General features: G+C 49.8%; 49 protein-coding genes. 43 read left to right on the top strand and 6 right to left on the bottom strand.

All coding sequences use genetic code 11. The annotated features are described in order from the left end of the window. Positions 1–157: 157 nt before the first annotated feature. From WMW72_RS34160 to WMW72_RS34150, 3 genes are read right to left on the bottom strand one after another with little or no spacing between them, the layout of a single operon-like run. Positions 158–1,306, bottom strand: coding sequence for a site-specific integrase (locus tag WMW72_RS34160; RefSeq protein ID WP_341420066.1), 1,149 nt, complete (start codon positions 1,304–1,306; stop codon positions 158–160). Positions 1,307–1,362: 56 nt separating this feature from the next. Continuing rightward, positions 1,363–2,409 carry an ImmA/IrrE family metallo-endopeptidase gene (locus tag WMW72_RS34155; RefSeq protein WP_341420065.1) on the bottom strand — a complete coding sequence of 349 codons (1,047 nt, stop codon included), beginning with the start codon at positions 2,407–2,409 and terminating at the stop codon, positions 1,363–1,365. Next, positions 2,402–2,749 (bottom strand): helix-turn-helix domain-containing protein, encoded by a 348-nt coding sequence (locus WMW72_RS34150; RefSeq protein WP_341420064.1) that lies wholly within the window; start codon positions 2,747–2,749, stop codon positions 2,402–2,404. Before WMW72_RS34150 ends, WMW72_RS34155 begins: the two co-directional genes overlap by 8 nt. Position 2,750: 1 nt before the next feature. Between WMW72_RS34150 and WMW72_RS34145 the strand changes: the two genes are divergently transcribed. The 35 genes from WMW72_RS34145 (at position 2,751) to WMW72_RS33975 (ending at position 30,850) form a co-directional block, all read left to right on the top strand. Further along, a complete protein-coding gene (locus WMW72_RS34145) occupies positions 2,751–3,089 on the top strand; it encodes a helix-turn-helix domain-containing protein (protein ID WP_341420063.1) in 339 nt (112 codons plus the stop codon). Positions 3,090–3,212: 123 nt separating this feature from the next. Continuing rightward, a complete protein-coding gene (locus WMW72_RS34140; protein ID WP_341420062.1) occupies positions 3,213–3,542 on the top strand; it encodes a DUF771 domain-containing protein in 330 nt (109 codons plus the stop codon). Positions 3,543–3,564: 22 nt separating this feature from the next. Continuing rightward, positions 3,565–4,371 carry a BRO-N domain-containing protein gene (locus WMW72_RS34135; protein ID WP_341420061.1) on the top strand — a complete coding sequence of 269 codons (807 nt, stop codon included), beginning with the start codon at positions 3,565–3,567 and terminating at the stop codon, positions 4,369–4,371. Positions 4,372–4,451: 80 nt separating this feature from the next. Next, positions 4,452–4,817: a hypothetical protein gene (locus WMW72_RS34130; RefSeq protein WP_341420060.1), complete on the top strand. Its 366-nt coding sequence runs from the start codon at positions 4,452–4,454 to the stop codon at positions 4,815–4,817. 4 nt (positions 4,818–4,821) lie between these two features. Next, a complete protein-coding gene (locus tag WMW72_RS34125; RefSeq protein WP_341420059.1) occupies positions 4,822–5,628 on the top strand; it encodes a hypothetical protein in 807 nt (268 codons plus the stop codon). Between the two features lie 5 nt (positions 5,629–5,633). After that, entirely contained in the window at positions 5,634–5,993 is a 360-nt protein-coding gene (locus WMW72_RS34120) for a helix-turn-helix domain-containing protein (RefSeq protein ID WP_341420058.1), read from the top strand. Positions 5,994–6,101: 108 nt separating this feature from the next. After that, positions 6,102–6,242, top strand: coding sequence for a hypothetical protein (locus tag WMW72_RS34115; RefSeq protein WP_341420057.1), 141 nt, complete (start codon positions 6,102–6,104; stop codon positions 6,240–6,242). A 150-nt stretch (positions 6,243–6,392) separates the two neighbouring features. After that, positions 6,393–6,803 carry a DUF6809 family protein gene (locus WMW72_RS34110; RefSeq protein ID WP_341420056.1) on the top strand — a complete coding sequence of 137 codons (411 nt, stop codon included), beginning with the start codon at positions 6,393–6,395 and terminating at the stop codon, positions 6,801–6,803. A gap of 7 nt (positions 6,804–6,810) precedes the next feature. Continuing rightward, positions 6,811–7,827, top strand: a complete 1,017-nt coding sequence (locus tag WMW72_RS34105; protein WP_341420055.1) for a replication protein — start codon at positions 6,811–6,813, stop codon at positions 7,825–7,827. Continuing rightward, positions 7,817–8,035 carry a replicative helicase loader/inhibitor gene (locus WMW72_RS34100; RefSeq protein WP_341420054.1) on the top strand — a complete coding sequence of 73 codons (219 nt, stop codon included), beginning with the start codon at positions 7,817–7,819 and terminating at the stop codon, positions 8,033–8,035. The genes WMW72_RS34105 and WMW72_RS34100 overlap by 11 nt, the downstream gene beginning before the upstream one ends. A gap of 12 nt (positions 8,036–8,047) precedes the next feature. Beyond that, a complete protein-coding gene (locus WMW72_RS34095; RefSeq protein ID WP_341420052.1) occupies positions 8,048–10,228 on the top strand; it encodes a DnaB-like helicase C-terminal domain-containing protein in 2,181 nt (726 codons plus the stop codon). Beyond that, complete coding sequence (locus WMW72_RS34090; RefSeq protein WP_341420051.1) at positions 10,225–10,812, top strand: hypothetical protein; 588 nt, start codon at positions 10,225–10,227, stop codon at positions 10,810–10,812. The genes WMW72_RS34095 and WMW72_RS34090 overlap by 4 nt, the downstream gene beginning before the upstream one ends. Before the next feature lie 349 nt (positions 10,813–11,161). Further along, positions 11,162–11,548: a hypothetical protein gene (locus WMW72_RS34085; RefSeq protein ID WP_341420050.1), complete on the top strand. Its 387-nt coding sequence runs from the start codon at positions 11,162–11,164 to the stop codon at positions 11,546–11,548. Positions 11,549–11,564: 16 nt separating this feature from the next. Further along, positions 11,565–12,038, top strand: coding sequence for a hypothetical protein (locus WMW72_RS34080; RefSeq protein ID WP_341420049.1), 474 nt, complete (start codon positions 11,565–11,567; stop codon positions 12,036–12,038). 70 nt (positions 12,039–12,108) lie between these two features. Beyond that, positions 12,109–12,492: an ECF-type sigma factor gene (locus WMW72_RS34075; protein ID WP_341420048.1), complete on the top strand. Its 384-nt coding sequence runs from the start codon at positions 12,109–12,111 to the stop codon at positions 12,490–12,492. Positions 12,493–12,511: 19 nt separating this feature from the next. Next, a complete protein-coding gene (locus tag WMW72_RS34070) occupies positions 12,512–13,033 on the top strand; it encodes a sigma factor-like helix-turn-helix DNA-binding protein (protein ID WP_341420047.1) in 522 nt (173 codons plus the stop codon). A gap of 815 nt (positions 13,034–13,848) precedes the next feature. Next, entirely contained in the window at positions 13,849–14,238 is a 390-nt protein-coding gene (locus WMW72_RS34065) for an HNH endonuclease (RefSeq protein ID WP_341420046.1), read from the top strand. A 416-nt stretch (positions 14,239–14,654) separates the two neighbouring features. Beyond that, complete coding sequence (locus WMW72_RS34060) at positions 14,655–15,257, top strand: terminase (protein ID WP_341420045.1); 603 nt, start codon at positions 14,655–14,657, stop codon at positions 15,255–15,257. Then, a complete protein-coding gene (locus tag WMW72_RS34055; RefSeq protein WP_341420044.1) occupies positions 15,247–16,839 on the top strand; it encodes a terminase large subunit in 1,593 nt (530 codons plus the stop codon). Before WMW72_RS34060 ends, WMW72_RS34055 begins: the two co-directional genes overlap by 11 nt. A gap of 40 nt (positions 16,840–16,879) precedes the next feature. Further along, a complete protein-coding gene (locus WMW72_RS34050; RefSeq protein ID WP_341420043.1) occupies positions 16,880–18,211 on the top strand; it encodes a phage portal protein in 1,332 nt (443 codons plus the stop codon). After that, positions 18,147–18,782 carry an HK97 family phage prohead protease gene (locus WMW72_RS34045; RefSeq protein WP_341420042.1) on the top strand — a complete coding sequence of 212 codons (636 nt, stop codon included), beginning with the start codon at positions 18,147–18,149 and terminating at the stop codon, positions 18,780–18,782. The genes WMW72_RS34050 and WMW72_RS34045 overlap by 65 nt, the downstream gene beginning before the upstream one ends. Before the next feature lie 46 nt (positions 18,783–18,828). Next, positions 18,829–20,007 carry a phage major capsid protein gene (locus tag WMW72_RS34040; RefSeq protein WP_341420041.1) on the top strand — a complete coding sequence of 393 codons (1,179 nt, stop codon included), beginning with the start codon at positions 18,829–18,831 and terminating at the stop codon, positions 20,005–20,007. 185 nt (positions 20,008–20,192) lie between these two features. Further along, complete coding sequence (locus tag WMW72_RS34035; protein ID WP_341420040.1) at positions 20,193–20,504, top strand: head-tail connector protein; 312 nt, start codon at positions 20,193–20,195, stop codon at positions 20,502–20,504. Next, complete coding sequence (locus WMW72_RS34030; protein ID WP_341420039.1) at positions 20,501–20,830, top strand: phage head closure protein; 330 nt, start codon at positions 20,501–20,503, stop codon at positions 20,828–20,830. Before WMW72_RS34035 ends, WMW72_RS34030 begins: the two co-directional genes overlap by 4 nt. After that, a complete protein-coding gene (locus WMW72_RS34025; RefSeq protein WP_341420038.1) occupies positions 20,830–21,264 on the top strand; it encodes an HK97-gp10 family putative phage morphogenesis protein in 435 nt (144 codons plus the stop codon). The genes WMW72_RS34030 and WMW72_RS34025 overlap by 1 nt, the downstream gene beginning before the upstream one ends. A 4-nt stretch (positions 21,265–21,268) precedes the next feature. Beyond that, positions 21,269–21,646 carry a tail completion protein gp17 gene (gene gp17 / locus WMW72_RS34020; RefSeq protein ID WP_341420037.1) on the top strand — a complete coding sequence of 126 codons (378 nt, stop codon included), beginning with the start codon at positions 21,269–21,271 and terminating at the stop codon, positions 21,644–21,646. Positions 21,647–21,651: 5 nt separating this feature from the next. Further along, positions 21,652–22,449: a hypothetical protein gene (locus WMW72_RS34015; RefSeq protein WP_341420036.1), complete on the top strand. Its 798-nt coding sequence runs from the start codon at positions 21,652–21,654 to the stop codon at positions 22,447–22,449. Position 22,450: 1 nt separating this feature from the next. Beyond that, a complete protein-coding gene (locus WMW72_RS34010) occupies positions 22,451–22,786 on the top strand; it encodes a hypothetical protein (RefSeq protein WP_341420035.1) in 336 nt (111 codons plus the stop codon). A 59-nt stretch (positions 22,787–22,845) separates the two neighbouring features. Then, positions 22,846–23,073, top strand: coding sequence for a hypothetical protein (locus WMW72_RS34005; RefSeq protein WP_341420034.1), 228 nt, complete (start codon positions 22,846–22,848; stop codon positions 23,071–23,073). Continuing rightward, positions 23,070–26,804 (top strand): phage tail tape measure protein, encoded by a 3,735-nt coding sequence (locus WMW72_RS34000; RefSeq protein WP_341420033.1) that lies wholly within the window; start codon positions 23,070–23,072, stop codon positions 26,802–26,804. Before WMW72_RS34005 ends, WMW72_RS34000 begins: the two co-directional genes overlap by 4 nt. Further along, complete coding sequence (locus WMW72_RS33995; protein ID WP_341420032.1) at positions 26,801–27,391, top strand: phage tail domain-containing protein; 591 nt, start codon at positions 26,801–26,803, stop codon at positions 27,389–27,391. Before WMW72_RS34000 ends, WMW72_RS33995 begins: the two co-directional genes overlap by 4 nt. A 5-nt stretch (positions 27,392–27,396) precedes the next feature. Next, positions 27,397–27,774 (top strand): phage tail fiber protein, encoded by a 378-nt coding sequence (locus WMW72_RS33990; protein ID WP_341420031.1) that lies wholly within the window; start codon positions 27,397–27,399, stop codon positions 27,772–27,774. Beyond that, entirely contained in the window at positions 27,774–28,292 is a 519-nt protein-coding gene (locus WMW72_RS33985) for a phage distal tail protein (RefSeq protein WP_341420030.1), read from the top strand. Before WMW72_RS33990 ends, WMW72_RS33985 begins: the two co-directional genes overlap by 1 nt. 15 nt (positions 28,293–28,307) lie before the next feature. Beyond that, positions 28,308–28,928, top strand: coding sequence for a macro domain-containing protein (locus WMW72_RS33980; RefSeq protein ID WP_341420029.1), 621 nt, complete (start codon positions 28,308–28,310; stop codon positions 28,926–28,928). Continuing rightward, positions 28,910–30,850 (top strand): phage tail spike protein, encoded by a 1,941-nt coding sequence (locus tag WMW72_RS33975; protein WP_341420028.1) that lies wholly within the window; start codon positions 28,910–28,912, stop codon positions 30,848–30,850. The genes WMW72_RS33980 and WMW72_RS33975 overlap by 19 nt, the downstream gene beginning before the upstream one ends. Here WMW72_RS33975 and WMW72_RS33970 read toward each other — a convergent pair. Next, complete coding sequence (locus WMW72_RS33970; RefSeq protein ID WP_341420027.1) at positions 30,844–31,410, bottom strand: stalk domain-containing protein; 567 nt, start codon at positions 31,408–31,410, stop codon at positions 30,844–30,846. The two genes, WMW72_RS33975 and WMW72_RS33970, sit on opposite strands and share 7 nt — an antisense overlap. Before the next feature lie 745 nt (positions 31,411–32,155). Here WMW72_RS33970 and WMW72_RS33965 point away from each other — a divergent pair. The 7 genes from WMW72_RS33965 (at position 32,156) to WMW72_RS33935 (ending at position 39,609) form a co-directional block, all read left to right on the top strand. Continuing rightward, entirely contained in the window at positions 32,156–34,840 is a 2,685-nt protein-coding gene (locus tag WMW72_RS33965; protein WP_341420026.1) for a hypothetical protein, read from the top strand. A gap of 10 nt (positions 34,841–34,850) precedes the next feature. After that, positions 34,851–35,132, top strand: a complete 282-nt coding sequence (locus tag WMW72_RS33960) for a hypothetical protein (RefSeq protein ID WP_341420025.1) — start codon at positions 34,851–34,853, stop codon at positions 35,130–35,132. Further along, positions 35,132–35,263 (top strand): CD1375 family protein, encoded by a 132-nt coding sequence (locus WMW72_RS33955; protein WP_341420024.1) that lies wholly within the window; start codon positions 35,132–35,134, stop codon positions 35,261–35,263. Before WMW72_RS33960 ends, WMW72_RS33955 begins: the two co-directional genes overlap by 1 nt. After that, positions 35,256–38,279: a fibronectin type III domain-containing protein gene (locus WMW72_RS33950; RefSeq protein WP_341420023.1), complete on the top strand. Its 3,024-nt coding sequence runs from the start codon at positions 35,256–35,258 to the stop codon at positions 38,277–38,279. Before WMW72_RS33955 ends, WMW72_RS33950 begins: the two co-directional genes overlap by 8 nt. A gap of 65 nt (positions 38,280–38,344) precedes the next feature. Further along, the gene (locus WMW72_RS33945) at positions 38,345–38,641 is read left to right on the top strand and encodes a hypothetical protein (protein WP_341420022.1); all 297 of its coding nucleotides are present in this window, start codon (positions 38,345–38,347) and stop codon (positions 38,639–38,641) included. Then, positions 38,642–38,950, top strand: a complete 309-nt coding sequence (locus tag WMW72_RS33940) for a hypothetical protein (RefSeq protein ID WP_341420021.1) — start codon at positions 38,642–38,644, stop codon at positions 38,948–38,950. Continuing rightward, a complete protein-coding gene (locus tag WMW72_RS33935) occupies positions 38,947–39,609 on the top strand; it encodes a glycoside hydrolase family 73 protein (RefSeq protein ID WP_341420020.1) in 663 nt (220 codons plus the stop codon). The genes WMW72_RS33940 and WMW72_RS33935 overlap by 4 nt, the downstream gene beginning before the upstream one ends. A gap of 242 nt (positions 39,610–39,851) precedes the next feature. Here WMW72_RS33935 and WMW72_RS33930 read toward each other — a convergent pair whose 3' ends face one another. Both WMW72_RS33930 and WMW72_RS33925 read right to left on the bottom strand, forming a co-directional pair. After that, complete coding sequence (locus WMW72_RS33930) at positions 39,852–40,127, bottom strand: hypothetical protein (protein WP_341420019.1); 276 nt, start codon at positions 40,125–40,127, stop codon at positions 39,852–39,854. A gap of 296 nt (positions 40,128–40,423) precedes the next feature. Beyond that, positions 40,424–41,041, bottom strand: coding sequence for a response regulator transcription factor (locus tag WMW72_RS33925; protein WP_341420018.1), 618 nt, complete (start codon positions 41,039–41,041; stop codon positions 40,424–40,426). Between the two features lie 660 nt (positions 41,042–41,701). Here WMW72_RS33925 and WMW72_RS33920 point away from each other — a divergent pair. Beyond that, positions 41,702–41,905 (top strand): transcriptional regulator, encoded by a 204-nt coding sequence (locus WMW72_RS33920; protein ID WP_341420017.1) that lies wholly within the window; start codon positions 41,702–41,704, stop codon positions 41,903–41,905. The last annotated feature ends 188 nt before the right edge of the window (positions 41,906–42,093 follow it).

The following is a 42,093-nucleotide window of genomic DNA, read 5'->3' as shown; positions in this document are numbered from 1 at the left end:
GGAGGCAAGAAATACGATGCACAGAAATAGGGTAGAGGTTTTGGTGAATATCATTGATTTTACGGGGGTTTTGAGGTGTGCGGAATTGATAGTTAAAGTAGGTGACCATTTTTTGACCATATTTGTTTATGGTTTCTATTCCGTGACCACCTACGAATTATTGTTGCATGAACTTTTCGAAACGATCCGCTGTCTTTTCTTTGACCGCCTTTGTGACATGCGTATAAATGTTCATAGTCATCTTGATGTCTGAGTGTCCTAATCGTTCCTGCACTTCCTTGATGTTCGCCCCAGCCTCAAACAAAAGAGATGCGTGGGTGTGGCGCAGGCCGTGAACAGTAATCGAATGAAGATTCAGTTTTTCAATCAATTTTTGAAGTTTGCGATTAGGGTGGGCTAGGCGAATTCCTTCTCCATCTTTTCGAGCGAAAACAAGACTGTTGGCCTGGCCGTCCAAACTTACGACCGTCCCTTTAGATGCCTCAGTTCTCAGTTTTTTCAGCCAATTAATACTGGTGTCGTCCAGACTGATAACTCGTTTGGAATCAGCGGTTTTAGATGTCAAGGAAAGTGACTGACGATTTTCTTGGAAGAGCGTTTTGCTAAGGCTCATCGTTTTGTTTTTGAAGTCTATATCATTCCAACGAAGTGCAAGGACTTCGCCTTTTCTAGCGCCGGTATAGATGAGCGTGTGAAATATAACATAATCCCGAAGTGAGAACTCATTCTCCGCGGCTTCAAGAAATTGCTTGATTTCGTGCTTCTCCCAATAATTTCGTTTGTCAGTATCGTCAGCAAAAAAATCCTCTTCGCTCTTTGGAAGAATAGTATCTTTCATTGGATTTTTGGACAAAATCTCCATCTTTATGGCATGTTCAAAAATAAGGCTGGCATACATCCGCATGTTTTCAACTGACTTTATTTCCTTATGCCAAGCATTCAATACATCCTGACAATATGATTTTGTAATGTCTTTTAGCTTAAGATGTCCGAAGTGCGGGAGAATCCGCTTATTGAATTTGCTCATTACTGATTTTTTTGTTGGTGGTTTGTATGTGGTACTGATCGTAGCGAACCACTGCTCAAAAAGCTGCTTAAATGTCATGAATCGATCTTCAATAACAAATGTTCCGTTAGCGATTTCCTGCTCGGTTTTCGCGGCATCAAGCGAAGCTTCCTTTTTCGTTCTAAACCCCCTCTTAGTGGATTGTTTCTTTTTGCCGGTCTTGGGATCGATGGTAGGCAAGTAGTATTTGTACATCCACATAGGGCCATTTTTTGTGTTGTATTTCTGAAAGCTTGCCATGTCAGCAGTCTCCTCTTCAAAATGAATTAGTGTGTTATAGAATCGGATACTTGGTGTTAAAAAGGCAGGTCTCCACTTTTAAACATCCGGTCTGAAAATTTAACTAAAAGTTCTTGATATGATTCTTTCCAGTCACGTAAAATTTTGTTTTTAAAGAAAAGAGTTTTTTCACCACAGACCGTACAATATCTTGCATTTCCATCTGCTGGAGCATCACATTCAATGATTTCATGTCCATTACTGAAATACCTATTATCGCAACGATTAACAACCGTGATCCCGCATACTTTACAATAGTTTCCACTAGTTATTTCCTCATTTTCGCATTGAGGACATCGAATTGCTCGATAATTTTCGTCCAAAAATACGCCGTCATAAATCATATAGGTTTTCTCCTTTTTCTTTAGTAAATTTTTACTCCTGCATATTGGGCAAAACTTAGGATAAGCATGGATAAAATGATGCTTACAAGTTAGGCATGTGTGTTCGTTGTTCTTTTTAAAAATAAAATCCGAAAACAAATTAGAAACTTTTTCATTATTAAAATGGTTTTTTCCAAGCAAAAGTCCTTTGCGAAAAAAACTAATAATATTCGATGCTGCATTTAAAGACACCTCACACCATTCGCTTAGTTCTTTTGCGTTAAACTGTTTAAGTTTTACTAACACGCTTGGTGGCGCAAGAAGTGATCTTGCGAAACAATTTGCTTCTTTCTCGAAAGCTTGATACTCTTTATCGCTCAGTGCGCTTCTGGAGATGATTGACTTTCCTGTGCGTTTGTTATGGTTCAAAATATAATGTCCCAATTCATGAGCTATGGTCCATCTAATATGGCCTTGATTCTTTATCGTGTCATTGTAAAGAATCATATATTTGTTCATTTTAGGAATATACCAACAACATCCACTATCACTATCAGCGTGTTCAATTACTTCGTCAATAGATATGCAGTTCTTTTCTGCGTACCACGAATACGACTTAATTCTTAGGTCGTTAAAAGATTTATTGTACTTTTCTAACGGTATAGGAAGTTGATTAATTTCATATTCACATAATAGATCGCATGCTGCTCGCTCTGCTGATCTGTAGTCCGGTTTAATCATCCTCGTTAAAAGCCTCCTCGAAGGCTGCTTTGATCATATTGAGCATTTTTTTCTTGTCTGTTGGTGACATGTTTTTTGCAGCTCGTTGAATAGCTCTTATTTCTATTTCGTCATCCTCTAGTATTGTAGCTGGGTTCTCTTCTTCTTTGACTCCAAAAAAATAGTCAAGCGGAACCTTATGAAGAAATGCAATTTGTTGTAACATTCCCATTCTCGGCGAAGAAATATCATTCTCCCATGCGCTATAACGTTCTCTTTTAATATTAAGCATATCTGCCATTTGCTGTTGAGTAAGATGTTTTTTAACCCTTAATTCGGTTAACAGTTTGCCAATTTTCATAATGAAACAACCTTTCATTTTTATTGATAAAAATAATATCAAAATAAGTGTTGACGATAAATTTTTTATCAAATATAATCAAGTTACAGTTTTCAAAGAAAGGAGCGTTGCAGTGATGAAAAACACCAAGAAAAGAAATTATTTCTCGTCCTGTCGTAAGAACAAAGGCACATTATCATTAGTAGCATCAGAACTTGGCATATCTACTGTGTACCTAAGAATGATAGAGAATGGAACTTTCAAACCCGGTAGAGACTTGATGATTCGCTTGTCGCATTATTTTGATGAACCGTTAGAAAAACTGTTTCCTGATCTATTCGAAAACGAAATCAGTGTTTAGTCATGTCTTTTTTGATAATAATATTATCTAAATATGATTATAAGCGATAAAATTATTATCGTCAATATTTTTGAATTTATTCACTTTGGAACAATTAAACTATTATGTCTGAGGTGGGTATAAATGGAAAAACATGCATCTTTTAAAATAATTGTTGATGAATCTACAGTTGAAAAACTTGCTAAAGACGAAGTTAAACGAATCCTTGAAGGAGTAAGTGAAGGCTCATGGTGGGACCTCAAACGCCTAGAACACGAAACCTGCCGGAAGCGGGATTGGCTGAAAGAAAAAATCCTCCTGAACCCCGAGTTCAAAGAAGAGATGTCTTACATCTCGAATGGATGCGAAGGCGGACAATGGATGTTCCGAGCTGCAGCTATGCGTGAGTTCCTTGATCGGTACTTTGACGAGTTGAACCGTTCTTCTCGAAGGAGAAGGGGCAAAGTTCAATAACCCAATGAAGGGAGAAAGATGAATGGATAAAGAAGGGCAAGTTCAAGTCTTCAATCACCAGATGTTTGGTGACTTGCCGGTTATTGTGGTGAATGGCGTAGAATGGTTCGGAACGACGGAGGCTGCCATTTCATTGACTTTCTCTGATCCTTACGCAGCGGTAAGGAATCATATCGATGACGAGGACTTGATGGTCCATCCAGTCCTTACAGGTGGCGGGGTGCAGCATAAGAAATTTACGAATGAGTCCGGGCTTTATAGCCTAATTCTCGGAGCTGCAAAGCAGGGAAACAATCCCGAAATCAAAGCCAAGGCAAAGGAATACAAGCGATGGATAACAAGCGAAGTGCTGCCTGCCATTCGACGCACTGGCCGCTATGAAATACCTGGACACACCGTTCCTGACCTTCTGCATTTTCAGAAAGAAGCCTATATGGTCGAAGTGACAGCTAATGTATTAAGACTTCCGGACAGTGGCCGCTTAAAGCTATTAGGGGATTTTACGAAGCGGCACGGGCTTAACGTTCCTTTGCCAGCATATGCAGACGAAGAGCATACCATTGCAGCTACCATTTTACTTGAAGAACATGGGGTCAATATCTCCACCCAAAGTTTTAATAAACTGCTGATCTCATATGGTCTACTTGAAGAAAAAGAGCGACCCTCTAGCAGAGGGCAAGTCAAAAAGTTCAAATCCATTACAGATGCTGGACTTGAGTACGGCAAGAATGTTATCAGTCCAGAAAATCCGAGAGAGACAGCCCCGCATTATTATCCAGCCAAATTCCCGGCGTTGTTGAAGCGGGTAGGATTAATCGCTGTTATTTAGGGAGGCTGATCCGCTTAACATCTTTCAGAGACAAGGTGTACGAGATTTAGTGTTACAAAAAAATGGAAGGTGTAGACGGGATGGGGACAATGCAAGACTGGATGAAGGAGAAAGAGGCTACGTTCAAAGCTGAACACGAAATTCTGGTGGATAAGCTGGCTCAAGGTGTTAACGGTGTTGAATGGCTGGTCGCACAGATTGTCATTGATAAGAACAGATTGGAATCGTTGGATACTTGGTTGTTATTCTTGAAGATTCATAAGCACAATGATGTTCGGAAGGTCATGCAGGACGCCTTGCTGCAGAATGAAAAGAAGTTTTATAGACGGTACAGGTGCAACTGGTGGATTTCGGTAGACGAGACACTTACTCACCTAAAGCTCCAGAAGGAGCGGGACTATGATTGGTACTTCGATTTTCTAAACGAAACCTATAAGGAGCGATAACCCTATGAAATTGAGTAATCACGAATCCGCATTGATTTCTTACATCCGCACACTTTGCTTTGAGGACCTTTTAGATGCTTTCGATGGTTTGATGTTCAAGGCCGGCAAGGCAAGCAAAGATGCCGAAAAAGTCCTTGGAGCTGGCGACCATTTAAACCACAGCGGGTTCCTTGAACGCAGCCAACGACTCGAGAATCTCGCGAACCTATTGGGCATTGCAAATGATGATTACCGCGATCATATCTTTCCTGAACTCAATGAACCGCAAAAGAAACAAGGCGTTACCCTAATGACTCCATCGGATCCTGGGGAAATCATTCATCTGTTCGAAGTGATCAAAAAGTACAATGTTCAATGCAGTTTGGAATTACAATCAAAAGATTCGGTCGATCCACTAGTAAGCATCGTGGGAGCGCAGGTTGATACCGAGTACATCGAAAGACCAGGTGGTCCAGATGCCGTATGGGTAAAACTGGACGATAGTGAACTCACTTTTGATCTTGGATTACACTCTTTCAGCAAACACATAAGCGATTGCCAAATCGACATTTGCATTGCCAGCGAAGAAAATGCAGCTTGGTTCAACAGTGGTATCATTCCGGATGAGGGCATAGTTAAAGCAAATGATTACGAAAGTCATTCGTATCAAGAAAAATATCTAGTAATTGAACTTAACGATGCTCCGAAGGCTAGTGCGACTTCTCAGAAGATTGAAGAATATTGTCATAATGGTTTTTCCATCAGTGAGTTTGATTATGATCCGCAGGGGTTTGTCACAGTCACGCTTTCTCGTGCTGGTGAGGAGGTTTAAACATTATGACCGGCTATAAAATCACGATCCGGCAAGCGCGGGAATTAGCGGGGATGTCGTTGGAAGAAGCAGCTCAGGCAGCAGGCATTTCGGTTAAATGGCTGAAATGGTATGAACGGCATGCTTCGCGGATTCCTTACCAGACAGCGCTGGACCTTGCGAAAGCATATGAGCAGAGCATAAGCGCGATCCATTTTGGAACACAAGAAGGGTGCGACGAATGGAATCTTTCTCTTATGAGGAAGGATGTTATCCAGTATATCGTAAAAGCCGGGATCAGCCCCGAGAAGGCAGAAAAGCTTTTGTCTACTGTGGATGCTGAACTGCAGGCAGCCATTCGGAAAAAGGACGAGGTTGCGGTATGACACGCGGCGAGCTGATCGGCATGGTGCTTTTCCTTTACGGCTTCTGCCCGGCTGCAGCGTTTGGACTTGTCACATTGGTTTCTATACTTCGATAGGAGGGGAACGGGGATGGTCAACGATAACAACCTACTGGCGGCATCGCATGAACTGGTAAAGGCTACATTCTTGAAAGTTGAGGGCGAGCGACTGGAAGCTATCGATTCGGTTATCAGGCAGTTGGAAGAAATGAAAAAAGCCTCCCAATCATAGAGATTGAGAAGCTGCTGTTCCGAAATCTCCCTCGCTGATCTTGGCGGACTGTCGAGGGGATTTCATTCAAATTCCGAGGTTTAAGCTCTTGGCGTAAATATTATCGCAAATCGCGTAACTCGTCAAGGGGCCTCTATGGGGAGGTTACACATGTCAACAAGAATAATGATGGCTAATTATAAGAAGGTCGGTAAGGCGCTTGAGGACGAGGTTACTTTTCGTTCCCCGTTCTCCAGCGAGAAAAAAGAAAATGAAGAGTTTTATGAAGCGGGCATGAGAGAGGTATTGGCGGAAACCGCCAAGCTTCACTATATGTATCATGCGATTGATTTCTTGAAAATAAATAGACCGCTTGAATTTATGGAACGTGCAGTCCGTGACGTAGATAACGGCTATGAAACCATGATAAACCAGCTTTCTGAGGAGCAACAAGAAGCTTTCCGTGTTTACGATGAAGACCGTGTATTCTTGGAATCTTTGAACGAAGAGGATCGTTTCATCCAGGGCTTCATTTATGGGTACCAGTACCTCAAGCAAATCACAGCATCATTCAAAGTATAAGGGGTAGGTGAATACCGGCGTGGTGAACCCACAAAAGGAACGTGGATACGTAGGACTTGCAAACGACATATGGGATGAAATCATCCGCCGGGACTTCACTAAGCGGCAGAAGGACATTCTGCAATTCATCATTCGGTTGTCCTATGGTTGCGGAAGAAAGAGCGCATTTATCGCGAAATTGAAAGATTTTTCTATGTGCGGCGTGGGGAAAACGAACATTTCGAAAGAGCTGATCCAGCTCGAAATAAACAAAGTCATAACCTGGGATCGATCCGGAAATGAGTTTTCAATCATCAAGGACTATGACTCTTGGGGAATCAGACCTGTTCGGGAATGGGACAATGTGAGGTTCAAAGAAATGGTTCATGAGAATATCAAGTTGTCAAAAAAAGAAAAGGTCGGGTTATCGAATCAAGAACAAGAAGTTATTGAAACGATAACTGAGACGCCTGACGAAAAGTTCTCATTTCAAGAACCTTCTAGTTATCAAATTGATAACCAATCATCACAGCAAGAAGTTATCGAAACGATAACTTTATCGGGAAAAGAGTTATCAAAACAAGAACCCGAAGTTATCGAAACGATAACTCAAACACCCGATTTGCCCAGTAATGACGCGGCTTCCGGGGCGCCTAAAAAAGGTTTAAAAAAAGAAGTAATTAAAAAAGAATTAAAAGACACGTGTGTGTTTCATGAAAAGTTTGAAATGTTCTGGTCGAACTACCCGCGCAAAATTCGCAAGAAGGAAACGATGACGACATGGAATACGGTTATCAAAAACGGGGCTGATCCGGATACCGTAGTCCTTTGCTGTCAGAACTACAACGAACAATGCAAATTGAAGGCAACTGAGGAACGGTACATTTTGCATGGATCGACATTCTTGAATAAAGAGCGGTATTTGGATTACCAGGAACAGCAAAGCACCCTCGGAAGTTGGATGAAACCGCAGGATCGGGCCGGAAGCTTTAGGGAACTGGCAGACAAAATGGACAAGGAAAGGGGTAGCGGCTATGAATCGTGACGAAACAATTAAATTGCTGGACTTTATCAGCGGAGCGTATCCGGGCAAATTCCCCGTTAACGTGAATGTGCTAAATGTATGGAGCAAAGCCTTCGCTGATCAAGATTTTCAAAGCGTGATGTGGCGGGCAGAAAAGTTTGCAGCGGGAAATGATCGACCTCCAGCTATCTCGAACTTGGTAATCAAGCATTATCCAGTAATCGGCTAGGAGGCGGCAGGGTTGAATGATTTCGAACTGGTCAAGGACAAGGTAGACATCGCGGAAGTCGCTGGCCGGTATACCCATCTGAGAAAGGCGGGCAAGGAGTTTGTGGGGCTTTGCCCGATCCATTCGGAGAAGTCACCGAGCTTCCGGGTGAATAAGCAAAAGCAATCGTTTTACTGCCACGGCTGCGGAGTTGGCGGCGACGCAATCGAGCTGATTCGGATCAAGGAAAACGTAGACGCGTATACGGCGCTGGAAATGCTGGCTGCAGACAAGGGCATTCAGCTATCCCGGCAGGACAACGAAGCTTACTACCGGCGCAAGGAGGCCCAGCAGAAGCAGGCGGCGCTTGTGGAGAAAGCAAACCGGCATGCAGCACAGAAAGAGGCGGTCGATTACTTGCTGGAGCGGGGTATCACTCAAGAATCGGTTACCCGCTTCAAGATCGGCTATGGCGAGAAGAATCACAGTATCATCATTCCGCTGGTCGATCATCGGAATATGGCAATTGGGTATGCGGAGCGGTTCATAAAGGACCCGCCTGCTGGATTCAAAGGGAAATATCGGCTTCCCTCGGAGAACCCGGACTCGCCGATATACAACGAGCTATTCAAGAAAAGCCAATTCTTGTTTAACGAGAGCAATGCACGGCTGGCGGTGAAGAAGGATCAATACCTCCTAATCTTCGAAGGGCAGTTTGATACGATAGCCGCCGATCAGATCGGATTTCACGCTTCGGTAGCCTGCATGGGGTCTTCGCTCACACTTGAACAGGGGCGACGGATTTTGAAGCTTGCAGAGGATGACACGGTTATCGTTCTGGTCCCGGACAAGAACGCCGTGGGGCAAGCCAGCGTGAAGCAAAACACGGACATGCTGCGGGGCCTGAATCAAAAGTTGGTCATTAAAGCCCTGATGCTTCCAGACCGACGCCATGAAAGCGGCAAGGAATGGGACATGAATGATTTCGTCCGGGAGGGTTTGGACCGGGAGACGGCATTAGGCTATATCCAGAGCGTCGAGGTTGCCCTGCTGGACCTGATGATTGCTCAGACCCCTGATAGGCAGCTCCAAGAGGAATACGCCCGGGAGATCGCGGTAGCAGTCGAGAATCCATTCACGAAGCAGATCATTGCCAACCATCTAGCGGAGAAGTGGAGCGCTAACGTCGAGGTCGTGGATAGGCTGCTCCAGGTGAAGCGGGAGATCAGCATTTTCGAGAACACCAAGGACATTGACGCCATGTATGAGTCGTTCATGAACAAGGTGTTCAGCGCTGCAAGCAATAATCTTACGCTGGGCTATCCGCCACTTGATCGGGTCATAAACGCGGGCATGGGGATTCCGACGGGCTGGGTGCTTGACTTCCTTGCCAGGTCATCAGTTGGGAAAACAGCCTTCGCACTGAACGTAATCGAGAATGCGGCATTAAACCTGAACGTGGGCTGCACCTTCTTTTCCTTCGAACAGCAAGACTCGGACCTTTACCCAAAGATAGCTGCAATTAACCATAAAATCAGTCAGAGACAGGTTCTGAACGAATACAGCAACTTCCGGCATGAGGAATATCACCAGAAGGTGCAGACGGGCATGAAAGGCAAACTGCTTGTTTACGAGGCGAACCGGCTCACGCTTGAGCAGATGGAAGATGTGATCATGACAGCCGATGAACGATACTTCGAAGCGGTTGAGCAGAAAATCGTGCTGGTTGACTACCTGGGGTATATCAAGGCTACAGGCGGAAAGGCCAAGTATGAGGGAATGAGCGAAATGACCGCCGAACTCAAGCAGCTCGCCAAACGAACGAAAAAGCTGTTCATTGTCCTGGTACAGACCTCCCGGAAGGGCGGGGACGGATCGGAGCCGGTGAGCTTCGATGACGCCCGGGACAGCGGCACGATTGAGGAAAACGCCGATATCCTTCTCGGAGCCTACAGACCTGAGTTGAAGGGTGACCTTGCATCCCGCGAACTCATCCCAATCCTTGATGATTACATGATTCAGCTTTTGAAGAATCGTAACGGCCCACAGCAGGTAACCTTCCGCATGAAGTTCGACAAGCCGGAGCAGATCATTCGTGAATGGCGGGAAGGCGAAAAGAAGGAGCTAGAACGGGCCATGCATAGCAAGATGCAAACATTCGGCAGCGAGGAAGAACGAATCATTTATCTACGAGAGGGGCGAACAGCCATATGATTAACAAATTTCATCCGTACAGTCAAAGCAGGCTTGTGGAGGACGTAGAGAATATCGAAATCGCGGAAACAGGTATCACAGACGCGGCCACAGCGGGCCGCAGAGCGCTGGAATGGTTCGAACGGCTCGGTAAGCTGGAAGGGGAAGAGTTGGCCCAGGCTCGTCGGGAACAAGCGTTGGACGAAATCGCAAAGTTTCGCCGGGTATGCTTTGATTACTCTCCGAACGGCTGGCACATCTATACGCTCTGCAAAAAGATTTGCGAATTGGCTGAAATTGATCGGGTGGACTTTAACGGCTCTGATTATCAGTCAATGGTGGCGTTGATCGAGGAAACGGTTCCCTTTGTCGAATCAGAAACGTTGGTTGCGGGAATATGCGAATACGAAAGCATGGTGCAGCGTACTGGCCATCGAATGAACTGGATCGTGGAGGACGAACAAAACAAGCTGCTGACTGTCGTGGAGACGGTCCAGCTCAGCCAGGACATTCTATACTCGTTCATCGAGCATAAGGGGCTGACGGCGGACCTGCAGGTTTATGTGGAGCAATTCGAGTTGAGCCAGGATGGACCGGCGAACTGATTTACTGGAACGGATCAGGAGCGGGGAAGCATTCCTATCCAAGCTGCAGGCGAATGACCCGAAGTTTCTCCCGGTCCGGAGCAAGCTGGCCCGGCTGAAGGCAGAATTAAAGGAATTGGATGCAGGGGGCGCAGCCGTGGGGACGGCTCGCCCTTCTGATCGAACGTATGATCCTGCTTCAAACCGGAATTTGAGTTCCGAAATGGGAAATGTTCCGATGTCGGAACATTTGATCCCAGAGTATCCAAACCGAACATTGATGTCCGATTTGGCAAATTCCACGACGTCGTGGAAAACACTAAATGTTGCGACATCTGCACATTTGGGAAATCCCGCGACGTCGCGAGAAATGGCAAATCGTACGACGTCGTACCATTCTCGCCCACCATATCACATCGACCCAAGGCCGGACCTTACGGAAGATCATCACCTTTGGGCGGCACTGCTGGAGCTGGCCGCCGAGTACGACGAGGAACTAACCGCGCTGCTGAATGGATTCCGCTGCGGAGGCACCCGGATACGCTTCGGGGACACACGTTGGACTCTCCGACCGGATATTGACCCATCTGGACGCGCTGCGTGGTCTTCTCAGGCCGAGTACGAGGGTGAAAGGAACAAATACCTTCGGGAGTGGGCTGGCGTCCTGACGGCCCTGCTAGACGTTCTGACGAAGCGTATTCCGAGAGAGGTCAAGCCAGCAGATCCCGCTCCATGGCAAATGAGCATGCAAATATGATAAAGGGGGTCATCGAATGATCCGACTCACTGAGAAACAGGCCAAGGTTTATGAGGCGCTACGAGTCGCTACAGACAGGACCAGTAAAGGCATAGCGGATGCCATTAACGCGGATGTCGGTAAGGTGAGAAATGATTTATTGGTGCTGGAGAACAAGAAGATGGCGAAGTCAACCAAGATTAAGACAAGAGAAGGTAATTACAAGGAATTTACCTTCAATGATGTGCCATACGAAATCGAAGAGAATTACCGGCAACTAGGCAAGAAGCCCCACACGGTTATTATCGATGATTCGCTGCCGCCAGCTTCTGAGGTTGAGCTGACGCCTGCACAATGGCAATTCCTCCGGGAAAATGAACGTTGGTGGAAATACCGGTCCAAGCTGGCCGAGGAAATGGGCTTGCCGAAGTACATGCTTAATAACGCCCTGGAGAAGCTTCGGAAGCAGGTGGAGCGGGAGCGGGCCAAGAAAGAGAGGAAGCGGGCATAATGTGGCAAAACGTTCTGATTGCGGTGTTATGGGGACAATTGGCTGCTGCAGCTCTGTGCGGGCTTAGGGTATGGGTATGCTTGCGAAGGCTGCGGCAGATGGAGAACAAGCTACCAAAACCGAGGTGAAAGGTGTGAAAGTGCTGAATCAGCAATCGATAGCTGATCTACGCGAATACAAACGGAAGGCAGCACGGGCCAAGCTTCTCAGCAGATACGTCGTGGAAGATGATGCTGAACTGATGGCATTGAAGGCGGAAACGGGCAAGATCGATGAAACCATGGAAGCCCTTCGAACTGTGAATGTCCGATATGCCGAGATTATAAAAAGGCGGTTTATTGATGGTGATACTGTCGATGAAATTGCATCCGACCTTTGCATTGCTCGAAAGACCTATGATCGATGGCGGAAGCGGGCAGAGACTGAATTTGAAAAGCTCTACACTGGACTATAGAAACGGGGGGGTTGCAGGGGTGGAAGTACCATACGAGGCGACAGCTACCAATTACAGAAAGGCAAAAAAGCAATTGGAGCAGTTACGAAACAGGATTACGGAAGCCCAGCAACGCGCAGGACTCAAGGAAGATCATCCAGACGTGAAGATCATCGAAGGTATGATGGCGGACTGCAATTACGTCATTGAATGGCTGACATCGAACAGGCGACCGGGCAGCAAACGGGGAATTGAGCGGCGAGCGACATATCAGCGTGATAAGCTCATGGACCCGATCCGTATGCAAGCATTCGTCCAGAGAGGCACGGCTGGAAGTCCATCAAATCTCACGGACTGGCAAAGGTTCCAAATTGATGCAGCATTATCCAATTTAAGTGAGCGAGAACGAGAATGCTATGTTATGGCGCACGGAGATTGCTTCACACATGAACAAATTGCCCGAATGCTTGGCATATCAAAAGGCAGTGTTGATAAATTTGTGGATCGGGCACACAAAAAAGTTTCAGAAGAAGTTCAAAATAGTCTATTTTTTCGAAAATAATGCGATTTTTGTCATGCAAAAGCCACCTATATATAGGAACGTCAGTTCTAAATAGCTGCGGTGGCGGAATATGTAGACGCACTTGGCTCGGGGCATTGAATGGGTGAAAGGCCCATTGACTTGCTGTTTCAGTCCCACACACCCGGCGAGAAACAGTCTGCAAGGTGAAAATCCTTGCCCGCAGCATCTGCCCGGTAAGCCCCGCGATCATGGATGACGGTCCGGATAGCGGGCATGGGTGATTATAAGTAGAGCGACCTTACAATGACGCTCCGTGTGTAGATACGCCGCACGTAAAATATGGCGGTCAAAAGGAGTCGCAGAAATGCGGCTCTCTTTGTGTTCAGGCGAGGAGGGACGATGTGAAACGAGTATTGAGATGGCTTGCATTCGCATTACTTACGGATTTCCCGCGCATTGGACTACTTACCGGGGACTGGGAATATGAGGACCTGAATGATTGGCTTTGGACTTAACACAGGAAAACTTTCCTTACCAGATCAAAGGAGTGAAGGGAGCAATGAGACGACATGAAAAGCGAGTACGCTTAACGGAACATGCCCATATGCGGTACTGTGAGCGGGTAGAGCCTATTGGACATGAGGAATTGCTTCGCATGCTGCAGGAGCAATTGCAACGCCCGTACAGGCGTGATCGAAGGTATGCACATATCGAAGGAGTATGGTGGAGGACAACACTCGAAGATGGCGTGATGACCTTCCAAACGTGCTACGGTAAAACGCACATCTACATTCCAGAAGCCGTGAAATGGGCAAAGAGAAATAACGATCGGATTGACCTGACGGGTGGCAGATATGGCGGTTAAGCCGAAGCGACCATGCGGGAAAGCTGGATGCCGTAACCTAGCGTCAGGCAGGTACTGTGCTGAGCATGCCCATCTTGCAGAAGTACAGAAGCGAGAGAGGCACAAGCACTACGACCAGCACAAGCGGGACAAGCAGGCAACGGCCTTCTACGGTAGCAAGGAATGGGACCGGCTAAGACGTGCGAGGATGGGGATGGACCACGGGCTATGCCAGGACTGCCTGCAGGAGAAGCGTATCACGATGGCTGATGTAGTGGACCATATTAAGCCTATCAGATGGTTCTGGGATATGCGGCTGGTAGTGAGTAACCTTCGGTCGCTATGCCACTTGCACCATAATATAAAAACAGCAGAGGACGTGAGGAAGTATGGGAGATAGACCAGCAGTACCGGCTCCGCCTGTAAACATAAGTAAGAAGACGGTTGGGTGCACGCGGTGTTCCCATTACGAATATGAAGGGGATAAGCCTCCTGTCATAGATAGACCCCCGTTGGGCGTAATGCCAAGAAGGCTCCATGATGAAAAACGCATGATCGACATAGCAGAAGCGCTGTCTCGAAGGCTCAAAGCGAGCATGCCGCTCCCTATCGAATGGATCGAGGAATACAATGAAATTTCGAGTAGGGAAACCGAAAAAAATGCTTGACAATCCGAAATGCTTTATTCAACTAAAGCGAAAGAGGGTAGGGGGAGGGGAAAAAATTTCCGAGCCTCGCCGCGGGCACCGCGCCCCCACCCACGCACAAACTTTTTTCGTTTTTTGAGATTTTTCAGGAATTGGGAGGTGAACCCTCATGCCGGGAAGGAACGCGAAGCCGATCGGATTGCATCTCGCTGAGGGTAATCCTAACCGGTTGACGAAAGAGGATATCGAGGCACGCAAGGCAGCCGAGGTCAAGCTTGGTGAAAAAGACCTCGCAAAGCTGAAAAAGCCGAGCTTCGTTTCCAAGGACAAAACGGCGAGTAAGATTTGGGGCGACTTGATCAAAGAGTATAAGTCCGCTGCAGCACAGGGCGTGGAGTTGCTTACAAGCTCGGATCTCGGCATGCTGGCGCTGTACTGCAAGACATACAGCGAGTACGAACACCTATTAAGAGCGTATCAAACGATCGACAAAATCGCTTATGATAGCGAACGCTTGGATGAGTATATAGAGGACAGCGAGGAGTTTAATGTCAAGGTGAAGCTCCAGCTTCGGGCGATGATCGCCGTAGACGGGCTGCTTCGCATTGAAACGGCTATCAATAAGAAGATGGATATGCTGCTCAAGATGCAGGACCGGCTGTTCTTGAACCCGCTGGCGAAGGTGAAAAACGTCCCGAAAAAGCCTGAGCCTAAGAAGCAATCGGCAATGTCAAGGTTTAAGGAACGGCGAGCTGGCGGCCATGGCACATGATGAGCAGCGGGCGCTTGAACCCATCGAGTTCATTCAGATGCTTCATGCCGTCGATGACTTCTATGGGCAGCCATTTATCTTGCTTGATTGGCAGTATGATATCCTTTGGGATGTTTATGGGACGGTAAACGACCGGGGGTATCGGCAGTATCAGTATGCATACTTGGAAGTGCCGAAGAAAAACGGAAAAACAAGCCTGATTGCAGCAGTTTCGCTTTATCATTTATTCTGCGATCCCCCAGGCGGGCAGATTTATTGCTGTGCTGCCGATCGCGGGCAAGCGGAATTGGTTTACAAAGCAGCCTGCGGCATGATCGAGCAGGAGCCGGAGTTCGAGGGCGTATTGAAGATCCTCGACAGCCGCAAGGAAATCATAAACCTGGAAACCGGAACGGTTATGAAGGTCCTTTCCGCCGAAGCTTTCACCAAGCACGGCATCAACCCTACCGTGGTCATCTTCGACGAGCTTCATGCTCAGCCAAACCGGGACCTATGGGACGTTATGACATTCGGAGCTGGCGCAGCTCGGAAGGAACCGCTCTGGTGGGTGATAACCACGGCCGGTGATGATCCTGACCGGGGGTCAATCGGATGGGAACAGCACGAATACGCGACACAGCTACGGAGTGGGGAGAAGGAAGACCCCACATGGTACGTGAAAATTTACGGCATTCCAGAGGACGGGCTTGACGAGAATGGGGACCCAATTGACATCTTTGATGAAAAGCTATGGTTCCAGGTCAATCCCAGCTTAGGGCATACCATTGACATAGAAGCAGTACGCAAAGAGGCGTTCGCAGCTCGTGGTAAAGAGTCTGTGGAACGTCTTTTTCGTTGGCTCCGGCTTAATCAGTGGATCAGCCTTAAACGAACAGGCTGGCAGCCGCTAACGTTATGGGACAAAACGCAGGGTAAATGGAACCGCTCGGAACTGGCGGGCAAGCGTTGTTACCCTGGCTTGGACTTGTCCAGCACAACCGATATCACGGCGGCCTGCTATCTCTTCCCTCCGCAAGAGGGCCTACCAGACTGGCGTATCGTCTTCGAGGCTTGGATTCCCGAGGACAATATGAAAGAGCGGGTACGAGTCGATAAGGTTGCGTATGACAAGTGGGTGTCCAAGGGGTTCCTGTTTACCACCCCGGGCGACGTGGTTGATTACGAGTTCGTTGAATCGAGCATCTTGGCAGCTAATCAGGAGTTTGACATTCATACGCTCGGAACCGATCCATGGAACAGCCGAATGCTTTCCCAACGCCTCATGCGTGCGGGGGTAGACACGGTGGAGATCGGCCAGGACATGAAAAACATGAGTCCGGCTATGAAGCTCATTGAACAGCTCATGAAGCGGGGGCTTATGACCCATGAGGAAAACCCTCTTGCCCGCTGGTGCTGGGGAAATGTGGTTGTAGCGGTTGACGGTAACGAGAACATCAAGCCGATGAAAAACAAATCCCGGGGACGTATCGACTTGATTGTAGCCCTGATCAACGCCATGGCAACCGCGATGCTGTTCGAAGAAGTCGATATGAATTTTGGAGAGTTCGCGGAATCTGAGTTCTTGGAAAAGCTTTGGGGATAATCCAAAGCGCTTGAGAATTTGAAGGGAGGGAGGTGCCGATGTGAGTATCTTGAATGCTGCAAAGAGAATTTTCGGTGCATCAGAGAAACGCGAACGCGAAACGATAGAACTTAACGTCGATGACCGTCGATTGCTTGAGATGTTGGGAATTGATGCTGAGGAAATCAACGTCCGCGGGAAGAATGCGCTCAAAATCGATACGGTCTATGCCTGTGTCCGTATCCGGTCTGAGTCCGTGGCGAAACTGCCGCTAAAGGTTCACCAGGAGGACGAAACAGGCATACAGAAGCCAGCTAAGCATGCGCTGCACCAACTGCTTAAACTGCGGCCGAATCCTTATATGTCGGCCTTTGACTTCTGGAAATGCATCGAAGCCCAAAACTGCCTCCGCGGGAATGCCTACGCCAGTATCGAGTATGACCGGCGCGGGCGAGTCGTTGGCCTTTGGCCGATGGACTCCAGCAAGGTCAAGATCATCATCGACAACGATACGGCAGCAAGCGGTATTGTACAGCCTCGCTCGAAAGTCTGGTACGAGGTTGACCTTGGTTACGAGCAGCGGAAGCTGATGCCCCATGAAGTGCTGCACTTTAAAGGCGGCGTGACCTTAGATGGCATCGTGGGCCTGTCTCCGCTCGATCTGTTGAAGGGTACGCTGGAGAATGGAGCATCGGCGAACAAGTTCGTCAACAACTTCTATAAACAGGGCCTGCAGGTGAAAGGCGTCGTCCAGTACGTTGGTGATTTGGATCAAAATGCGAAAAGGAATTTCCGTAACCACTTTGAATCCATGTCCAGCGGTTTGGATAATAGCCATCGAATCGCCCTCATGCCGATGGGATATCAATTCACACCGATCTCTTTGAGCATGCATGATGCCCAATTTCTCGAAAATAACCAACTCACGATCCGGCAGATTGCTGCAGCTTGGGGCATTAAGATGCACCAGCTCAATGACTTGACCCGGGCGACTCATACCAATGTCGCGGAGCAGCAAAAGGAATTTTATACCGACACGCTACAGCCTATCTTGACATGCTATGAGCAGGAACTAGCTTGGAAACTGCTGCTCGATGATGAGCTGGAAGCGGGGTATTACCTCCGTTTTAACGTTGATGCGATTCTTCGAGGGGACCTGAAAAGCCGTTATGAGGCATACCGTATCGGTGTGCAGGGCGGATTTCTTACGCCGAATGAACCAAGAGCGCTGGAAAATCTGCAAGCTATGGAAGGCGGGGACCGCCTGTATGTAAACGGCAGTATGGTTCCAATCACGGATGCGGGCAAGGCATACCTTGCGAAAGGAGGTGGAGACACTGGCACAGGAAAAGAAGACGACCCAGACGAGGGAGACGCGGGCGCTTCCGGTTAGGCTGGAGGTTCGAACGACCGAAGGTGAAGATTCCAAACGAACCATTACCGGAGCAATCAAGTACGACACGGACAGCGCGGATATGCGCGATTGGTACGGGGACACGATCGTCGAGCAGATAGCATCAGGTGCATTCGCTGACAGTATTGCATCCCGGGGCGTAGTGGGGCTTTGGAGTCACGACACAAGCCAAGTCCTTGGGAATACAAAGTCCGGAACGTTGCGGGTGTTTGATGGAGCCAAGGAGATGCGTTTTGAGTTGGATATCCCGAACACCAGCGTTGGCAATGACGCATGGGAATTGATCCAACGCGGAGACGTGGACGGCGTGTCCTTCGGTATGCGTGTTACAAAAGACAAATGGTCCAGCGAGAAACGCGGTGACTTGAAGATCTACAAACGGTCAATTCTCAATGCCGAATTATACGAGATCAGCCCAGTTGCGTTTCCGGCTTACCCGGCAAATGAGGTAATGGCGGAAGCAAGAAGCCTAGAGGACTTCAAGGCATCCGAACAGCGAGCTGCTGATCAATTGAAAAAGCAAAAATTGTTACTGGAACTGGAGCTATAAGCCGGTTCCTTTTTGTTTACCCAAATAACCCATTCGGAGGTACAAAATGACTAAAGAATTGCGTGCGCTGCTTCAAAGACTGGACGCGGCCAAGACGGAAGTGCGTGGATTGCTGGCAGACGACAAAACAACAGAAGCCGAATCCAAGATGGATGAGGTTCGTTCTCTGCAGAAGAAAGTTGATCTGCAGCAAGAACTGGAGAACACCGAAGCCCGGGGCCTCAACGGTAAGGAGCTGGACGATAACGGAAATGTAGAAGGCCGTGAATTGCGCGAGTTGGAATCCGAGTATACCGGCATCGTTCTTCGGGCGCTCCGCCGACAAGGTGTTAGTGAGGAGCAGCGTAGTGTCATTTCTGAGTACGAACGCCGTGCCGTTATGAACAGTGGTAATACGAATCCGGCCATCCCTGATGGCGATGCGGGTCTTCTCATCCCTAAGGACATCCAGACCCAAATCAATACGCTTATGCGTGACTGGAACGATTTGTCCGAGTTTGTAACAATCGAGAACGTCACTGCCCTGTCCGGTTCCCGAGTGCTGGAAAAGGATGCCGACATGACCCCGTTTGCTGATGTGGATGAGTACGGGGTAATTCCTGCTACGGATAACCCAAAGTTTACGCCGATCAGCTATAAGGTGCAAAAGCGGGCCGCATACTTGCCGCTCACGAACGAGCTGCTGGCTGATAATGATGCAAATTTGCTCGGTTATGTAACGAACTGGATTGCCCGCAAGGCAGCACATACCCGTAACGTTCATATCTTGGGACGACTCAATACGCTTACCCCGGTTGCCGTTGCAAACTTGGCCGCAATTAACAAGATTCTGAACGTTACACTTGATCCGGCAATTAGCCGTTCAGCAGTCATTTTGACCAATCAGGATGGTTACGACTGGCTTGATAACACATTAGACGGCAACGGTCGGCCGATCCTGCAAGACGACTTCACACAATCTGGTCGCAAGATTTATAAGGGGCGCCGGATCGCGGTCGTTAGTAACCTGATTATCCCTAGTGCCGGCAACAAAGCACCGTTGTTCGTCGGTAACCTCAAACAGTTTATCGTGCTGTTCAACCGCCGGTTCTTTGAGCTTGCCAGCACCCGTGAGGGCGGCGACGCTTGGAGACGGGATACCACCGAGCTGCGTACCATCATGCGCGACGACTATGTGAAATGGGATGACAAGGCAGCCGTGTTCGGTCAATTGACACTTTCGTAGTAACCAAAGGGAGGCTTTACCGCCTCCCTTATCCTATCTAGTGAGGTGATGGAAATTGACCGAGAAGGCGAAAAAGGAAGTTGAGGCAACGGATAAACTGGTGCTTACCTCTCCAGGAGGCTTCAAGTACGAACTTACCGTAGACGACTCCGGAAACCTGCAAGTGAAGCGAAAGGAAGAGGCTCATGGCGATCCTGACGCTTGATGAAGCCAAAGAATGGCTGCGGGTAGACGGCGAGGGCGAAGACCTTACGATACGCATGCTGACCGGGGCGGCGGAGACGTACCTGCACAACGCAACGGAGGTAACATTTGACGGAACGAACGATCTTGCCAAACTGTATTGCCTCGTCGTCGTGGCAGATTGGTATGAGAACCGCGAATTGATCGGTGAAAAAACGTCCGACAAGGTGCGTTTCACGGTACAGTCCATCATGGCGCAGCTCCAGCATGCATATACGCCGCCTACGCCGCCGAAAGCGGGTGAAGTGACATGACAGTCCTGGTGAATCGTTTGGACAAGCGAGTGAGCATCCTGCGGCCTCCAGGACCGGATGACACGGACCCAGCGGGGCAGCCGCTTGACGATCCGGTAGAAGTATGCACGGTGTGGGGCGGGATTGAGCCGCTACGAGGGAGAGAGTTCTTCTCCGCTCAGCAGGTGAATGCAGAGGTCACGACCCGGATCCGCCTTCGATACCGTGACGGCATTGACCGCACAATGCTGGTGCGGTTTAAAGGAGTCGTTTTCGAGATTCTATATGTCATCAATCCGAATTATGAGAATAAAGAACTGCAGCTCATGTGCAAGGAGCGTCAATAATGGCACGTAGACGGCGTACTACTTCGAATACACGGCTCAAGATCGAAGGCGCTGACAAAGTGTTAGATGCCCTTCGAGACACACAGTCGGGCATCCACAAGGAAATGCGAGACTTGATAAGCAAGGCTGCTGAGATCGTGTTCCGTGAAGCTGATGCAAGAGCGCCGATCGGTCCAACAGGGAAGACGAGGTTTTCCCTGCGAATTACGACCGGCATTTCGAAGAAGGGAAACTTCTTTGCAAGCGTGGTGGTGGGCGCCCATCAAGGGGAGTCTACCGCAACAAGTGCCTTTTACGTCACCTTCTACGAGTACGGGACCAGCCGTCAGCCTCCGCGGCCTTTCATGCGTCCAAGCTACGACAAGAAGCGTGCTGAAATACGACGCTTGATTAAAGACGGATTGGAAAAGGCGATCCGGGATTTAGGAGTGTAAAGCCATGCTCACAACCGATTTGAGGGACTACTTACTTCAAGTGAAGGAAATAAGCGACCTGATCGGCAAGCGGGTATATCCCGGGTGGTTCCCGGAAAATGTTACCTACCCGGCTGTCGCCTACCTGGAGGTATCAGGCGTGGCCCATCATGATATTCGAGTCGGCTATCCCCGGTATCAATTCTCCTGCATCGCACCGCGGTATCTGGATGCAAAGGCCGTTTCGGACAGCATTCGGGATGCGCTACAGCGGTTTAAGGGGCAAATGGGGTCTACCCGTATCATTCAAGGCGTCTGGGAAGGCAGCCGGGAGTTCTACGAGTCCGATACGAAACTTTACCACATCGCAACTGATTTCAAAATGATCTACAGGGAGGATTAACCGATATGGGAAGAAATATGACGACAGTCCAGAATGCAAATAGCATTCGCTTCGGTTCTGCAAAGTTTGAAGTTGGGCCAGATCTGAATAACTTGGTGGACCTGGGCGCGATGCGCGGCATCGTCTTTGAAGAAACATGGGATGAGGTCAAGGTTACATCAGACAATGCTGGCGTGATTAAGGTGGGGATCAATAACCACATGGCAGCCATTGAAGGCGACTTGATGGAAATCAATATCGCGAACCTTGCCATCATCCGGGGCGGCATCGACAAACTGGAGAATGTGGCCGGTACGTCGAAGAATGTTACCAATGAGCCGGTCATACTCGTCGATCAGGTCCAAAAACGGCTTGTGAATAAAAACGGAGCGGGTACGGTGGTGACGGCCGTGACGGTTAAAAAGGGTGCCACAACCTATGTCGCCGGAACTGATTACACCTTATCGGTGGATAGTGCGGGCTATACCGTTATTGCTCGCACAGCAGGCGGTGCAATCGTCTCTGGCGATGCAGTGGCTGTCAATTACACGTATACGCCGCTATCCGCTGTAAAGCTGCTCTCGGGCGGTCTGGGGACGTTCCAGCCTCGAGTAGCCCGCATCACCAACTACGACGACCAGAACAGGCAGTTTCGTATCACGGTGTTCAAGGCGACACCGGAAAGCGGTCTGAACATCACGTTCCCAGAAGCTGACGGGGAAGATCCGGCCATGACGCCGATCCGAATGAGCGGTACTCTCGATGTAAACCGTGCCATTGGTGAGCAACTCTTCGAAATTTACGACGAACAGGGGGTCGTGTAAGATGACACAACCGCAAATCCTTGATCTGGATAAAGTTATCGCCGCTCAGCGGATCGTGAAACTGGCGGGGAAAGAAATCGACGTATCCAAAATCCCATCCCGAGTTACGCTGGAGTTGGCTGAGAAGTCCGATGAGTTGAAAAGCGGCGGCAAGAACAGCTTCCCCATGGTTCTGGAAATGGTCGTGAAGGTGTGCAAGCCTTCCTTCCCGGAAATCACGAAGGACTGGATCGTCGATAACACAAGCTTGGATCAACTTACCGCGCTGATCGATTTCATTCTCAACCCGGTGAAAGAACGGGCTGAGGGAAAAAAGGCGGAAAGCCCCAACCCTTAGAACTGGGGCGTATCTTTGCCCGTATGGGGAGCATGTACGCTTGGGCAACGCCGGATTACATGCTGGACCATATGAGTTTTGAGCAGATCATGATGTATTACGAATACGGGATGGAGCAAGAGGAACTTAAATCGAACATCTTGGTCGGCCGCATTGCGGTCGGCCTTTTTGGTGCGAAAGAACCCAGAAAGCCACAACATTCGACGGAGGATAAGCCCGATCGATCGGCCTTTCATAAAGCGTATGGAGATCGCATCAAACGTCCGGAGGGAGGAGCAGAAGCATGAGTTTATTGGGCAATCTGATTGTCAATATCATCGGTAATTCGTCAGGACTGGATGACGCGATTGACAAAGCGGAAAAAGCAGTTGATCAGTTCGGTAAGAACTTATCCGATGTTGGTAAATCAATGTCCTTGCTCGTGACCGCCCCTATTGCCGGGCTGGGCGCGCTTGCCGTGAAGTCGTCCATCGAGTTCGAATCAGCCTTCGCGGGCGTCATCAAGACGGTGGATGCGACTGAAGCGCAATTGAGCGGGCTGCGTTCCGGAATCCTCTCCATGTCGGACGCCATTCCAGCATCAGCCAAAGAGATTGCAGGGGTAGCGGAAGCAGCCGGTCAACTCGGGATTAAAACCGAAAACATCATGGGCTTCACCAGGACGATGGTCGATCTTGGCGTAGCAACGAACTTGAGCAGTAACGAGGCGGCAACCGCGCTTGCTCGCTTGGCTAACATCACCCAGATGCCACAAGACCAATTTGACCGGCTCGGTTCAACCATCGTCGGACTCGGAAACAATCTGGCCACAACGGAATCCGAGATCCTGGAAATGGGTCTACGGATCGCCGGGGCAGGGCATCAGATCGGGTTGTCCGAAGCTCAGATTCTAGGCTTTGCCGGTGCGCTTTCCTCGGTTGGTATCCAGGCCGAAGCGGGCGGCAGCTCCATATCGCGTGTCATGATCGATATCGCCCAGGCTGTTGCTACAGGAGGCAAGGCGGTAGGCGGATTCGCAGCCGTGGCCGGTATGTCGGCGGAGCAGTTTCAAAAAGCATTCAAGCAAGATGCGGGCAGCGCGGTGATATCTTTCATCGAAGGGCTGGGCAAGATGAGCGCGGCCGGGGAAAACGTCTTCGGTGTTCTGGATGACCTTGGCCTGTCTGAAATCTTGGTACGAGATGCCTTGCTGCGGGCCTCAGGAGCGGGTGATTTGTTCCGCGAGTCGCTGGAGATCGGCACAAAAGCCTGGGAAGAGAATAATGCCCTGACAAAAGAGGCGGAAACAAGATATGCGACGACCGAGTCCCAATTGAAAATCCTTCGGAATCGATTCGATGGCATGGCGCGGACGATCGGCGATGCTCTTGTTCCCGTTTTGCTGAGTGCTTTAAAAGCGGCAGAACCCTTTTTTCAGATGCTGGTCAATGCAACGAACTGGTTCTCCAAACTCGATCAATCCATAAAGGGAACCATCATTGTCATCGCGGCGATTGTTGCGGCAATAGGGCCTGTCCTGGTTGTTGTGGGGACGCTCATTAGCTCCTTCTCGACGTTAATGCCTGTATTGGCTGCCATAACTGGTCCGGTGGGCCTTATCGTGGCGGGTGTGGCGGCGCTAGCCGCTGGGCTGGTTTACTTGTACAACACCAACGAGACTGTTCGGAGCGGGATTACTGCAGCGTGGGAGGCACTCAAAAACGTGTCCGCTGCTGTCTTCAATGCCATCAAATCAGCCGTTACCATGGCGTTCGACGGCATTAAAGCATTTTGGAGCAAATGGGGCGGAGAAATCACTTCCTTCTTCCAGAATGTATGGAATCTCATAAAGTCCATTTTCGTTAGCGTCATTGATACAGTACGCAGTTTGGTCGTAAGTTACTTCAATGCCATCAAATCATTCTGGGATAAGTGGGGCGACGATATTACGGCTGCATTCAACACGTACCTGGGAATCCTCAAGACGGTTTGGTCATTTGTCTTTGAACAGATTTGGACTTTCGTCAAATTCATCTTCGGCGAAATCCAGACATTCTGGGATAAATGGGGAAGCACGATTCTGGAGGCATTTCGGAATGTGTTCAGCATCCTGCAGGCTGTATTTAGTCGGGCGATTGATGTCGTCTTTGTCGTCATCAAACTGATCTTCGGTCAGATTAAAGCGTTCTGGGATATTTGGGGTAAGACCATTCTCGGGGTCTTCGAGACCGTGTTCAACGTACTAAAAACTGTATTCAACGGTGCCTGGGAAGCAATCAAAATTGTTGTGGAGACCGCTATCGGGGTCATATCCAACATCATTAAATTTTGGCTGAGCGCTTTAAAAGGAGATTGGAAAGGCGCTTGGGATGCGCTCAAAGGTATTGTCAGTTCCGTATGGGATGGTATCACAGGTATCTTCTCCACCATTTTCGATACGATGGTAGGGATCGGGAAGGACATCATTCTAGGACTTATTAAGGGTATCAGCAATGCGTCTGGAGCGGTCTGGGATACGATGAAGGGTGTAGCTACCAATATCTCAGAAGGCTTCAAGAAGTTCTTTGATATCCATTCTCCCAGCCGGCTTATGGCCGGGTACGGTGAAAATATCTCCGAGGGCGTTGCGGAAGGTATTTCTTATGCGAGCTGGAAAGCAGAGCAGGAATCCGAAAAAATGGCGAAGAAGACGGCCAAGGCTGGATCGAAAGCCGCAACCGCCGCAGCGAAGGCAGCCAGGGAGGCCGCCAAGAAGATTGCTGACGAAATTAGCGAAGCTTTCGAAAGTGCAAAATTTGATTTCAAGATGGGCAATCTTGATGCCGATGGGTATGTAGCTGCCCTTGAGAAGATCAAGGAAAACTATAAGCTGAACGCCGAGCAGATCCGGAAGATCGATCTTGAAGTCAATAAAACGCAGATGGATCTGGCGAAGAATGTAGAGAAGGCCGCGAAAGAGGCGACCAAAGCGGCCAAGAAATCCTACGACGATTATGTCCGAGACGTGGACCAGCTTGGCAGCGCCATTACTACCGCCTTGAAAAAGCGGTATGACATCGAGGAACGAGCGGTCACCGAGTCGTTGCAAAAGCAAATCGACGAGCATAAAAAAGCATCGGCTGCCGTGATTGAAGGGTACGACAAGGAATATAAGGCCAAGCTTAAAACGCTGGATGTCGAAACGCAATTGCAGCTCAAGGCCATTCAGGACCAAATCGACGGCATCAATGGACTGACGAAGGCCGAGGACAAGGCGGCAGACGAAGCTGCTTATCAAAAGAAGCTCGCCGACAAGCAAAAAGAGCTTTCCGATGCAACCACGGCTGATGCTCGTGAAAAAATCCAAGCTGAGCTGAACGAAATGATTGCGGAGCGGCAAAGGAAACATTTGCTCGAGCAGCGTCAATTGCAGATCGATGCTCTCCGAATGGAGATGGATCGGATCAAGGAGCAGGCTGCCCAAAAGCAGGAGGCTCTAAACAAGGAGTACGAAGCCAAGAAGAAAAATGAAGAGGAAAAGGCCAAGGCCGTTGAAAAAGGTCTGATTGACCAGATGGCCGCTACCAAAAAGCATTACGGCGAGCTGACAACGGAAGAAGCCCTACAAGCCGAAGCCCGGCGCTTGGCGCTTGATGAAAACAATACGGAGCTTGTGGAGCTGCTTGGCACTTACAACCCTCAATGGCAAAACGCTGGGCAATCTTTCGGCAGGTCGTTACTGGATGGCCTGAATAGCACCAAGAAAAGCATTCAGGACGCCGTGACGGATATCCTTTCCTTGGTATCCAAAGGAAACTCCGCTGCCTTGTCAGGAGGTTTCGGCGCGATCGATATTGGCAATGAAGCAGAGTACCTGAAAAACCTCATTGAATCCGGCACTCAAGGACAGAGGGAGTGGGCGTTGGACAGAGCGAAGCAATACGGCTTTGAATACGTATCCGCAAACTTCTATTTGGACGGCCAGAAAATCGCTTCATCGATCGCTGGACCACTTGGGAGTATGGCGAGCGGGAATGGCCGGTTAGGGGGCGCGACGTGAACAGTATCACATTAGGCGGCGTACGTGATGTAGACCTGGGGTTCCGTGTGCTGGAGGAATCCCAGGAACCCCTGATGCCGTCAACAAGGGACAAAGGGATGAACATCGACGGTCGGCATGGCACATACGACTTCGGCGCAGAATTGGAGCCGAGGTTGTTTTCATTTCAATGTGCTTTCATACCGAACGGAACCAACTACGATAACCTATCAGCAGAAGAACTACAGCGTTGTGTGAGACGTTTAGCACAGCATTTGACGGATAGCTACGGCAGGCCGCGGAACATGCTCCTGCATCGCTTCTCGGAGCCAGACAAGCATTATGTAGTTCGTTACTCCGGGAACTCTCCGCTGGATAGGATCGCCTATAGCACGCTGGGGTTCTTCACACTGCCCTTGGTCGCCTTCGACCCCTTTGCATATGGCAACCAGGAGCAAATCTATGAGGATATCATGAGAACCAGTCCATATAAAACGGATATCGAAAGCCTGGGCAATGTCCGCACGCCGCTTGTCATCGTGTTAACCAACGAAGGGGCAAATACAATTACACGTTTCAAAATCACAAATGAATACAAACTGGAGTGATGACGATGGGTTTCTCATTTGCAAGGGCGTTAGCAATTCTCAATGCCGAGTTCCGGACAGGGACGGTCTATCTGGCCCTTTACACTTCGAACCCGACAGCTAGTGATACAGGCACCGAGGTTACAGGCGGGGGGTATGCACGGCAGGTTATTCCCTTTTCCGCTCCTGCGGTTGAAGGTGGTAAACAGTCGATCAAGAATAACGTATTGATACAGTTTCCAGTAGCTACTGCTGATTGGGGGACTATCACCCATATTGCAATCAGGTCTGCCGTTACAGGTGGGACAATGACAAGCTTTGGAGCATTGACGAGTCCGCGAACAATCATGCAGGGTGACAGATTTGTGATTGAAGTGGATAGCGGCGTTGTGAGGCTGGTCTAATGTTTAACACGGGGAGTTTCAACCGAATCCCGTTCAACCGGAAGTTTTCCGCCAACGTGTACGGCAGCTTTGAAATCATCAACGATTTGGAAGTCTTGGTGAAGGGTGTTCTGACCGTCAATGGTAAATTTGCGGTGGAATTGGAAAATGAGTTCACCATGAATGCCGTCCGGAATCGGCTTGCTTCCTTTGTGTTAGAAAATACCCTAGACATGGAAGTGAATGGGACCCGGGTGACGTATGGGCAATTCGACATGCAGATACTGCTGGATACTCAATTTAACGGCAGTCGTTACCATGAGGATTATCTGGAGTTTTTTGGAGAGTTTAAACCCGGTGACCGGATTGTCATTGATAGCGAGCTGCTGAAAATGACCCAAAACGGACAGAACGTCTTGCACCTGATGCAAGGCGATTTTTTTGACCTGAACACCGGGAACAATGAATTGACATATAAAGACGATCAAACCGGGCGTACCGCGCGTATCCGGTTGACGCATCGAGATCGTTTTGTATAGGAAGGGGTTGACCGTATGAAATTTGAACTTGTTCTCGTTGACACCAATAAAGAACTTTGTTGCGAGCTGCAGCACAGCTTTGAAAGTTTGGAGGGCGTCTCAATCGTCCATGGTTCATTCACCGATGTCGAAGATTGGGATTGCTTGATTACTCCAGGTAACAGCTATGGAATTATGGACGGGGGATTTGATCTGAGGGCTGCGAAGTTTTTTGGCCCCGAGCTTGAGCCAAGAGTGAGATCGAACATTTTTGCCGTCCATGCTGGCATTCAGCCTGTAGGTACATCGCTAATCGTTCCAACCGACAACCAAAATCATCCCTTTCTATCCTATACGCCGACAATGCGAGTGCCTATGCCGATCGTAGGCACGATAAATGTTTTTCTGGCAATGAAGGCAGCTCTCCAAACCATCAGCCATCATAACGATTTTGCGGGAGGAAAGTGGCGGATTCGTAAAGTAATTTGTCCAGGACTCGGAACAGCAACCGGGCACGTTTCATATGAAGTGGCTGCCTACCAAATGCGCCTTGCTTATGATGTGGTGAGCGATCCAATCGCAAGGAGTACATGGGAAAAGGTCGAAGAGTTCGAACGTCAACTCGTAAGGAGGCCGTCATGCGTAAATCCTACGTAACCATTTATGATTTACAGATGCGGAAAGTGGCGTATTTGGAGAATGCGGCAAACATCAGCTATGAGATGCCGCTAAATATCGTATGGTCCGCATCGTTCGAGCTGCCTTTGGATGATCCGAAAAACGAACATTGCCGATCGTTCCATTACGTGGAGATATTCGATGGACAGGAGCGGGTAGAGTTGTTCCGGATCTTGCCCAGCTCCGCGCAACGGACAGAACAAACCCGTTATGTGAAGTACCAATGTGAACATGTCCTCGCAACATTGCTGGATGATGTCCTTTTTCGATACCACACAGTGGGGAACCTGGGATATCCGACAGCAAACGTGCTGCAGTACATCCTTGACCGACAGACAAAGAAGCATTGGAAGCTGGGCACGGTTGAATTTACTCGTCAATTCGAATACAACTTTGAAAACGCCGGGCTGCTCGCCTCGCTCTTTTCGGTGCCAAAAGCTTTCGCAGAGGAATACCAATGGACGTTCGATACGAGGTCTTACCCGTGGACGCTCAACCTTGTTCGGCCTTCCGATCAGGTGAAAGCGATCATTCGCTATGGACGCAATATGAGGGGCATCACCAAGACTGAGGACCCGACAAACTTGGTGAACCGGCTGTACGCACTAGGCTACGGCGAAGGCGTGAACCAACTCACAGTCGCAGAAGCTAACAACGGGTTACCTTACGTTGAGGATGCGGCTTCCATCGCACAGTACGGTCTCAAGGCTTCTGTATGGGCCGATAGACGATTTACTTCGGCAGAGACACTGAAAGGCCGGGCTGATGCCATACTTGCGGAATCTAAAGCCCCCCGAGTGTCTTATTCGGTGCAGGCTGCTGAAATCTATGCTTTGACACGCGATCCCATGGATCGGTTCCGCTCCGGTGACATGGTAAGGGTGCAAGACCCCGATATCGGAGATTTGACAATTCGAGTCGTCAACGTGCAAAAGGCTAATGTGCTTGGAGCGCCGGGCGATGTGGTGCTGGAGATTGCTAACCGGCCGCAGGATATCGCGGGGACTATATCCGATTTACAGAACCGCATGAAGATTGAAGAGATTTACGCCCAGGGTGCTACCAATCTCGATTCCCATGATCTGGCGGAAAATTGCGATCCCGCTCACCCGGCCGTATTGAGCTTCCGAATCGACGAAAATGCAATCCGTATCAATAAGGTGCTGCTGTCGTACAAGTCAGAAGCTTTCCGGGCTTACTCCAAGGCCATCGAGGGCGGGGGAGCTGTCGCAACGACCACGGGAGCAGGCGGCGCGGTCATAACATCAACGGCAGGCGGTGGCGGTGTGGTCACTTCAACCGCCTCTGGCGGATCGGTGTCCAAGTCTACGGAGTCAGGCGGGGGGACGGTTACGAGTGCTGCTGACGGTGAATGGTTTTTTACTGGACAAAGGACGATTACTATTTTAACAACTGACGGTGACCATTCACATCAAGTCATGACTTCTGGTGGTTCCGGGGTGGCTGTTCAAAACGGATCACACAGCCATAAACTAAACCATGAACACAACCACAAAGTAACGATCCCAGATCATTCTCACGGGTTCACAGTACCGAACCATATTCACGAACTGAGATTAGATGATCATACTCACAACCTGACATTGAAGGACCATACACATAAAATCGATCTTCCCAACCACGTGCATGGTATAGAGTACGGAATCTATGAGGGACCGAGACCAGCGGCCGTGACGGTCAAGGTTGACGGAGTGAGTATACCAGGGCTTGGAACGAATGTAGAGGATTTAGACATCATTCCCTATTTGTCCAAGGATGGTGGAGGCAAAATAAACAGAGGTTGGCATTCAATAGAAATAGCGCCCGATAAACTCGGACGCATTGTAGCGAGTATTAACACGCAGATTTTTGTTCAATCGCGCGGCGGCGGGGATTACTGAGTCAGCAATTTAAAGTCGATAAGTTCGGACCTTTTAAATTTAATGATTCCATCATTACCATGGTTGATTGTCACTGTTTTGTTTTCAGGATAGATCAACTTTATTGATCTTATCCCCCTATCTGCTGTATCAATCTCTTTGAAACTGAAAATAAGGACGCCGTCCTTGAAAAATTCAGCCGTTCCACCAGCTCTATAAATCGGTCTAACTTCATGATCTGTAAGCAACTTTTGTAACTCAATCCATTCATTTGACTCCACCGCAGGCACGCTCCCTTTTCCTTCAATGTTACCAGCGGGAACGGGTGTTTGCAATGTGATGGTGCGGGTTGCATCGTCATAGCCTACTTCGGCACCGAGCAGCCCGGCAACTTCGCGGACCGGCAGATAAGAGTTCCCATCAACGACGATAGGGGAAGTCTGCAGCGTTTTCTCGGTTCCATTAACCTTAATAACGAACTTGGCGATAGTCGCCTGCACCGTCTCACTCGTCGCGGCAATTGCAGTCGTTGCTGATCCGATCAGCATACCGAGGGATAGGGCAATAATTACTTTTTTCAATGGTATCAGCTCCTTTGGGACCAGTATACCACATATATACAGTTTTGGACCCCGACAGGTTTCGGGGTTATTTTGCATGCAAGGAGATGAGTCCATGGCGCAACAACAAATGTACAAGGCTTCAACTAATTCGCCGCAGACGGAGTTATCGGCTGCCGTTACCGCAGCGCAAACAACGATACCGGTAATCAATGCCTCGCTGCTGCCGCCGGCCCCCAATCTTGCGACGATCGGCACGGACGAGACGGCCGAAACGATTCTTTATACAGGCATATCCGGCAATTCCTTAACGGGAGTCCTTCGGGGCTTTCAAGGCGCCGCCAAAGCCTGGAGCGCCGGGAGCAAACTGGCTCGCAACTTTACCGCGTACGATCATGACACGTTTAAGGCCAACATCGAGGACCTGGATGCCAAGCTCAAAGACGGCCTAACTCTATCTGCCAACCTACGGCACGGACTGCAGGTCATTACGACGGGTCAGGGCGGTCCGGCACAGGTTACAGTCCAGGGGATGACGCGGCAAAATGGAGTAGGCGTTATTGGAGACTTTACCAAGGCAAGCCCTGCCGGGAACACTGGAATTGACTGGCAACCGGGTTCCCAGGGGACTTATTCCATTGAAGATACCCCGTCAGGGAGAGCACAAAAAATAGCATCCAACACCTCAGACACCTCCCTCAGTAGCCGATTTGTACGAATAGCGACATCAAAGCAACCTAACTTAAAAGCCGGTACGAGATATGTATTGGTAGTGGATGTGCAGACCGACGCCGCTGGTATCGCACATCTTCAGATCACTACGGCAGGCCCTAACTCCAAGACCACTAACACATCACGAGTTCCAGCTTTTGTTAAGTACACGCCGCAAACGGATGAACCAGCCAATATTGCACTGTTGAATACCGTTGCGGCTGGGGTTGTAAGTTGGGCGCAGTTTTACGATGTCGGTCTGTATGTGGTAGACGACGCACTGTACAACGCCATCGGCTCGACGATTGGACCGTCTACAATCCGAGACTACCTACCGCATGTCAACGGCATGCAGTCCGTGCAATGTCCGGCTGTACTCAAAACGGGCCGCAACCTGCTCGCGGGGTCACCGGATAGCCTGCACGCTAATGCGGTCCTGACAGCGCCGTATAATCTGGCGTTGACGGCCACGGCTCTGGACTCTAAATCGGCGTTCAGGGTACCGGCAGTACCGAACCAATCGTACACCTTCGCAGGCACGGCAGCAGGCGCGGCAGGCGGGACATTCGAGGGGTACTGGTTAGACTCGGCTGGGGCAGTTATCGGGTCATCCTTCACATTCACTTCTGGCAACCAAACTCGCGTATCACCGGCAGGCACCGTTGCGCTTGACGTACGTCTGACTAACCGCACAAACGCGACCGGAACGTTTACCTTTTCGGAATGGATGCTAATCCTTGGCACCGCCGCCGACCTGACGCAATCGTTTGAACCGCGTAACGACGATTACGTCATAGGTGTAACTGATAGCAATGGCAAGGCTTTGGAGCTTCACGGGGACCCGCTGACTGGGGTGTATGACCGGCTTGACTTCACGACCGGTGAGGTTTATCGCAACTACAGAAAATTCACTCTGGATGGCTCTTTGCCCTGGACGTACAACGGCATTAAAGGCACTGACACAAAGTATGTAATAGTCAGCACTACGGACATGCCAATCACCCAGACACCGTTTACGCTGCGGGCGACCAAACATGATGGAACGGCGCTACCTCAGCAGATCTCGGCATTTAATGTTAATCTGCCGGACACATGCTGGTCCGCAGGGCAGACGCTCATCGGCATTGTGATGCGCAATACAGACTTCGGGATGGGGCCTGACGCGACCCCCACCGGGGCTGATATTCGGGCGTACTTTAATGGCTGGAAAATGAACAATGGGACGTTCGGAACACCGTTCAACGGCACTGGGGGTACAAAGACATGGACGCGCTGGGATGCTACAAACAACACCGGAGCCGTAACCTCCCCGCCAACGACGATTGCGTCTGGATACATTCCCGGTTCAGCCATATTGCAACTTGCGAAAGGTTACGTCGAGTCCGTCACGACCGAGGGCAGTATCTCAATGCACACGGGCGGCAATTACGTTGAGATGCTGGAGGGCGTGGTGCGGAGGGAAAAGGTTGTCCCGGTACTTAACGGCAATGTATACGAGATCAACAGCACGGGCCGTCCGGCGTCGGCGTTGTCCAAGCGAACTAACCGCATCCTGGCCGTCTACAAAGGCGGGGATTTTAACCGGCGTTGGAGCGTGCAGAACAGCGGCTCCTCCTACTGGTATGGCGGTGCGGGCGCTCAGATCCCAGCTGCAGAACTCGCGTCAACCAACGATGTGTATGTCACATACGTAGCAGTGGACCGCCAAAACCTAACGGCCGCAGCTACGGACGGGCGTATCGAGTACCCTGGCAACCCCGGCAGCGCAATCGCATTAATGTCACAAGGATTAGCGGATGCTCAGACGCAGATCGCCGTACACAAATGGCTGCTGACGCTTGACGGGGCGTATCTCGATAATCTACGTCTGGACGTAGATGCGGACAAAGCAGCGCTCAACACTCATCGCATAGCGCCGGACATGGACCATCCAGACAAGTCCGTCAGGCAGCGGCATATCGGGGACGGTGCGGTCACAGACACGGCGATAGGTAGCCGAACGGCCAACGATACGACCGCGCCAACGATGACGGGGCCGCTGGGTACGTTGCTGAGTAGCCTGTTTTCCTTGATTAAGCGTATCACGGGTGGCGCTACGGCGCTGGAGCCTCCCGCAGCCAATCTCAACGGGCTCCAGGCTAATAAGTTTGACAAAGCGGGCGGGCCGTTAGGTGGTCTTGTGCAAACGGCTGGGTCTATGGGAAATATTAGCAACCCCAGCAGCGATGGAGTAACTCTAGAAGTTAAAAGCGCAGGAGGGGTTGGAGATGCGGCTTTTATCGCGTTTCACCGCCCAGGCTACTCGGCGGGCCTGCTCGGCCTGGACACAGACGGGAAACTTAAATTCGGCGGGTGGGCCTACGGCGCCGCACAAAATATCATCACCAATGCTAATTTCGCGGGCGAAATGGGTATCCGTAACGGGGCCACATCGTTGGAAAGATGGAATAGCAGCACAGGACAATGGGAGGAGAGTGGAGGTGTGAAGAGGGTTTTAGCAGGCGAGGCCATGATGAATAACAGTGACACATACGCCGTGGATATTACCTTGCCGGTGGCGGTAAACGTTAGCAAGTCATATGTCGTAAATTCGATCAGAACCAACGCTCAGGCAGATTATTCGAACGGGGGATTTTGGGTAACGGGACACCTCATCAGTCCGACAGTTTTAAGGCTTCAACGCATGGATGCGCTATATTCAGCCGCCGTCATAATACGTTGGCAAGTAATCGAAGGGTAGGGGGAGACACATGCATAAGTATGTACAGGTGACGAACGGACGTGTCGTTAATATTGGGTACCACTCTGAGCCTGTGGATGAAGAAGCGACAGGTTTGATAAACGTGGACCTGGGGGAAGATGTGCAGGGTGGGGATTTATATGAAAACGGAGCTTTCACACGACCGCCCACGCCGCAGACTCCCCCACACCCCACGTACCAAGAGTTGATCGCAAAGATTGAAGAGTTGCAGACTAGCCAGGAAGCCATGATGTTGGCGTTGGCGGACCTGTACGAAAGGGGTGTCGTCTGATGGAGGCTTTATACTATGAGCTTATCCGGCGCGGATTGCGGACGCTGGAGAGTGTCCCTGAAAAAGACGGGGTGCGAGCAAAGGTGAAAGCCAGGCTCGACGCGCTGAACGGAGGGGAAGGCAATGGCTGATAGTCTCGATGCACGATTTGCAAAATCAGGCGCGGCCATCAAGTCTAATGGGCAAGTAGTAAATACAGCTAACTTACAGGAGGGCATATTACATGCCCTCGGGGGCGGTGATCCTGTAGGTAGTGAGACGCTTCCTGTAGCAGCCAATAAGGTTGCCCAACTGCTCAACATCCCATCTGGGGCTACGCAGGCCGCGATAACCTTAGAGGGCGGGGACATAAGATATTGGCGCAAGGACAATCCACCCCCGTCCACGACCAGCGGTCATCCCGTCAAGGCGGGGGCGGAGTTTACATTGGATTCGGCATCTCAGCTTGCCGGATTCAGGGCATACCCAGTTAGCGGGTCCCCTGTGCTGCAGGTAAGCTATCTGGGTGCCATCCCCAAACCGCCTGAAGACACACAGGCCCCAACGGTACCTACAGGGCTAACCGCCAATACGGTAACCGCCGCACAGGTCAAGATAAGTTGGACAGCCTCCACGGATAACGTAGGAGTCGTGGCCTACGACATATACAGGGACGGGGCTAAGACCGGCACCAGCGCGACGACATCATATACGGACAATGCCGTCTCTCCGTCCACGTCCTACACATATACCGTCCGGGCGAGGGATGCCGCCGGGAATGTGTCCGGGGCAAGCAGCGCATTGCCTGTGAGCACTCTGGCAGCATCGGATACACAAGCGCCCACTGTACCGACCGCACTGACGGCTACGGCTGCTGGTACAGACACGATCAACCTTGCCTGGACCGCATCCACCGATAATGTCGGGGTAACCGGATATGATGTGTACCGCGACGGTAACAAGGTCGGATCGGCCACAACGACCACCTATAGCGACAAGGGACTGACGGCAGCCACAACCTATAGCTACACGGTCAAAGCTAAGGATGCAGCGGGGAACGTATCGGCGGCTAGTACCGCAGCAAGTGCGACGACGCAGGCGCAAGCGCCAGCAGTGTACGGGGATATATCTGATCCTCAAGGACGATCGTTAGCCGCTGACAAGGCTTACTCCCTCGGAGAGTTTTCGGACCCTACCTCCAGCTTATGGCTCACCAAGGCCACGTGGCGTACAAAGCATATTGCGTCCAAGGATGTCACGGATTTAGAAATTGTGTATGTAGCTGCTGCAAGTGAGGCAGTCACGCCTAACACAATGGATGTCAAGGTTGCTCTGGAGATTGAGGACCCTGATACTAAGGCCATAACGCTACATTTGTTAGCATGGGACGCGCAGGGTACGCGGGTGTACAAATTTAGTCCGGGTGAGATCAAGCACACCTTCCCACTCAACAAAACGCTCAAAAGAGGGACGGCGTTTTGGATTAGGTCATGCGTAGAGGTTCCCGATGGTGGCAAGTATCCCAAGGGAGGCGTAGCGATATTCCGGACGCTCGGCGAGGGGAAAGTAGTCGGAGAGGACCTTGTAGACTACCTACAGACAGAAAAGCCTGTATTGGCAACCTCATCGGATGTTGGCGGCTCGTTTTATCCGCTGGCTATCATCGGCAAGAGCGCGGATAAACTAGCGTTTACACTCGGCGGTGATTCGATCAACCACGGGGTAGCGGATAGCCCAGGTTCCAACGGTGAGTATCCGACGCAGAGGGGGTTCGGGGTCCGCTCAGCCTACGCTGCCGGAGCTGGATGGGCTAACGTCTCCAAGAGCGGCGAGCGCGTGGCGGACTTTTCAATCTATAACACGATCCGACTATATGTCGCTCAGTTTTCCACACACGCGATTTTTAATTATGGCACGAATGACAATGGCAGCAGCCTTGCAACGATGAAGACCAACCTGGGCAATGCCTTTCAGGCCATAAAGGCGCGTAATCCGAAAATCATGCTGTACCAGATGAAAATACTGGGACGTAACACAGGCAATATCAATACCGTGTACAGTGATTGGTACAAGCCGGGTAACGTAAGGGACCAGGTTAACGACTGGATTGGCACTCTAGCAGATGGGTTGATAGATGGGTATTACGACGGGGCGTACCCGACTGAAACCCAAAACCCACGAACGGGTGGATTCCGATCCACAGCCTTTGTAACGGATATGACGCACCCTCTCCCATACGCACACGATATCATCCGGCATGCGGTCGATACGTACACGATGGCGCAGTTTAAGCCGTGGGTGAAGGTTGAGACAATGGTGCCGGACAAACCTACAGGGCTGCGCGCGGTGATAGCTGGCACTAATGCCCTGATTGCTTGGGACAAAAATCCGAGATCAGACTTTTTGATTCTTGGATACAACGTCTACGTTGACGGGGCAAAGGTTAACAGCGACGTAATCCCATACAACAAGCCTGGATACATCCACCTGATGCCAGCTACTGGAGCGCACAGCATCACCGTCAAGGCTGTGTCTATTTTTGACGTGGAGAGTGCGGCCAGTGACGCAGTGTCGGCGTCCGTTGCGGGTAAGGTCATTGCCGTTAAAGACTCGTTCGACAGGCCGTCAAACGCTAATCTAGGCAATGTGGAGATCGGCGTAGCAGGGGCGTTGGCGTGGGAGCGCACAAACGCGGACCGTTACGATATCTACAACCCTGAGGGATCTAACGGCAGCTTGAGACGTACCGGAGCCTCTGGCATCGGGCAATATGCCGTTGTACAGACAGGGGTAGACGATATGGTCATGATGATTGATCATACCGCCTTAGCTGCCAACAAAGGTCCAACGGTAGTGCTGCGGTTTGTAGACAATCAAAACCTTATATCCGTGTCATTCTCGCTCAAGGCGGGTATATCGACAAGGATTGCCAACCAACTTACAAGCAATATCATTGAGTCAGCTAATATCAGTCCTAATGTGGCGGCAGGCGAAAAGCGGACGTATACGATCGGCGTCCTTGGATCGACTGTTTTTGTCTTGATCAATGGATCCCCGCTAATGGTGGATTACGACGAGCGTCTGTCCCAAGTCAAGGGCCGTAAGGCTGGCGTCGGGTCGTCTGACCCTAATGATTTATTCGACAATTTTGAAGTGACAGCACGATAGGATTCACGCCCCGAGCAATCGGGGCTATTTTATATGCTCGGGGGTCGAGCGGGAAGGAAGTAAATATGACTCAAGATGAAACCAAGAAACTCTCCGAACAACTCACCGGAGTCCGGCTCGATTTGGCCCGCCTGGAAACAAAGCTCGACGCCATCAAGGATCTGAATAAAAAAGTCGATACGATAGAGGACATCGCAAAAGAGGCGCTGCAAAGCACGAGATCAGCTCATAAGCGCTTGGAGGACATCAAAAACGGCGAGATCAAGACGTTAACGGATAATCAGACATGGTTGTGGCGTTCTGTCATGGCTGCCCTTATCGGTGGCCTAATTAATTTACTGTGGAAGGGGTTTGGTCATTAAATGGAGCAATCATTTTTCACATGGGAGGCGCTGTCCACGATGGGAGGCGCTTCTTTGCTGACGTTCTTCATCGTCCAGTACACAAAGGGAATGCTTGACCGCTACTTGCCATGGCCGACCGATTACTACGCGGTCACCATCGCCTTCGGCGTGCTGCTGATCGCTCAGCTTGCTCTAGGGGCCAACGGTCATGATTGGCGGCTTTACCCGCTGACGTTTGCCAACGCCTTCCTGGTTGCAGCAGCGGCGGCACAGATGCAGAGCAAGTCCATTCGGCCCCCAGGGGTCAAACAGGAGGACAAGCAATGAAGCCATCAGAGTTTATTGCGGTCATCGCCCCTATAGCGGCCAAGCTGCGTGCCGAGGGCTCGCCGATCTTCCCGTCTGTCCGCATCGCGCAGGCGATGCTGGAGACCGGCTGCACCCTGCACAGCTGGAACAACCTTGTGGGCTTTAAAGTCGGTAGCGGCCAGCCGAATGGATTCTGGAAGGGGCGCAGCGTAAGCACCAAGACCTGGGAGGTCTATGATGGCGTTCGTCATGACGGCGTGACGGCCTTCTGGCGGGCCTATGATACGGTTGAGGATTGCTTTAGGGATCAGGACTTGTTATTTGTCTGGAGCCGCTATGACCGCGTTAGGGCTGCAAAGTCGCCCCAAGCTCAGACGGCCATGCTGCTGGCCTGCGGGTATGCGACCGATCCCCGCTACGCGGACAAATTGAACAGCCTGATCGCCGGGAACGGACTAGAACAATATGATCGATTGGAGGATGAATGGAATATGCCTATGAAACTGGCTGAGTGGCAATGGGATATGCTGTATGAGGTGCTGGGTAAGGCTTACAATGAGGACCGGCTTGCGTGGGAGTGGATGCAGAAGATTGTGGACCGGACGATGACAGCCACGGAGCTGGTGTTTATCAATACGGTGCTGGATGGCCGGATCGATCGGAAAATCGAAGTGTAGGAAAAGTTTCCTTACCCCGTCGTTGTTTAAGGAGGCCTGTCCGCAATTTGCGGATCGCCTTACCAAACCCAACCCCGCTGGCGCGTGCTGGCGGGGATCTTTTTATTTTCAAATAGAGAAAGGGAACGGTAAGAAACCGCCCCCTGGTGCTGGATGCACGAAATTGAACTCTGCAACCATTTCGCCTAAAAAGATGGGATTTTGCAACCGAACGGTAAAATCAACGGAAATTATTCCAAAAATTATTCCTCAGGCTTGTCCTCTTCGCTTTTGCTTCGCTTCACCAATGGCTTTCGGATCAGCGTCTTCAAGTACACATAGGGAACGTCCCTATATCGCCAATATTCCTTCTGCTTCTCTTTCTTCGAGATGACAACCTTCATCGGAACATTCGCCACGGTTTTCTGAAACTCGGTCATGTACCGTTTGCACCTGTTAATCCCGGTTTCTTCCTTGTCCGCTGTATGTACAAAGAGCTTGAATCCATTGGAGCTGACTTCGAAGCGGTAGATTGCCATGGGCTGCCTCCTTGACGTTGATCGGGGTGAATGGCTCTATGCCCATGATATAACAACTCTCCCAGGTCGCCAATAGATGCGACATCGCATCTGCTAACCGGAGTGGCGACATCGCCACTCCGGTTAGCAGGAGATATAAGAAATCGGCAGACGTCTGCCGAAATGGCCAAATTCCCGATGTCGGGAATAAAGCAAATGCGAGTACGAGTTCGCATTTTAGAAACCGCTCGACATCGCGCGATTCTCAAATTCGTAGACATCGACGAATGCGGCAAAATCCCAAGCGTTTGGGATTTTCACACATCATCAAAATTTTTGTAGAGCGTAAATGCTTCGATGGCCTGCAATCTATTTTTGCTGCCCAATTTCTTATAAATTTTTTTGACGTAATTGTCAATTGAACGTTTGCTCACATAGATTTTAGACGCAATCTCCGCTTGGGTTAGTCCTTGAATAGTCATATTCATAATGAGAATTTCTTGTTCAGTCAGTAGAGCATGTTGAATGGTAAAAATATCCGAATAATCGACTTGCGGAAACACTAACTGATTATTATCGATACATTCGAGACAGCTTTTAATTTTCTTCTCGCCACTTCGTTTTGAAATTATTCCGCTTACTCCCAGCCTAAGTGCATCAAGGAGGTATGTTTGGGCTGGTATTCCTGTGAAAAAAACTATCTTTGTATCCGGAGAACGTTCTTTGGATTTCTGAACGAACTCAATTCCGCCCATATCCTCTAAATCTGGATCGAGAAACACCATGAACGGTTTATGTTGATCCACATACTGCAAGGCTTCCATGCCGCTTGTCAGGACGGCAAGGACATTGAAATCGGTGTCTCTCTGAAAGAATGATCTTGTGGCTTCGCCGGTTAAGGGATGGCTGTCAATGATAAGCAGGCTGCGATTCATGGTAGCAATTTACCCCGTTTCTGTAATTGATCAGTGTAGATTAATTTTTACATCACATGGTCATTTTTGCAACCCAATTTGGCGACTTCGAAATTTTCTATTTTCAAAGAACACTCTATGTAAAGGCCAGCCATGCACGGCCAGCTCGTAGCGGGTTCCCGCGACGACTCCTAATCTTTCAGGAGTCCATTTCGGCCGGTTCCCATCCGGCCTCATCAGGCGGGTTACTTCACCAACAGGATCACAAGCGTCACCAGGCTGACCACCAAGGCAGTAACGCTTAATCCAATCGTCCATCGATCAATTTTTTTCATATTGTCAGCCCTCCTGTGTTATACTGAATATAGTAGAGAAAGAAAAAGCGCGACCTTCATTCCATCTACCCCTCAAGGGGTGCCCGCCTTTCGGCGGGCGTTGAGTTTAGCGGCTCATTGCGATGATGAGGTTTACGATAGCTGTTATCAGGCTGGTGATTGCACTCACTAACCCGATGACCTTATTGCCATCGTATTCGCGCTTTTTCTTTCTCTTTTTTCTCATCTTTGTCTCACCTCCTTATACTCTTATTATATACTCGTACGAGTATAATGTCAATAAGAAAATATACTTGTACGAGTATTGATTTGGTGATAAGATATACAAGAACAGGAGGGATCAGGTATGGAAGAAAATAAACCAACAGCGGCCACAAAAGCAAAGCGTAAGTACAACGATGCGAACTATGAGCGGATTCCATTGGACGTAAGGAAAGGCACCAAGGCTGAGTACAAGGCCGCGGCTGATCGGGCAGGTAAAAGCTTGAACGCTTATATCCAGGAAGCCGTGGAAGAGAAGATGAAGCGAGAAAAAGAGCAGCAGGATTAACCCTGGCGCTCTTTTTTTTCTACCTACAGATGGAACCATAATGCAAGGAAGGGAGACAAATATTTTGACCATTTTTTTGACCATTTTTATAGCATAAACAATCTTAAACCGCCGTAATACACAGGCGAAAAATTGTTGATAACGTTGGGTTTCCGCATCATTTCTTAACAGAAAATTTTAGGAGGCAA

The sequence above is a fragment of the Paenibacillus filicis genome (genome assembly GCF_038070315.1).
Lineage (GTDB): Bacteria > Bacillota > Bacilli > Paenibacillales > NBRC-103111 > Paenibacillus_G > Paenibacillus_G filicis.
This window is presented reverse-complemented; position numbering and strand designations above follow the sequence as displayed.

Excerpts from the sequence above, each read along its gene's own strand:
- WMW72_RS34060 (WP_341420045.1), top strand. The coding sequence starts at position 14,655 with ATGCCGGGAAGGAACGCGAAGCCGATCGGATTGCATCTCGCTGAGGGT.
- WMW72_RS34125 (WP_341420059.1), top strand. The coding sequence starts at position 4,822 with ATGAAATTGAGTAATCACGAATCCGCATTGATTTCTTACATCCGCACA.
- WMW72_RS34030 (WP_341420039.1), top strand. The coding sequence starts at position 20,501 with ATGACAGTCCTGGTGAATCGTTTGGACAAGCGAGTGAGCATCCTGCGG.
- WMW72_RS34130 (WP_341420060.1), top strand. The coding sequence starts at position 4,452 with ATGGGGACAATGCAAGACTGGATGAAGGAGAAAGAGGCTACGTTCAAA.
- WMW72_RS33980 (WP_341420029.1), top strand. The coding sequence starts at position 28,308 with ATGAAATTTGAACTTGTTCTCGTTGACACCAATAAAGAACTTTGTTGC.
- WMW72_RS33975 (WP_341420028.1), top strand. The coding sequence starts at position 28,910 with ATGCGTAAATCCTACGTAACCATTTATGATTTACAGATGCGGAAAGTG.
- WMW72_RS34145 (WP_341420063.1), top strand. The coding sequence starts at position 2,751 with ATGAAACAACCTTTCATTTTTATTGATAAAAATAATATCAAAATAAGT.
- WMW72_RS34040 (WP_341420041.1), top strand. The coding sequence starts at position 18,829 with ATGACTAAAGAATTGCGTGCGCTGCTTCAAAGACTGGACGCGGCCAAG.
- WMW72_RS34150 (WP_341420064.1), bottom strand. The coding sequence starts at position 2,749 with ATGAAAATTGGCAAACTGTTAACCGAATTAAGGGTTAAAAAACATCTT.
- WMW72_RS33960 (WP_341420025.1), top strand. The coding sequence starts at position 34,851 with ATGCATAAGTATGTACAGGTGACGAACGGACGTGTCGTTAATATTGGG.
- WMW72_RS34000 (WP_341420033.1), top strand. The coding sequence starts at position 23,070 with ATGAGTTTATTGGGCAATCTGATTGTCAATATCATCGGTAATTCGTCA.
- WMW72_RS33930 (WP_341420019.1), bottom strand. The coding sequence starts at position 40,127 with ATGGCAATCTACCGCTTCGAAGTCAGCTCCAATGGATTCAAGCTCTTT.
- WMW72_RS34025 (WP_341420038.1), top strand. The coding sequence starts at position 20,830 with ATGGCACGTAGACGGCGTACTACTTCGAATACACGGCTCAAGATCGAA.
- WMW72_RS34140 (WP_341420062.1), top strand. The coding sequence starts at position 3,213 with ATGGAAAAACATGCATCTTTTAAAATAATTGTTGATGAATCTACAGTT.
- WMW72_RS33950 (WP_341420023.1), top strand. The coding sequence starts at position 35,256 with ATGGCTGATAGTCTCGATGCACGATTTGCAAAATCAGGCGCGGCCATC.
- WMW72_RS33955 (WP_341420024.1), top strand. The coding sequence starts at position 35,132 with ATGGAGGCTTTATACTATGAGCTTATCCGGCGCGGATTGCGGACGCTG.
- WMW72_RS34155 (WP_341420065.1), bottom strand. The coding sequence starts at position 2,409 with ATGATTAAACCGGACTACAGATCAGCAGAGCGAGCAGCATGCGATCTA.
- WMW72_RS33990 (WP_341420031.1), top strand. The coding sequence starts at position 27,397 with ATGGGTTTCTCATTTGCAAGGGCGTTAGCAATTCTCAATGCCGAGTTC.
- WMW72_RS34005 (WP_341420034.1), top strand. The coding sequence starts at position 22,846 with ATGCTGGACCATATGAGTTTTGAGCAGATCATGATGTATTACGAATAC.
- WMW72_RS34055 (WP_341420044.1), top strand. The coding sequence starts at position 15,247 with ATGGCACATGATGAGCAGCGGGCGCTTGAACCCATCGAGTTCATTCAG.
- WMW72_RS33945 (WP_341420022.1), top strand. The coding sequence starts at position 38,345 with ATGACTCAAGATGAAACCAAGAAACTCTCCGAACAACTCACCGGAGTC.
- WMW72_RS34160 (WP_341420066.1), bottom strand. The coding sequence starts at position 1,306 with ATGGCAAGCTTTCAGAAATACAACACAAAAAATGGCCCTATGTGGATG.
- WMW72_RS34010 (WP_341420035.1), top strand. The coding sequence starts at position 22,451 with ATGACACAACCGCAAATCCTTGATCTGGATAAAGTTATCGCCGCTCAG.
- WMW72_RS34110 (WP_341420056.1), top strand. The coding sequence starts at position 6,393 with ATGTCAACAAGAATAATGATGGCTAATTATAAGAAGGTCGGTAAGGCG.
- WMW72_RS34075 (WP_341420048.1), top strand. The coding sequence starts at position 12,109 with ATGGGTATGCTTGCGAAGGCTGCGGCAGATGGAGAACAAGCTACCAAA.
- WMW72_RS33935 (WP_341420020.1), top strand. The coding sequence starts at position 38,947 with ATGAAGCCATCAGAGTTTATTGCGGTCATCGCCCCTATAGCGGCCAAG.
- WMW72_RS34090 (WP_341420051.1), top strand. The coding sequence starts at position 10,225 with ATGATTAACAAATTTCATCCGTACAGTCAAAGCAGGCTTGTGGAGGAC.
- WMW72_RS33985 (WP_341420030.1), top strand. The coding sequence starts at position 27,774 with ATGTTTAACACGGGGAGTTTCAACCGAATCCCGTTCAACCGGAAGTTT.
- WMW72_RS33920 (WP_341420017.1), top strand. The coding sequence starts at position 41,702 with ATGGAAGAAAATAAACCAACAGCGGCCACAAAAGCAAAGCGTAAGTAC.
- WMW72_RS33940 (WP_341420021.1), top strand. The coding sequence starts at position 38,642 with ATGGAGCAATCATTTTTCACATGGGAGGCGCTGTCCACGATGGGAGGC.
- WMW72_RS34100 (WP_341420054.1), top strand. The coding sequence starts at position 7,817 with ATGAATCGTGACGAAACAATTAAATTGCTGGACTTTATCAGCGGAGCG.
- WMW72_RS34080 (WP_341420049.1), top strand. The coding sequence starts at position 11,565 with ATGATCCGACTCACTGAGAAACAGGCCAAGGTTTATGAGGCGCTACGA.
- WMW72_RS34135 (WP_341420061.1), top strand. The coding sequence starts at position 3,565 with ATGGATAAAGAAGGGCAAGTTCAAGTCTTCAATCACCAGATGTTTGGT.
- WMW72_RS33925 (WP_341420018.1), bottom strand. The coding sequence starts at position 41,041 with ATGAATCGCAGCCTGCTTATCATTGACAGCCATCCCTTAACCGGCGAA.
- WMW72_RS34035 (WP_341420040.1), top strand. The coding sequence starts at position 20,193 with ATGGCGATCCTGACGCTTGATGAAGCCAAAGAATGGCTGCGGGTAGAC.
- WMW72_RS34115 (WP_341420057.1), top strand. The coding sequence starts at position 6,102 with ATGGTCAACGATAACAACCTACTGGCGGCATCGCATGAACTGGTAAAG.
- WMW72_RS34085 (WP_341420050.1), top strand. The coding sequence starts at position 11,162 with ATGGCAAATCGTACGACGTCGTACCATTCTCGCCCACCATATCACATC.
- WMW72_RS34120 (WP_341420058.1), top strand. The coding sequence starts at position 5,634 with ATGACCGGCTATAAAATCACGATCCGGCAAGCGCGGGAATTAGCGGGG.
- WMW72_RS34065 (WP_341420046.1), top strand. The coding sequence starts at position 13,849 with ATGGCGGTTAAGCCGAAGCGACCATGCGGGAAAGCTGGATGCCGTAAC.
- WMW72_RS34015 (WP_341420036.1), top strand. The coding sequence starts at position 21,652 with ATGGGAAGAAATATGACGACAGTCCAGAATGCAAATAGCATTCGCTTC.
- gp17 (WP_341420037.1), top strand. The coding sequence starts at position 21,269 with ATGCTCACAACCGATTTGAGGGACTACTTACTTCAAGTGAAGGAAATA.